Origin of the sequence: Anaerobium acetethylicum (genome assembly GCF_900096945.1) — a bacterium.
Taxonomy (GTDB): Bacteria; Bacillota; Clostridia; order Lachnospirales; family Lachnospiraceae; genus Anaerobium; species Anaerobium acetethylicum.
The window spans coordinates 115,344-173,014 of the sequence record NZ_FMKA01000005.1 but is presented as its reverse complement, the minus strand read 5'-3'; the positions used below and the strand labels follow the sequence as shown (position 1 = coordinate 173,014).

Genomic DNA, 57,671 nt, shown 5'->3' with positions numbered 1-57,671 from the left:
GCTCTCCGGGCAGAACGATTTGTTAAAAACCGATAAATTCGTCAACAAAAAAAGTATAGAAAACGAATTCTTAATTCATTTTCTATACTTTCTTATTGTTCAGCAGCAGGCTGGGCCTGCCGTCTGACCCCATAATCCTTCGATTCAATATAGCATTTTTCATAAAACTGCAACCATCTGCGACTACGTCCTTTACGGTGGGACAGCAAATCCGAACAGTCAAATCAAACATTGCTGCGATATATAAAAGCCAAACATTAATGTCCATCTATTAAAAACGTTATATTGCTCCCCGTCTGATTACAGCCTGATTACGTTTGCTGCCTGTGGGCCTTTTTCTCCATTCACGATATCAAATTCAACTGACTCGCCTTCCAGAAGTTCTTTAAATCCCGGCATGTTCAGAGCTGAAAAATGAACAAATACGTCATTTCCCTGTTCATCAGAAATAAATCCAAAACCTTTTTTTGCATTAAACCATTTTACTGTTCCTCTTTTCATTTAAAACGCCCTCCAAATCAATTCATTTGATCCTATTCCCCTTCAAAGAATAGAACATTTACAGTGTTCTGCTTTTTTGTAGCTATAAATACACTACCACACTTTACATTGTTTGTCAATCTATGAAATTTTTGTTTGTTTTGTTGCATTTCATTTTATTTTTCTTCAATTTGGGGACTTTTGTTTTATTTTACTTCTATTGAGCAAGATCAACCATCTGCTGAACGAAGCTTTTTTTAATCATCCCGCATCCAGCTATCCCACTACGACCTGTACGCCTTTTTCTTCGAAATATTTAAGCCATTTTTCATCGGGCATAACATCTGTAACTACAATATCGCCTTTTCTGAAATCCATGGCTGTCACAAATGAGATAAAGTCGAATTTGCTGCTGTCTATGGCCAATATCATCATTTTCGCGCATTCGCGCATTCTGCTCTTTATTTCAGTCTCCGCTTCATTTGATTCCGTGATTCCCTTGTCGATGCTTACGCCCTTGCATGAAAGAACGACCTTGTCGACATTGAAGTTCTGGAGGGTTCTTTCCGCATTTCTTCCTACCAGCGACATTGTTGAATCCCTCAGGGTTCCTCCGGTCGAAATAACCGTAATCCCCTTGTTTCCAGCGAGTTCAAGAAGCACTTCAACCGAATTGGTAATTACCGTAAGATTTTTAAGCTGTTTCAGATTTCTTGCTATCATCAGGGACGTTGAAGAAGAGTCAAGCATGATCGTGTCCCCATCATCTATCAGATTAGAAACCATCTTGGCGATAATCTGTTTTTCTTTTTTATTGGTTTTTTCCCTTATGCGCAGAGGCAGATCGATGTTAGTGTTGGTATTTAAAACAGCTCCGCCATAAGTCTTCTTAACAAAGCCTTCTTTTTCAAGTTTTTCAAGGTCTCTTCGTATCGTTTCTTCCGTCACTTCATATTTCTGGCTTAGTTCAGACACCAAAACCCGCTGTTCTTTCTGTAGAATAGCCAGTATTTCATTTTTTCTTTCAATTGCCAGCATCATGATTCCTCCGTTTACATTTTATTTTCAAATTATAAAAAATCTCTATTTCACTAAATAAATTATAACACAAACTGCATCTCTTTCACAGTGATTTTTGTTGTTTTTTCTTTGGTATCGCAATATATCTACTTGTTTTCAACACAAGACAATAAAAAACCACATAAAAATTGCATGCCGCCCGGTGATATCCCGGCAGCATGCACTATATCATTTTCCACTATCCGCTTATTGCACGAAAAGGCTAAATCGTTTCCAGGAATTCCTTTGCCAGCTTTTCGATTTCTGCAAAATCCTCTTTTGATGGCTTGAACTGACATCTAAAGCCGTCGCCAAATACTTTGTATTTGATTCCTGCCAGCCTGTCAGTCAGAAGTTTGCAGGCCTCTCCGCTCCATCCGTACGAACCAAACACCAGAACCGGCTTGTTTTTCAGTTCGACAAGTTCCGTCATAGAAATCAGATCCCATACAGGTTTTAAAGCATCACGGTTTATGGTAGGTGAACCAAAAAGCACTGCCGATGCTCCATTCATTTCCGCCGCAAGTTGAGCCACATCATGGTAGATTATATCATAGCTCTTTGCAGATACGCCGGCAGCTGTAAATGCCTTTTCAAAAGCTTCCGCCATTTCTCTTGTATATCCATAAGCGCTTACATAAAAGATTGCAATATTCTTTTCTTTTGGAATTTCTGTTGACCATTCCCGGTAGAGATCCATTGTCTCCTGCAGCCTTTCTTGCAGCATCGGGCCATGGCTGGTACATGCCATATTGATCTCCAGATCTTTGATCTTATCAAGTCCTGCAAGAACGAATTTCTTAAACGGTCCAAAAATACAGTCATAATAGTATTTTCTTGCTATCTCATATTCCTCCGGATATTTTATGCTGCGGTCAAGTACAAGCGGTTCACAGTAATGGGATCCAAGGAAATCACAGCTGAAGAGCACTTTATCCTGTTTCAGATAGGTAAACATCGAATCCGGCCAGTGAAGGTTCGGCGCTATGATGAATTCAAGAACTGTTCCATCCCCAAGATCAAGCTGATCCCCATTTTTAACTACATTTCCCTTAAATGTGCGGTTCATGATAAATCCAAGGTTCTTAATGGCCGCAGCACTTCCGTACACCTGGATATCCGGGTTGATTTCAAGGATTTTTTCAAGACTTCCCGAATGATCAGGCTCTGTATGGTTAACCACCACATACTCAATATCCTTGACCGGTATATAATTTTCTATGGTTTCAATATACTCTTTCGTAAATCTTCTGTGAGCTGTTTCAATAAGGGCTGTCTTTTTCCCCTGTACCAGAAAGCTGTTATAGCTTGTTCCATACTCAGTCTTCATTATAATGTCAAAAACCCGCATTGCCGGGTTCTGCATCCCTACGTAGGTAACATGATTGCTTAATTTCATAATGTAAACTCCTTCCATTGGTGCTGCTTTTTATATTTTATGATTCTTTCAGTCTGCCATAATGCATCAGCAAAATCGTTCTCCACCGCACAGCTGATCTGAACGATTACCTTTTTCCTAGTGCACTGACACGTTGATATCTTGACAAATGTGTCAGCACACTAGTAATTATAACAAAAAGGAGACTGAAAAAACAGTCCCCTTTTTATTAATAATCTCAGCTTCTTTCGCACATATTATCCAAACATTTCAGATAGTCTCAAGGATTTCGCATTTCCCCCTTATTCTTCAGCGCTATACAATTTTACAAGCTTCTCAAGATATGCATATCTTTCTTTTGAAACTTTTTCAGCCCTGTCGAACAGCATAGCGGCTCTTTCCGGATTTGCACGTTTCAATGAATTATAACGAACCTCTCCATTGATAAATTCCTGATAATCTTCTGTAGGCGCTTTGCTGTCTAATATAAATGCGCTCTTTCCTTCAACTGCCAATGCCGGGTTGTAACGGAATAAGTGCCAGTATCCGGCTTTAACCGCTTTTTCCTCTTCTGTCATGGCTTTGCCCATACCGATCTTGATGCCGTGATTGATACATGGGGCATATGCGATGATCAGGGACGGTCCTGGATAAGCCTCTGCTTCCGCAATAGCTTTTACAGTCTGGTTGTAATCGGCACCCATAGCAATTTGTGCTACATATACATATCCATAGGTCATTGCAATGCCGGCAAGATCCTTTTTCTTCACATCTTTACCTGCTGCAGCAAATTGTGCGATTGCTCCGATCGGTGTCGCCTTTGAAGCCTGTCCGCCTGTATTTGAATAGACTTCTGTATCGAATACCATAATATTGATATCTCTTCCGCTTGCCAGCACATGGTCAAGTCCGCCGTATCCGATATCGTACGCCCAGCCGTCACCGCCGAATACCCACTGCGATTTCTTAGCCAGGAAGTCTTTCTGCATGAGAATGTCTTTTCCAGCTTCGCATCCGCATTTTTCCAGTGCTGCCACTAGTTTATCTGTAGCTGTTCCGTTCGTAACGCCGCTTGCAAATGTATCCAGCCATTCCTGTGATGCAGCTTTTACATCAGCATTCTCACTGCTGGCTGCAAGTGCTTCAATCTTCGTCTTTAAGCCATTTCTCAAAGCTTTTTGTGCCAGATCCATACCCATGCCAAATTCTGCATTGTCTTCAAACAATGAGTTCGACCATGCAGGACCTTTGCCTGCCGCATTCACGGTATATGGTGTTGATGGTGATGAGTTGCCCCAGATTGATGTACATCCAGTTGCATTCGCTATATACATTCTGTCACCAAATAGCTGGGTAATCAATTTCGCATATGGGGTTTCCCCACATCCTGCACATGCTCCTGAGAACTCCAGCAACGGAGTCTTGAACTGGCTGCCTTTCACTGTATTCTCTTTGAATTTTTCAATAACATCCGTCTTTTCCGGAAGGGTAACAGCATAATCGAAGTACTTCTGCTGTTCCAGGTTGGCTTCAGCATTCTGCATCACCAGGGCTTTTTCGCCTTTCTTTCCCGGGCATACGTTTGCACAGGAACCGCAGCCTGTACAGTCAAGGGACGATATGACAATGCTGAATGTATATTCAGGAAGGCCGGTCAGCGGTAACGTCTTCATTCCTTCCGGTGCGTTCGCTGCTTCAGCTGCCGTCATTGCTACCGGACGGTTGACAGCATGCGGACATACATAAGAACAGCGGTTACACTGGATACAGTTATCAGGATTCCATACCGGAACATCAACCGCGATACCACGTTTTTCAAATGCCGATGTGCCGGAAGGGGTAGTGCCATCCGCATATGCAGTAAATGCTGACACCGGAAGATCGTTGCCCTGCTGGGCATTTACAGGAATCTGAATATTCTTAACGAATTCAGAAACTTCCTCCCTGCCTTCTGCTGTGATTATGCTCAAGTCTTCATCCTGACAGTCTTTCCAGTTTTCAGGAACCGTGATTTCAACAATCTTCTGCGCTCCGGCATCGATTGCGTCGTAATTCATCTGGACAACAGCGTCGCCTTTTTTACCGTAAGTCTTTTTAGCAGCAGCCTTCATCAATTCTGCAGCCTGTTCTCCCGGAATGATGTTGGCAAGTTTGAAGAATGCCGACTGCAGCACCGTGTTGATACGTCCGCCCAGCCCGATTTCCTTGCCGATCTTAATGCCGTCAATCACATAGAATTTGATGTCATGCTGCGCAATGTACCTCTTGACCTGTCCCGGCAGATGCTTTTCAAGTCCTTCCATATCCCATGAACAGTTCAGCAGGAACGTGCCGCCGTCAACCAGTTCCTGTACCATGTTGTACTTGCGTACATAGGACGGATTATGGCAGGCAACGAAGTTTGCCTGACGGATCAAATAGGTCGATTTGATCGGTTTCTTGCCGAAACGAAGGTGCGAAATGGTAATGCCGCCGGATTTCTTTGAATCATAGTCAAAATAAGCCTGCGCATACATGTCTGTATTGTCACCGATGATTTTGATCGAGTTCTTATTTGCACCTACAGTACCGTCAGCACCAAGCCCCCAGAACTTGCAGTTGATAGTACCTTCCGGAGTAGTTGTGAGCGGGTCGCCTAATTCAAGGGAAAGGTTCGTTACATCATCCACGATGCCGATTGTGAATTTCTCTTTTTCAGTATTCTTGTAAACAGCAACGATCTGTGTTGGAGTGGTATCTTTTGAGCCCAGTCCATAGCGGCCTGACAATACAGGAGTATTGTTGAATGCGGTCCCTTTGATTGAAGCGAGGACATCTAAGTATAGCGGTTCGCCGATGGCTCCTGGTTCTTTTGTCCTGTCCAACACTGTAATATACTCAACAGTTTCCGGAATGGCGGCCAATAAGGCCATTTTTGAGAACGGCCTGTACAGGCGGACTTTTATAACACCGACTTTTTCTCCGGCTTTTAACAGGTAATCGATTGTTTCTTCAATTGTTTCGCATACCGAACCCATGGCGATGATGACTTTTGTCGCATCTTCAGCCCCATAGTAATTGAAAAGCCTGTAATCAGTGCCCAGTTTTGCATTTACCTTATCCATGTTCGCCTGCACGATTGCCGGCATGGCATCGTAAAATGGGTTGCTTGCTTCCCTTGCCTGAAAGAAGATATCAGGATTCTGAGCGGAACCCCTGAGACACGGACGGTTCGGATTCAAAGCATTCCCACGGAACGCATTGATGGCATCCATATCCGCCATCTCTTTCAGGTCTTCGTCTGACCATACTTCGATTTTCTGAATTTCATGAGAAGTCCTGAAGCCATCAAAGAAATTGATGAATGGAAGTTTCCCCTGTACTGCAGAGATATGTGCTACCGGAGTCAGGTCCATGACCTCCTGCACACTTGATTCACAAAGCATCGCCGCACCGGTCTGGCGGCAGGCATAGATGTCCGAATGGTCGCCAAAAATCGACAAGGCATGGGATGCCAGTGCACGTGCTGAAACGTCAATAACACCTGGCAGCTGTTCTCCCGCCATTTTGTAAATGTCTGGGATCATGAGCAAAAGACCCTGGGATGCTGTATAAGTAGTCGTCAATGCACCCGCTGACAGAGAACCGTGAACCGCACCTGCGGCTCCTCCTTCTGACTGCATTTCAGTAACCTGGACTTCCTGTCCAAAAATATTTTTCCTACCCTGTGTTGCCCATTCATCTGTAACTTCTGCCATAACTGATGATGGAGTAATTGGGAAAATAGCTGCAACGTCCGTATATGCATAGGAAGCATGGGCTGCTGCATTATTTCCGTCCATGGTTTTCATTTTTCTTGCCATTTCAAATCCTCCTTAAATTATTGACTGTTTATCCAAATATTATAATCTTTATAAGCGACTGTGTAAAGGCAAAAACGCAAACAAAAATGCGTCTTCCACCCGCTTTATCATGCAAAACCATCTTTGCAGCTCATATATTTCCAATATATATCGTCAACTTACAAATATTCTAATTATCACTTGCAACACCCCACAAATTCAATCACAAAAATATATAAATGCGCAAAAAAACAGGCATCGAAATCAACGCCTGCATTTTTGTTCACCATTTTGAAATTATAGCAGAATACTTTCTTCCATTCCTTCTGAATTTCCGATATGCCTTCTGATTTTTCTGCCTGCAAAATATGCTGCCGCAACTGATGCGATATCTTTTCCAATATAAGGAAGAGAGACAAGAGCCGTTGCCTGAAGGGGCTTCATTCCTGTAAGGACTGAGAACTGTATGACTCCCGCCGCATGAACGATCAGAAGTCCTGCAAGTCCAAATGCGATTCCGCTGATTTTTCCTTTCTGTCTGGCTCCGATTCCGCAGAGCATGGACATAAACAGGAAGCCGGTAATGAACCCGCCTGTCTTTCCTGCAATGATACCGAGTCCCCCCGAAAAATTAGAGAAGACAGGAACGCCGACGCACCCCATCAGAATGTATACAGCTGTTGACATCCCGCCAGATTTCCAACCCAGCATATAACCTGCCAGCGCTACTGCAAAGGTCTGCAGGGTGACCGGAACCCCTGATGGAAGCGGAATTGCAATCTGGGATAATATTGCGGTCACTGCTGCACACATACCAGTCAGCACCATTGTCTTTGTGGACATTCTCTGCGCCTGATTATTGATTTTTACATTTGTATCTGTCTGATTCATTTTTTCCTCCTATAACCCTCATGATTTATTCTATCTTAGCTAATTGTCTGATTAGTACTTTTCGCAAATGACACTTACCAGGTAATTATAATATTCAACCAGGGGATTGTCAACCTATATTTTAAACAGGTTAACAATATATTTTTAACGGATTAAAACAACACAAAAAGCAGGCTCGTTCAAGCCTGCTCTCGAGATTCTTCTATCATTCACCTTGTTTACAGCGGACCTGTCTTTACATAAGGGTCCTTACAAATTCCTTTGAAGGGTTTGCGATTACTGCATAATCAAGCAACGTTCCTTCGTCTTTTATATATTTTACTGCTGAATCGATTGCGGCCGTGACTGCCGAAACAGTACCTGTAAGAAGCAGGTAAGACTTTCCGCACATTCCTCTTGCCACCCTGATTTCAAAAACATCCACCATTGCAGTTTTCGCAGCATGGTCAGCAGCCACGATAATCGACGCACTGGTATAGGTCTCCATTACGCCAAGAGCTGCAACATCATCAATCTCTGCAGTACATGTAAGAGCTTTGAAAATGGAATCATGTGGATTGCCAAGCACGAACTTGTCAATCAAATGTTCCGGGAACTGTTTTTCACATGCATCAGCCGCTTCTCTTACCGCACTCAGATCCCCGCTGAACATGATTATGAATTTACCCGGGCATACTGTCTGCGCCTGGATCAATTCGACATCCGCTGTTTTCGTTATATGGTCAGCGGCTTTTATTCCGGTAGATACTGTCATGTATTCCACCATTCCGATTGCCTTATTCATCTATCTCATCTCCATCATACGTATTCATTACTGTTTTATCGTAATGTAGCTGTCTGTAACCTCAGTAACCATGCCGCTTATACTTGCATGGAGATATACCCCCAGTGCGCCTTCGGGCGGGGTTCCTATCAGCTGCCCTTCGGCAACCATATCCCCCGGCTTCACGCATGGCTGAACCGGTGCTCCGATGTTCTGACGGAAGTTAAGCTGCACCTGTTTGAATACTCCAATCCCCTGCATCATTGGCGCAGGTATGTCGTATTTGTGAAGTCCAAGCTTATTTACAAGCCTGTGCTCAGGAATTCTTCTTTCTTCCCTCATCCTGTTCGCAACACCTTTGTCAGGCGTATCAGGAATTTTTACGCCATTTGACCGCAAGCCGGCTTTGCAGGCATCCAGAAGCCTTCTTGGCGACAGATCCTGATGGCATGCATAAAATTCGCAAAGGCCACAGGAGCAGCAGAAAAATGAGTTCAGGTAGGTGTCCACATTTGATGTGATTCCATTTGCGATCGATCTCATGAATTCGTGTGGCTTTATCGAATGTCCAAGCAGCGCCCTCGGGCAGACAGCTGTACAGTTCTGGCACTGGGAACATGCTGACATAGCGTTTCTGATATCCATTTTTGCATTGTGCTGTCTTTTGGAAACTGTCGGTGAATTTGGCGGCAGTACGAGCACTGCTTTTGTCGTTTTCGTCACGACTGCATTCATCGACGTAATGTTTCCTGTCATGGGGCCGCCCATAATCAGCACACTGTCTTCCCTTGTAAGTCCGCCTGCCAGATCGATCAGTTCACGCACGGTTATTCCTATGGGAACTTCTACCGTCACCGGGTTCTTTACTTCGCCAGCAATAGTGACGAATTTTGTGGTGACATTTCTGTTTTCTGTGATTTTCCTATAGGCATTCAGTACTGTTTCTACATTTACCACAACGCAGCCGACCGTGATGGGAATCTTTCCCTGTGGCACTATTTTCCCAGTGGTTTCATATATCAGTACGACTTCATCGCCTGCCGGATAAATGTCCGGAAGAACATGAAGCCTGAGTTTTTTGTACTCGCCAAGATGAAAACGGATTGCTTCGATTGCAGTTGTATATGACTTCTTTACTGCGATGATTCCCTCGTCGGCATTCATCGCCTCGACAAACATCATCATACCAGAAAGCACTTCTTTTACATAATCATTCATCAGCTGTCTGTCTACCTTGATCAGCGGTTCACACTCCGAACCGTTGAGGATGACTGTTGATGCCTGTTCTGAAAGTTTTGCATATGTCGGGAATCCTGCGCCTCCGGCACCTACGACACCGCCTTCAAACAAAACCTGTTTCATTTCCAAAATATCCATAAAGTTCACACCAGCCTGTCTATTCTACTATTACTATCTTCTGAGGATCATCAACGATACCCACTACGCAGGCATCTATCGGAGAATTGTCATAGCCGCAGCCGACCCTTGCAGCACTTCCCGTGGCAAGCAGAACGATATCTCCTATACCTGCCCCAACATTATCGACTGCAACTATCCTGGAATCGGTGATGGAACCCATTTTCTGCATCGGGTCAACCAGCAGGAATTTGCTTCCTACAAGATTTTCATTTTTTCTTGTACAAATGACCGTACCTACTACTTTACCAATTATCATAAACTTCCTCCTTAGGATAAATCCTCAAAGCTCTGGATTATGCTTCTGCAAAAATCCGATAGCTATTTGATTACAATCCCCATATCTTTTCCTACGCCCAGGCCGTTGGCCTCATCCGTATCAATGTGCATTTCAAGGGTGAAGGTTTTATCAACCCTGATCTGCACCCCTTCAAAGGTTCCGCCTCTGCTGTTGTCGAATTTTACCGATACAATCTGTCCATCGGTCACCCCGAAATTTTCTGCGTCTGCAGGCGACATATGGATATGGCGTTTTGCGACAATACATCCTTCATCAAGATATACCGCACCTTTCGGCCCTACTATTGCGATTGGCGCAGAACCTGCGGTATTTCCCGACTCCCTTACCGGTGGGTTTATTCCGAGACGAATTGCGTCTGTTTTCGAAACTTCGACCTGCGAAGCCTTTCTTTCCGGTCCAAGAATCCTTACACTCTCGATGGCTCTTAATTTCGTGCCAACAAGGGTAACGCATTCCTGTGCCGCATACTGGCCGCCCATGAGTTCTTTTTTCTCAGTAAGCTGATATCCTTTTCCAAATAATATATCTATATGTTCCCTGCATAAATGCACATGTCTGGCTGATATGCCAATAGGAACTTTATTTTCCGATTCAGTTTTTTCCTGGCTGTTCAATTCCTTTGCTACAAGCATGGAAATTCTTCTTATTAATTCGTCCTGCATAATACATCCCTTTCTACGGGCTAAATTTTGAATAACCTCGATTCTGTTCCGGAACTGTTTTCAGCAGCTCCTGATTATTCCTGATTTAATCTGACGGCGCTCTGTGCAGGGCGCCGTCAGATAGATTGGAAAGCGGATATTAAAATCCGCTTTATCATTCAGTTAATACTATTTTGCCTGTGGAAGAATTTTTTCAACATCTCCGTGTGGTCTTGGAATTACATGTACTGCGATAACTTCGCCTAATCTTGCTGCTGATGCTGAACCAGCTTCAACTGCTGCTTTAACTGCTCCTACGTCGCCGCGGACCATAACACTTACAAGTCCTGATCCGATTTTTTCTGTTCCTACCAATACTACATTAGCTGCTTTTAACATTGCATCTGCCGCTTCGACTGAAGCAATTAAACCTCTGGTTTCAATCATACCTAATGCCTGAAGTTCCATTCTTTTTTCCTCCTTATTCATGACTGTTTCAGTTGTCCTGTTAACAGGTGTATCTTGTACCTGGTTGCTTTTTTTGGCAGCTCCTGCTTTTTTTCCTTTTGATGCCGTTACGTTCTTTTTAGCATCTGCTGCTTCAACCGGATTTTCGTCATTCAATGTATCTGCTACATTCTGCAATTCTTTATTTTCGGCCATTTCTGCTACCTCTTCTTCTAAAACTCGAAATTGTATTTTTTTGCGCTTTGATCTACAAGTTTCATAGTTTCTTCATGTGGATTTGCGATTACCGCCGATGCTACTATATTTCCTTTTGCACTTCGCTTTGCGCTTTCAACCGCTTCCGTAACTGCCGATACTTCTCCTTGGACTATAATTGTTACAAGCCTTCCGCCCAATTTCTTTTCCCATGTAAGAAATTTCACGTCAGCAGTCTTTAACATAACATCCAGTGCTTCAACCGCATCAGCTAAATTAGGAAGTTCAATTAATCCCAGTGATTTCATATGCCGTACCTGCTATTTAACAGTTGGTAAGATTTTTTCAACGTCAGTGTGAGGTCTTGGAATTACATGTACTGCTACTAATTCTCCAAGTCTTGCTGCTGCCTGAGCGCCAACTTCTGTAGCTGCCTTAACAGCCCCAACATCTCCGCGAACCATAACTGTTACAAGTCCTGATCCGATTTTTTCTGTTCCAACTAATTCAACGTCAGCTGCCTTCACCATTGCGTCTGATGCTTCGATAGCTGCGATTAATCCTCTGGTTTCTACCATGCCTAATGCTTCCTGTGTCATATCTAAAATCCTCCTTAATTTCTCAAATCCAATTTTTAATTTATATAAGTATCATTATACAAGAAAAATCCACTTAAAACAATACAAAACCAACATAAAACATTTTATTTTTATTATGATTTCTGCTTTATAGTGCGCTTATTCTCAACATCTTCTCTGTATCTGAAGTCGGCGCTGCTATTATGTGCTTTGTCACTACTCCGGTAAGCTTATTTGCTGCCGCTTCCGCAGCCTCCATACCAGCATTGACATCAGCAATGCTTCCGCGCATCTTTACCACCATGATCAATGGTACAGGTAAAGCATCAGCGTTCGCCGGCTTGTTCTTATCCAGCGATTCGATTCTGACATTGGCAGCCTTACAAGCTGCATCAGATGCCACAAACGCCGCAACCAGGCCAAATACTTCTAACAAACCTACTGCTTCATGCATAGTTTGAAACACATCCTTCCACGTCGATATTCCTCACGGAATACGTTCCGTTTTTATTCATTAACGATTGCCACTTTAAGGCCTTCCATTCTCAAGTTCGTGAAGTGGGCTTCGTTAACCTGGTCTAACGGGAATTTATGTGTGATCAGCTTATGTACCGGAAGTCCTATTCCTTTTGCCCTCTTCAAGAAATCAAATGTTGTTGCATAATCCCTCAAAGTGTATACCCATGATCCTACAACTGTAAGTTCCTTTGCACAGATGTCAAAATGAGGATTGATTGTTGCGTCTCCGCCATTGATGAAGAATCCGAGTTCGCAGAGACCACCGCCATTCCTGATGAACTTATAGATGTTAGAATGCGCAACAGGTGAACCGGTACACTGGAAAGCAAAATCTGCAAGGTATCCGCCGAATGCGTCTTTAACACCGTCAGCAAGGGCTTCAATTCCTTTGTAATCCTTGAAGTTGACTGATTTTTCTGCGCCCATTTCCCTGGCAAAATCAAGTCTCTTCTGTTCTCCGTCGATTGCCACGATGTTTTCGATTCCCATCGTACGGAGTATTGCGATGCAGAGAAGACCGATTGGTCCGCATCCCTGTACAGCAACCCTGCTGTTGAATCTTAAGATTCCGGTTGTTTTAGCTCTTTCGACCGCATGGATCAAAACTGCTGCAGGTTCAATCAGGATTCTTGAATCCAGGTCGAGGTCGCTTACGTTGAATACTGATGATCCGCCTCTTATTACAAGGTAATCTGCAAACCATCCGTTCAGATGAATATCATCATCTGGAAGAAGACCGTATACATCAGCTCCTCCGACATTCTGTTTGTTAAGGTCGAACATTGTGATGTCAGGATTATCCTTGAAGATCATACATGTAACGACTTTATCTCCGACTGTGAGAGCTTTTCCCGCACTGTCTTTTTTAACGTTCTTGCCCATTTTTACGATTTCGCCGGTTCCTTCATGTCCGAGGACTACAGGAATCAGACTGAATGGGTCTCTTTTGAATTCATGGGCATCAGTACCGCATACGCCGCATCCTTCAACTTTTACAAGGATATCGTCATCGCCGAGTTCCGGTATCGGATATTCCCTGATTTCAAATTTTTCAAGTCCGGTCAGCATTGCAACCCTTGATGTTTTTGGGATTGCTCCAGCCGGTCTGCTGCCTGCAGCCGGTGCTGCTGCCTGCGTTCCCTGCATTTCTGCGAGAACCTGTTTTACGATATCTTCTATATTCATATCCACTTTATGTCACTCCTTATCTGATACTGAAAGCATCAGCCATAACGCATCTTCTGCTCTTTGTAAATGTTTTTGATGAAGTCAGGCCTTCGCCTGTACGGCTGGCAATCGTGAATGTTGCATAGCCTTCGCCGCCGAATCCAAGTGCTGCATAAGATGGACCGTTCTTTACAAAGATAGCAGTATCAATCGCCTTGCCATATCTTGTAAGGTTGTTGATATTTGTTGAATGCATATGGGCCGAATGTCTGTTTCCATGCTCAAGTTCGATAGCAGTTGCAATTCCTTCATCAACGTCTTTTACCCTTACGATTCCGAGTATCGGCATCATGAGTTCTTCGTCGATCATTGGCTGCTTTTTATCACCTTCAAAAATAATGCATCTGATATCATCGCCAACACTGACTCCGATTTTGCTTAAGATTACTTTTGCACTTCGTCCTACACAATCCCTGTTAAGGGTCTGCTGGCCTTTTTTATTTGTCACGAAAACTGTATTTGTAAGTTTTTCAACTTCCTCTGCATTGGCATGGTAGCATCCCGCCTGTTCCATATAGTAGATCAGTTCGTCTGCAACCGAATCCACAACCACAACTTCCTTTTCTGCGATGCAGGGAAGGTTGTTGTCAAAGGTACAGCCGTTGACGATATCTTCTGCTGCTTTCGGAATATTTGCTGTCTCATCGACAAGTACCGGCGGATTTCCCGCGCCTGCCCCTATTCCTCTTTTTCCGGAAGAAAGGATTGTTGTAACAACCCCCGGGCCGCCTGTGGCAACCAGGAGAGCGATGTCAGGATGTGAGAAGATTACCTTGCTCACTTCCATTGTCGGATTTTCAACGGCAACTGCAAGATTCTCAGGTCCGCCGACTTCGACGCTGGCCCTGTTGACCATGTCGATTGCAAGGTTTGATACATTTTTTGCTGCCGGATGCGGCGCAAATACAACTGCATTTCCTGATGCAAGCATTCCGATAGAATTACAGATTACTGTTTCACTGGGATTCGTGGACGGGGTAACCGCTCCTATCACTCCGAAAGGGCCCTGCTCAACAAGGGTAAGCCCTCTGTCTCCTGACCATGCAATTGTTGAAAGATCTTCAGTTCCCGGAGTCTTTTCTGCAACCAGCTGATGCTTTAATATCTTATGTCCGACATTGCCCATTCCGGTCTCTTCAACACCGAGTTCTGCAAATTTCTGAGCATTCTCGATTGTCTTTTTTCGTATGTTTGCGATTATTTTTTCCCTGAACTCCAAAGGCATAGGCTGGATGGCTTTTTGTGCTGTTTTTGCTGCTGCTATTGCATCTTCTATATTTTCAAAAATACCCATCAGATTTTTGCTTTCTTCAGGCTTTTTTGACTGTGTATCCATGTTCTGCAGAACATTTCTTACAATGTTCTGGATTTCCTGTTCACTGATAGCCACTTTATTCCCTCCTGTCAAAACAAATCGAAACCTTATTTCATCTGAGCTAAGATTTTCTTTGTTACTTCAGCAACGATTTTTTCTACATCGCTTGATGATGCTGTAGTTTCTGCTGAACATGTGTGGCATCCGTTTCCGCATTTTCCGCCGCCTACTTCAGCGCAGATGTTTGCCGGATGTTTTCCTGGAAGGCCGAACTGTCTTCTGATTTCGTACAGTCTCTGTACCTGGGCTTCGTTTAATTCTTTAGGTCCGCCAAGCTGTCTTGCTTTGTATAATAATTCTGCATAGAATTCTAATGATTCCATTTTGTGGTAAGCTGCAAGCAGATCAACGCTGAAAGATAATGCTCCGTGATTTTCTAATAAAACTGCGTCATAGTATGGAAGATATTTTTCTACTGCATCTGGGATTTCTGATGTTGAAGGTGTGCCGTACTCAGCGATTGGAACACATCCTAAAGCGATAACTGCTTCCGGCATGATCGGTGCTGTTAAGGGGATACCTGCAATTGCAAAGCTTGTTGCGTAGGATGGATGTGCATGTACAACTGATCCAACGTCTGGTCTGCATTTGTATACTCTCATGTGCATTTTGATTTCTGATGAAGGTTTGTAGTTTCCGTTTGCCTGGATTACGTTTCCTTCTGCATCTACTTTACAAATATATTCTGGTGTCATAAAACCTTTGCTTACGCCTGTTGGTGTGCAAAGAAATTCATTATCGTTAAGCTTAACGGAGATGTTACCGTCATTTGCTGCTACCATTCCTCTGTCATAAATTCTTTTACCGATTTCACAAATCTGTTTTTTGATTTCGTATTCATTTGCCATGGAAAAAATCCTCCTTAAAATATGTGTTTGTGTTGTTTCTCTTTTGATTTACTTTATTCTATCACTAATACAAATAAAAATCAACATAATTATTCACATTTTTTTAAATAATCCATGTGGGATTTTGTGTTTTTGTTATTCATTTCCTTTACCGCCTTCGAATGCATTCTGTTATAGGAACGTACCCGCCGCCCAGGTGTAGCATATTATCCTGGCACAGGCTTTTTCCATGACATAAAAAAATGAACCGGGAGAATTTTCCCGGTTCATTTTTTATGCATTCAGTTCTTTTTTAAAGGTACTGCAATATTCCTTTATAACATCTACATTATAGTCATTCTTTTCCATAAGATTAATGAAGGCGGATCCTACAATCGCTCCGTCGATTATATCTTTTACTCCCTCGACATCCTTTGCAGAGCTTATGCCGAATCCCATCATCACTGGTATGCTGGAAGCTGCTTTTACCTCCGACAGATACTTCCGGATATCCTTGTGGAATCCTGTGGACTGTCCCGTAACGCCCATCGTCGAAACGCAGTAGACAAAGCCTCTTGCCTTTTCTAACAGCATCGGTATCCTCTGTTTCGAAACCGGCGCCACCAGCTGTATCAGGATCGGTGCATTTTTCTTTAGAAGATATCCATTGATTTCTCCCTGCTCTTCAAAGGGAAGGTCCGGTATAATCAGTCCGTCAACTCCCGATGCGATACACCTGTCAACGAATCTTTCCACTCCGTAATAAAGAATCGTATTGTAATACATCATGAACACGATCGGTATCTGGCAGTCCTTCCTGACATCCTCTACAATTCCAAATACTTTTTCGAGGTTTGTTCCAAGCTGTATGGATTTAAACGATGCAGCCTGGATTACCGGCCCGTCAGCTACAGGATCGGAAAACGGAACCCCAAGTTCGATAATATCCGTTCCCGCTTCGGCCTGCGCACGAATGATTTCTTCTGTGCCTTTGATGGAAGGCAGCCCCGCTGTCATGTATGTAATAAAAGCCTTCTGCTTCTTCTCTTCTAACTCTTTTAATTTCTTTTCTATCCTGTTCATCTTTGCTTCATCCTTCCGTCCCTGATTGTTCGGCAGCTCCATGCCAGGAGCAGGCTTTCACAGCCCGCTCCGGCAAAAGTCCAAACTTACATCGGTTTGTTTTTGAAATATTCGGCCACTGTATGCACATCCTTATCCCCTCTTCCGGAAAGGCATACAACCATAGCCTGGTTCATATTCATTGTCTTTGCCTTTTTAAATGCATAGGCAAGGGCGTGGGCGCTTTCAATTGCAGGGATGATCCCTTCCATCCTGCAAAGCTCCATCAGTGCATCCATCGCTTCTTCATCTGTAATAGAAACGTACTCCACACGCCCGCTGTCCCTGAGGAACGCATGCTCCGGCCCTACTCCCGGGTAATCAAGCCCTGCAGAAATGGAATGTGCAAGCTGCACGTTTCCGTCGCTGTCCTGAAGGAGGTATGAACGCATTCCATGGAGTGCTCCCGGTTTCCCAAGAGACATAGCTGAGGCATGCTTTCCTGTCTCTATTCCATGTCCTGCTGCTTCTACGCCTATCAGCTCAACATCCTTTTCGTCTATGAATTCCGCAAACATCCCGATTGAATTCGATCCGCCTCCCACGCAGGCAATCACCGTTTCAGGAAGCCTTCCCTCTTTTTCAAGGAACTGTTTTTTTGTTTCGCGGCTTATGATTCTCTGGAATTCCTTCACCATTTTAGGATATGGGTAAGGGCCTACCGCTGAACCGATTATATAGAAGGTGTCCTCTGCAGATTTCGCCCATGCCCTGATCGCCTCGTTGGTTGCATCCTTGAGCGTGTTGCTTCCCGAGGTTACGCTGACGACTTCGGCTCCCAGCATTTTCATTCTGAATACATTCAGAGCCTGTCTTTCAATATCCTCAGCTCCCATATACACGGTGCATTCCATGCCAAAAAGTGCTGCTCCCGTTGCCGTTGCGACTCCGTGCTGCCCAGCCCCTGTTTCTGCAATGACCTTTTTCTTTCCCATTCGTCTTGCAAGCAGTATCTGCCCAATTACATTATTGATCTTGTGGGCTCCTGTATGATTCAGATCTTCTCTCTTCAGGTAAATCTTCGTACCGTACTTTTCCGTGAGCCTTTCAGCCAGGTAGAGGGGAGTCTCCCTTCCAACGTAATCCTTCATATAATAATCGTATTCCGCTCTGAACTCAGGATCAGCGATCGCTTTCTCAAATTCCACATCCAGCTCGTCCAGGGTATTCATCAGAGTTTCAGAAACATACTGCCCTCCGAATTGTCCATAGTACTTTTTATTCATAGCTTCTCACCTTTCTTACAAACTCTCTTATTTTTTCTGTATCTTTTCCATTTTCACCTTCAACGCCAGAGCTTACATCAACCACATCAGGCGCCAGGGTTTTGATGCCTTCCGTCACGTTTCCGGCATTCAGGCCTCCTGCCAACACCAGAAGCCTGCCCTTCCGGTCAAACTCCTTCATCAGCCCCCAATCGAATGTCTTTCCGTTTCCCGGAACCTTTCCATCAAGAACCCAGCCTGTAATTTTACTGCTGATTTCCTGATTCTCACTCGCTTCTTTCTTCATTTCTTCCGAAATATTGTAGGCGCGGAATATGGGGAGTCTTGATTCGGCTGCAACTTCTTCTGACAGTTCCCCGTGTATCTGAATGATGTCAAATCCGGCCTCTTCTATCATTTTCAGCTGCCCGATATCAGGAGATACCGTGACCGCCACTTTCTTGACCTCTTGATCCAGTGCCTTCAGTATTTTCATTGCATTTTCCAACGAATTATTACGCCGGCTTTTTTCAAAGAACATCACAAGTCCGGCATATTCAACCTTTTCTTCATTTATGACCGCCGCTTCACTGACATCAGTCAGTCCGCAAATTTTAATTGCCGGTATTTTCATGGATTCTCCCCCAGTAACAGTTCAAATTCTGCTTGCACTCAGCACTCACAGTCTCTATTCCTCAAATATCTTCTTCCATCTTTTTGCAACCTCCATCGGATTTTCCGACTCCATAAACGCCCTTCCTATCAGAAGCCCGTTCACCCTGCATCCTTTTAGGAACTCGATATCCTCATCTGCCGCAACTCCGCTTTCGGATATGAAAAGCTTTCCTTCAGGAAGCATTTCCGAAAGCCGCCTCGTAGTATCCAGTGAAATGGAAAAATCCTTCAGGTTCCTGTTGTTCACGCCGATGATTTTTGCATCCAGCTTTAGCGCCCTTGCCATTTCTTCCTCGTCATGCACTTCCAAAAGTACGTCCAGTCCCAGGCTGTATGCCAGATCGTAAAATCTTTTCATTTCGTCGTCATTAAGAATCGCCGCTATCAGCAGAACCGCATCTGCTCCTGCAACTTTCGCCTCATAAATCTGATATTCATCAATCACGAAATCTTTCCTGATGATCGGAAGTCCGGATAACTCCCTGACCTTCTTCAGATAGGATATCCCTCCGTTAAAATGGTCTTCCTCCGTCAGCACCGATATGGCATCCACTGAAGCATTATACTGATCTATCCTGTCTGTAAGCTCAAGCTTGTTATTGATGATTCCCATGCTCGGCGAAGCTTTTTTAAATTCCCCTATTATGGAAAGACCTTCTTTTGCAAGTGCATCGTAAAAGCTTATGGATTTCCTTGTGCTCTCAAGCGCCATCTTCTTCATCTCTTCCGGACTTATGCGCTGTTTATGTTCTTTCAGGCGTATTCTTTTATCTTCAACAATTCTATCCAATATCATTTTATCATTTCCTTTCCAACTGTTCATCCGGTACCGGCCTGCGCCAGTAGGTTTTTTTGTTCCCAATATCCACCCGGCTTTATCAAGCCGCTATATTCTGCCATTCACAAAATTTTCAATCAGTCTTTTGCCATGTTCCGTATAAACCGATTCAGGATGGAACTGCAGTCCGACAACCGGGTAGTCCCTGTGGCGCATTGCCATAATTTCACCGTCATCGGTTTTTGCGATAACTCTCATGGTGTCCGGGAGCGTTGCCGGATCGACTGCCAGGGAATGGTATCTTGCCACTTTGATCGGCGAATGGATTCCGTAGAAAATGCTGCTGCCGTCATGTTCCACCAGCGACTGTTTTCCGTGAAAAAGCTCTTTTGCATATGTGATCTCAGCACCCATCGCCTCACCGATGCACTGATGGCCCAGACAGATGCCCAGTATTGGCAGTTTATCATAAAAATGTCTGATGAGCTCGATACAGATACCGGCATCCTTTGGACTCTTCGGACCCGGAGATATGACGATTTTGTCGGGCTTCATTGCTTCAATTTCCTCTATTGTCACCTTGTCATTCCTGACAACCCTGATATCTTTATCAAAAACCCCGATATACTGATACAGATTATAGGTAAAAGAATCGTAATTATCTATTATGAGAATCATAATTCATCCTCCTCAACTAATGTTTTTGCAAGCGCCATCACTTTATTGCAGCACTCGGCATATTCACTCTCAGGTACTGAATCAGCCACAATTCCCGCTCCAGCCTGAAGATAGACTTTTTTATCTTTTTTGATCATTGTTCTGATGGTAATGCAGAAATCCATGTTTCCGTTAAAATCAATATATCCGGTCGCCCCGCCGTAAAGCCCCCTTCTTGAAGTCTCCAGCTCATCTATAATTTCCATTGCCCTTATCTTCGGTGCCCCACTGAGGGTCCCCGCCGGCAGGAAGGATGCCACCATATCCAGAGGATGCAGGCCCGGCTTCTTCCTTCCCTCCACCAAGGATACGATATGCATGACGTGGGAATAATTCTGCACCTTCATGAACTGCGTCACCTTTACCGTTCCAAACTCCGAGATCCTTCCCATGTCATTTCTTGCAAGATCGACAAGCATTACATGCTCCGCTTTTTCTTTTTCATCAGCCAGAAGCTCTTCCTGAAGCGCCTTGTCTTCCGCCTTGTCCCTGCCTCTTTTTCTAGTTCCCGCTATCGGACAGGTAAACACTTTGTTTTCAGTCTGCTTCACAAGCATTTCCGGAGAACTTCCGATTATCTCAAAATCTCCGAAATTCAGATAGTAGAGATAAGGCGAAGGGTTCAGCACTCGCAGTTCCTTATAAAGTTCAAAACCGCTTCGGCCGGTTTCCACAGCCCACCTTTGCGAAAGCACGGTCTGGAAAATATGTCCTTCCCTAATATACGCCTTTATCTTTTCTACCTTTTCACTGTACTCCTTCAGGCTGTCCGATTTTGATACGATTTTTCCATCAAGCCGCCTGTCTGTCTCTTTCTCTTTTTCCTTTTTTCCGGCATCCTCATACTTCATGCTGTCTATGGTTTTTTTGACAAGCGCTTCCACCTTTTTTAAACCTGTTTCCCTGCCCTCTTCGTTATCCTCTTCAAGCACGACCCCGGTCAGGGTTTCAGCCATATGATCGATTACGACAAAAGCATTTGCAAGCATAAGCTGGATGGTTTCAATCCCGATTTCATCTGGATTGTCATCGGGAATATCTTCTGTATACCTCACAAAATCATACCCCAGACTTCCCACAAGCCCTCCCGAAAGACCTGTGCTGTATCCATCTGTATGTACTGTAAATCCGTCAAAATACTCCTTGAGCCTTTCCTTTGGATTTCCTTCCATAACCAGTTCTTCGCCGTTCTTTTTTACGATCACCAGGCTGTTTCTCCTTGATGTTATGATTTCATCCGGTTCCGCACCGAAAAACGTGTATCTCCCGCTGTTCTTATCATAACTTTCCAGCAGAAATCCTTTGCCATCCTTTGCGAGTCCTTCATACAGCCCCGTAGCGGTTTCATTTACAATACTCACTGTTTTTGTATAAGCTCTTAATTCCCTTTTCATTTCGTCTTCCTCCCCTGGATTCCGATTGCTATCTTTTGTTTTGTAGTGTATCAGACTGCATATTTTATTTTTTGTGAGTCCCAAAGTCATGTTTTTCATGCAGGCATGGAACACATGACCTTTTGACCCTGGTATCTTATAAATAAAAAAACACCCTCTCCAGCAATTGCCAGGGACGATGTTATCGTGGTGCCACCCATATTCACAGAAAAAATGATATAAAAAAAGTACTTCCCTTAAATCGGAAAATACTCTGCCACCAATTGTTCTGACTTTTGTGATACGGAAAAACCGAGTTTTTCGATATCATTCCCCTGTAACGTGAGGTCACGGCTCAGGCTACTATAATTCGCCCTGCATCTCCCAAATCCATTCCCAGCAGCTCTCTGCACCGGTTCACACCATCCCGGTTCTCTGTAGCATACCCTCTGCAGGTACTCCTTTTGTTCATTGATTTTATCTTTTTAATTAAAACGAGTTTATCATACAAAAACAGGCCTGTCAACTATAAATTCCTAAGCGGCTTCCGGTTCTGCATGCGCACAAATTTCTGATTCTGCATTTTGTACGCATGACCGTTCCGGATTTTTTTCAACAGGCTATTCTGCCCATCCAAATGCACATTTCACTGCCTTTTTCCATCCCTTTAAAAGCTTCTCTCTTTTTCCGGCATCCATATCAGGTACAAATGTTCTCGAAAGGGCCCAGTTGCCTCTCACATCATCCCTGTCCTTCCAGTACCCTGTCGCCATGCCAGCCAGATATGCGGCTCCCAGCGCCGTTGTTTCTATGCATTCAGGACGTAGTACCGCCGTATCAAGGATATCTGCCTGGAACTGCATCAGAAAATCGTTTGCACAGGCCCCTCCGTCTACCTTCAGGCTTTTCAGGGACAGCTCTGCGTCGCTTTCCATTGCCTTCAGCACATCATATGTCTGATATGCCAGCGACTCCAGCGTAGCCCTTACAAAATGCTCGCGGGTAAATCCCCTGGTGATTCCCACGATAGCTCCCCTTGCATACTGGTCCCAGTACGGCGCACCCATACCAGTAAATGCAGGGACAACATAACCGCCTTCCGTATCAGGGACTGCAGTTGCATATTCCTCAGACTGCGCTGAATTCTCAATCATATGCAGACCGTCCCTAAGCCACTGGATTGCAGCACCCGCAACGAAAATGCTTCCTTCAAGCGCGTACTGCACCCTGCCTTCGAGTCCTATTGCGATTGTTGTCAGAAGTCCGTTTTTTGATGCCACAATCCGTTCTCCTGTATTCATCAGGAGAAAACAACCGGTTCCGTAGGTATTCTTAACCTCCCCCGGCTCAAAACAGCATTGGCCGAAAAGGGCTGCCTGCTGATCTCCTGCTGCACCGCCAATCATGATCTCGCCAGCGAAAATCTCTTTATCCGTATACCCGTATATGCAGCTTGAAGGCTTTACCTCTGGAAGCATGGATTTCGGGATATTGAAGATCTTCAGTATTTCATCATCCCACTGAAGCTTCTCGATGTCAAAAAGCATTGTCCTTGAAGCATTGGTGTAATCGGTTACAAAAACCCTGCCCTTTGTAAGATTCCAGATCAGCCATGTATCGATGGTTCCGAAAAGCAGATCACCTTCTTCAGCCTTCTCCCTCGCCCCTTCCACCTGATCAAGTATCCACTGGATTTTGCTTCCGGAAAAATATGCATCAGGTACCAGTCCTGTTTTTTTACGGATCATCTCCCCATAGCCATTCTCTTTCAGTTCATCTATTTTTCCGGCAGTCCTGCGGCACTGCCATACAATCGCATTGTACACAGGCTTCCCTGTGCTTCTGTCCCACACTACAGTAGTTTCCCTCTGGTTTGTTATACCGATAGCCTTAATATTGCCGGCTGATATACCAAGCTCTTCCATAGCCTTTTTGGCCACTCTGATCTGAGTTTCCAGTATCTGCATCGGATCATGCTCCACCCAGCCCGGCTGAGGAAAAATCTGTGTGAATTCCTCCTGGGATTTACCGCATATAGTACCCTTTTTATCAAAAATCATACATCTCGAACTTGTAGTTCCCTGATCAAGCGCCATAATATATTGTTCCACATCGCACCTCCGCTGCTATTTGATTAATCCGTATTCTTCTACAATTCCAATATCCATATTAGTAACTATTCAGGACTACGTCCTTCATAGCCACAAATGATGCACACAAATTGCAAAATCAGCAATTTGGCGCACACATGTCTCAGGTTTTTATGCAAACTCAGCATAAAAACACCTCGCGAGACAGGGGTTCTGAACAGTTACCCATATTATATCATTCTGCCTCTGCAATTCCAATATTTCTACCATCGCGTTTTTAATTTATGGGAAATTCGAGAAACTTCCCATAAAGACTAGCATGTCAAAAGCCCTCCTGCAACCTTTGGCTTCGTCAATTTGCACATTCGCATCCATCACGCAGTGATGCAAAAACATGATTCAATGAGCAGCTTTATGAAGACGTTGGTAACTATTCCGGACTACGTCCTTCATAGTTACATATGATGCACACAAATTGCAGGAACTGCAATTTGGCGCACGCCGAACTCGGGTTTTTATGCAAAAGCAGCATAAAAACACCTCGCGTCACTGGACTACTGAACAGTCAAACCATTACTACATAAGACCGCTAAAAGCGCGGCCTTACGTACCACTACGTCTTCATCTAAGCGAGAGCGCGCTGCGAATGAACATGTTTTGCATCACGTCCTCATTGCTAAAACCTGTGCAAATTGACGAACAACATTGTGTATATGGCTTTTGACCTTTCACTCCTGTAAATCAAAAAAAGATACCACAGCAGCCATTGAAAAACTGCAGTGGTATCCGTCATTTCTAAAAGAACAACTTATTCACACGGAAGAAGATTCTTCAGTGAAATATCCATAATTGGCGCTGAATGCGTGAGTGCACCGCAGGATACATAGTCAACTCCTATTTCAGCAATTTCCTTAAGCCTTCCTTTTGTGACATTTCCTGAACACTCTGTTTCAGCTTTTCCAGCCACCATTTCAACTGCCTTTTTCATGGTGTCGTTGTCCATGTTGTCAAGCATGATAATGTCAGCTCCCGCTTCCAGGGCTTCCGCTACCATTTCAAGGCTTTCTGTTTCAACTTCGATTTTACGTACGAAAGGCGCATATTCTTTTGCAAGGGCTATCGCTTCTTTCACTCCGCCCGCAGCTCCGATATGATTATCCTTAATAAGGATTCCGTCTGAAAGGTTGTATCTGTGATTGTGTCCTCCGCCTACCTTAACGGAATATTTCTCAAAAGGTCTCATATTAGGGGTTGTCTTCCTTGTATCAAGAAGCTTTGTTCCCGTTCCTTTGAGTTCTTCCGAAAGGCTCTTTGTAAATGTTGCGATTCCGCTCATTCTCTGCATGTAGTTGAGGGCTGTACGCTCACCTGAGAGAAGGGCACGGATATCGCCTGTAAGATCGCCGATTTTCTGTCCGTTTTTAATTTCATCCCCGTCTTTAAATGGAGTTTCAAACACTGATTCAGGATCGAGGATTTTAAATACCCTTTCAAAAACCTCCAGACCGGCTATGATTCCGTCTTCTTTGCAGATAAGATCTGCATGCCCTTTTTTCTTTTCTCTCATCACGGCATTCGTTGTTACATCTTCACTGGTTATATCTTCTTTTAAAGCATTGATGATATAATCATCAATGTTTACCTGCATTGTTACACCACTTAGCATAAAATTTTTCATCCTTCCTTTTTATCTCATCTAAAATAAGTTTCCTGTATTTTTCTTCAATCTGCTTCCTGTCGCTATATACGCCCAAATCAACGGGCTGCTCTGTCTCTGGCTGAGAAGATACCGTTTCCTTAAGGTCTTCCATTACCTTTAATGCCGCTCTCTTTGCAAACACAAGGCTCTCAAGAAGTGAATTGCTTGCCAGCCTGTTGGCGCCATGAACACCGTTGCAGGCAGCTTCTCCGATTGCATATAGATTTTTCATGGAAGTCTGACTGTTCAGATCCACTTTCACGCCCCCCATGAAATAATGCTGGGCTGGCGTTACCGGAATATATTCTTTTGTAATATCAATCCCCTCATTGAGACATTTCAGATAGATATTTGGAAATCTCTCCTTCGTCTCCTCAGGATCCAGAAAAGTGAGGCTTAAATATACGTGATCCGTTTCAAATTTCTCCATTTCCTTACATATCGCTTCTGTCACGACATCTCTTGGAAGCAGTTCATCCACGAACCTTTCTCCGTCAGGATTTAAAAGTATCGCTCCTTCACCTCTGACGGATTCAGAAATAAGGAACCTTCTGCCCGGCTTCTTTGAATACAGGGTAGTAGGGTGTATCTGTATGTAATTGATGTCCTGAATATCAATTCCATGCAGAAGTGCAATTGCAAGACTATCTCCGGTAAGATGCGAGTAGTTCGTCGAATTTACAAAAAGCCCTCCGATTCCGCCATTCGCCCAGATTACGGTCTTTGCGTAAACGACCTTGGGACTATTATTCTTGTCCCACATGATGATGCCTTTGCATTCGCCGTTTTCTTCGACAATGTCGACCATGGTCGTGTATTCCTCTATGGTCACATGTGCTCTCTCTCTCACCCTGGCGAGCAGCTTGCTTGTAATTTCCTTACCTGTAATATCTTTATGATGCAGGATTCTGAAAGTAGAGTGTGCTCCTTCCCTTGTGTAAGAAAGTGTTCCTTCTTCAGTCCTGTCAAACTCGACTCCCAGTGCCATCAGATCCTTCATGGTCTCTGGCGAGCTTTTGATCATGACCTCGACAGCTTTCGGATTATTTTCATACCTTCCGGCTATCATCGTGTCACTATAATAGCTTTCATAGTCCTCTGCATTTTTCAAAGTTGAAATTCCGCCCTGCGCCAGAAAAGAATCACTATTCTCGACTGCATCCTTCGTTATCATCAGGATCTCTGTTTCTTCCGGAAACTGAAGGGCACAATACAGCCCCGAAGCACCCGTCCCCACAATAACTACGTCCGTCCGGACCATGTTTTTCATTTTCTCTGTGCTCATTTTATCCATTCTGGCTTCTTCTTTCTTTTTACTGTGTTCTCCAGCTTCATGATACATAATTATCATGAAGCCCTTATCGGACCACAACCGGCAGCCCGTTTAACAGACTGCCGGTTATGTATTTTTAACAGAAATGGCACCTTCGGTCCGCTCCCCGTTTCAACCGCCTTACAGGAGGATCGATTTTAAACGCTATGTCTAATTTCCAAGCTCATGCATTCGTTTTAACGGGATCATTGCTTTAAGCCTTAATTCCTCGTCCATTTCAACTTCTGGCTCCAGCGTTTCAAGTGCGTGAATAACCTTGTCGACAGTAATCCTCTTCATGTTTGGGCAGAACTGCCTGTGCCCTACCGAATAGAATTTCTTGCCTGGATTTTTCTTTTTCAGTTCGTAAGATACGCCCATTTCTGTACAGATGATAAATTCCTGTTCAGTGCTTGCTGTTGCGTAATTGATAATTCCAAGAGTGCTTCCGATATAATCGGCCAAATCAAGTACGTCCTGGGTACACTCCGGATGCGCAAGAACCAGCGCTCCCGGCCTTGCTTCCTTGGCTTTTAAAACCGCTTCTTTTTTTATGCTCGTATGAACATGGCAGAAACCGTCATTCAGGATAAAATTCTTTGATGGAAGTTTTGCCGCAACAAATCTTCCAAGATTTTCATCCGGAATAAAATAAATGTTTTTATTTGGCAGTTTGCTGACAATGTCAACTGCATTTGAAGACGTTACGCACACATCCGAAACAGCCTTCAGCTTTGCTGTTGAATTTATATAGCACACAACTGCAAGATCTTCATACTTTTCCCTCATTGCAGCTATCTTGTCTTCATCCGCCATATGCGCCATCGGACAGTCTGCCAGTGCATCCGCCATTACAACCTTTTTCTCAGGATTCAGGATTTTTGCACTTTCCCCCATGAACGAAACTCCACAGAAAATAATGACCTTATTAGGGGTCGTTGTCGCAATCTTGCTTAAATAGTAAGAGTCTCCGACATAATCTGCTATCATCTGGACATCGTCATCCACATAGTAATGAGCAAGAATCACAGCATCCTTCTCCGCTTTTAAAGTTTCTATTTTCTTTATAGCAGCATCAGAAACACTGCCTGTTCCTAATTCATCTCTGCTTGTTTCATTGACATTATTAGACATCACTTTTTCCTCCGCTAAACTTTATCTATTACTATGCCATAATTTTTTATAACTGTCAATATCGCCGTTTCGCGCCTTATGTCATAAACTTTGACTTTTCTCCTGCTTTTCCTTTCCTATATAATGTTAAAATTTTTATAATTCAATTTAGGAAAATTCTAAAGTTATTCTAAAATGCAAATTAGTACTTGCAAAATGCCTATTATAAGTTAAAATATAGATAGACTGTGCAAAATCAGAGACATGCTTTGATGCGTTTTTCTGACCTGCCACTTCTTCCAGGCTCATGTAATATCGAAGCCCGGATTGTTACTTTCAGACAAATACACTATTATTACATAAAGAACTGCCACACTTAGATGGCAGATTTTGTCATGGAATAGTATAAATAAAAAAGAGAGGTTTTACAAAAGTATGATTACTGCAAGCAATATTACACTTAGAATTGGGAAAAAAGCCTTGTTTGAAGATGTAAACATCAAATTCACCCAGGGAAACTGCTATGGATTAATAGGTGCAAATGGTGCCGGAAAATCCACCTTCTTAAAAATTCTTTCGGGACAGCTCGAGCCAACAAAAGGTGATATCATAATCACTCCGGGAGAACGCCTTTCCTTCCTTCAGCAGGATCATTTCCAGTATGATGAATTCACCGTACTTGATACTGTCATCATGGGAAATAAAAGACTTTATGAAATCATGAAGGAAAAAGAGATCATCTATGCAAAAGAAGACTTTACAGAAGAAGATGGAATTAAAGCCAGCGAATTGGAAGGCGAATTTGCAACAATGAATGGATGGGAAGCTGAATCTGAAGCTGCCACCCTTTTAAACGGACTGGGAATCGAAAGCGAGCTCCACTACAAACTGATGAAAGATCTGACTGGATCAGAAAAGGTAAAGGTTCTCCTTGCCCAGGCATTATTCGGAAACCCTGATATCCTTTTACTCGATGAACCTACCAACCACCTTGACCTTGATGCCATTGCGTGGCTGGAAGAATTTCTTATCAACTTTGAAAACACTGTAATCGTTGTATCCCATGATAGATATTTCTTAAACAAAGTATGTACCCATACTGCCGATATCGATTATGCAAAAATCCAGCTCTATTCAGGAAACTATGACTTCTGGTATGAATCAAGCCAGCTTCTTGTAAAACAGATGAAGGAAGCCAACAAGAAGAAGGAAGAGAAGATCAAGGAACTGCAGGATTTCATCCAGCGTTTCAGTGCCAATGCTTCAAAATCCAAACAGGCTACTTCAAGAAAGAAAGCCCTTGATAAAATCGAATTGGACGACATCAGGCCTTCAAGCAGGAAATATCCTTACATCGATTTCAGGCCTTTGCGTGAAATTGGAAACGAAGTGCTTACCGTTGAAAACCTTTCAAAGACAGTCGACGGCGTGAAAGTTTTAGATAATATATCATTCATCCTCAACAAAGGCGATAAAGCCGCTTTTGTAGGTGGAAATGAACTTGCCAAGACTACACTGTTCAAAATCCTTGCAGGCGAACTGGAACCCGATGAAGGAAGCTACAAATGGGGAATCACAACTTCCCAGTCATACTTCCCTAAAGACAATACTGCAGAATTTGATAATGATGACATTATCGTAGACTGGCTTACTCAGTATTCTACTGAAAAGGATGTCACCTACGTACGTGGTTTCCTTGGCAGAATGCTCTTTGCCGGAGACGACGGCGTTAAGAAAGTCAAAATATTATCCGGTGGTGAAAAAGTACGCTGTCTCCTTTCGAAAATGATGATTTCAGGAGCAAATGTCCTCATTATGGATGAACCTACAAACCACCTTGACATGGAATCCATCACAGCGCTGAATAACGGACTTATCAAATTCCCTGGCGTTCTGATATTCGCATCCCACGATCACCAGTTTGTTGAAACAACAGCAAACAGGATTATGGAAATCGTTCCGGGCGGATTGATCGATAAAGTTACAACTTATGACGAATATCTTGCAAGTGATGAAATGGCAAGAAAACGCCAGGTCTTCTCTATGGATGACCAGGATGCTGATAACTAAAAAGATATCAGGAACTGTATTTCTTCTGCTGTAGCGATGCCACAGCAGAAAACCATCAGAATATAGAAACCCCTGTGGGCAGGAGCAATAATGCTTTCCTCCCCACAGGGGTTTTTCTCATCAGACAAAATGATTCTATTCTATACAGTTACCGGATTCAAAACCGTTTCCTTCTGAATCTGAAGCAGATGAATGATTGCTTCCGCCACCCTGTGGCAGAGGGATACGATATATCTGCAGTCTTCTTCAACAGTCTTTTTAAACTCTATATAACTGCTATGCATATCTGATATGAAATCAAACAGTGCATCAATGGTATCAAATTTGACTGCCTCCTCACGGCACCTGGCCGCTTCACCGCTTCTTATATATTCCCTCAGGCTGATTTTCAGATGTTCCTCGTAAATGCAGTGGTCTTTCAGGCTTCCATCATATACGGTATTATGCGGATAAGTAAAATAATCCGCCAGATAATGTATGATCTGCCCCAGTCTTATTACATAAGCCCTCGGGTTAATCGATGCCACGTCACAGTCAACGGTAAGTTTCTTAATCTCTTCCTTTACCATATTGAAAGTCCCGCCGATTTCATGCCTTGTTGTCAGAAATGACAGTTTGCAGTCCGGAAGAATGCTGCCAATGCAAAATGCCGTTTTGTGTTTCTTCAACTCCATTACGTCCATACTGTCTGCGATATATAATGCCAATGAAATATGTGATTTTTTTCTCAAGAACAAACCTCCGTCAAAGCAAACTCAATTGCGTATTTATTTAATTGTACTTGCTTTATGTAAACTATTCAACATGAAATATGCTGATTTTCTAATATGAATTTTATGCATACTGCGGTTTTTCCTTATTCCCGAGATGAATAGGGGCTAAGGTCCACTCTTTGATCAGCAACTGAATGCGACTCTTGATGTTGTGCAGGCAGGCTTCCCTTGTACCATATTTTTTTATATAGTATAATATTATGATACCAGGGTCTAAAGGTCATGTGTTTCATGCTTGCATGAAAAAACATGACTTTGAGACCCGCAAAACATGAGAAAGCAGCCCGGACAGGGCGGATTTCGAATGTTTTTAGGATTGTGGGAGCACGAAGTGCGGAACAATCCGTAGGTATCAGTGGGCAAAATACCTTTTGACCACTACATCAAGGTATCATACCAGGGTCTAAAGGTCATGTGTTTCATGCTTGCATGAAAAACATGACTTTGAGACCCGCAAATCCGTTATTTTAGAAAGGAAAATAAGAATGACATTCAAGGAATTATACCTGAAAGGCGAAATTGAATTCGAAGAAATCGACAGCTATACCAGCAAATGGAATTTTAGTGACGATCCCCGCACTTTGAGGGAATATCTCGGATTAAACGAAAACGAAGAAGACCTGTGGATCAGCGTCAGCGAAGAGGCTCTTAAAGATGAGCTTGATAAACAGAAAAAATAGTGGCTGCGAAGGTCATTATCCAAAACAGCAGCAAAAAGGGGAGACACACATACATGATTTTATGTGCGTCTCCCCTTAACTTTTTATTTATCAGAAATTTTTCAGATCCTAGAAGAAAAATGTATCATCATCATAGTATGAATCATCATCATAACTCTTCGTCCAGTCAATATTATTGCTGCGTTTCTGTTTGATCTGTGGTTTTGCATTTTCAGGCTTTGCTTTATGCTTAGCTTCTGTTTTCTTCTGTATTACTTTCTTTTCTTTTTCAATACGTTTCAGGATAACGGTTTTATCTGGCTGCGGTTCTTTTGCCTTTCCTTCAGTAGATGAAGATGCGGATTTTCCACGGCTATCATTTCCTCTGCCATAATCCTTGTCTTTATCTTTTCCTCCGCCATATCCACCTGAATATCCGCCTGATTTGAAATCCCTGCCGCGGTTGTCCCCGCCTGGTCTGAACCCACCCGACTGGCCGTTGTTTCTAGGCCTGTATTCGCGGTTGTCACCTTCTGTCCTTGGACGGTATTCACGATTTCCACCTTCTGTCCTTGGACGGTATTCACGGTTATCGCCTTCTGTCCTTGGACGGTATTCACGGTTTCCACCTTCTGTCCTTGGACGGTATTCGCGGTTTCCGCCTTCTGTCCTTGGACGGTATTCGTTACTTCCACCTTCTGTCCTTGGACGATATTCGCGGTTTCCACCTTCTGTCCTTGGACGGTATTCGTTATTTCCACCTTCTGTCCTTGGACGGTATTCACGGTTTCCGCCTTCTGTCCTTGGTCTATACTCACGGTTTCCGCCTTCTGTCCTTGGACGGTATTCGCTATTTCCGCCTTCTGTCCTTGGACGGTATTCACGGTTTCCGCCTTCTGTCCTTGGTCTGTATTCGCTGTTTCCGCCTTCTGTCCTTGGTCGATATTCTCTGGTTTCATTACCAGTCCTTGGTTTATAGCCGCTATTGTCACTGTTCTCTCGCGGTCTGTAATTCCTGTTCTCGTTATTCTCCCTCGGCTTATATTCTCTATTGCCATAATTCTCTCGCGATTTATAGTCACCGTTTTCCCTGGACCTATATCCTCTGTTCTCGTTGTTCTCCCTTGGCTGATATTCTCTGTTTTCGCCATTTTCCCTTGGCTTGTATTCTTTACCGCCTTGGTCTTCACTTGCATTACTTGTAATCACGAAAGTTTCTCCTCTCAATTTTTGAATAAAGTCTAACTCTCTCTATTGTATTATATAATCCCACAAAGTCAACATTTTTTAACAAATTTTTTCAGGAAATTAAAATAAATATCCCTTGCATTTATTCTTCCCTTCTGATAGAGTTAATTTATCGGCATAGCCATATCCAGCTGTTTTTCAGCATATATTCATATTGGTCTGCCAAATTAATTACAAAAAGAAAAGAGGTTTTCAAATGAGCGAACACAACCATGATTTAGAATGTGGCTGCGGATGTGGATGTGACCACGAATCCGAAGAAGCTACTGTTACATTAACACTTGATGACGGAACTGTTCTTGAATGTGCTGTTCTTACTATTTTCCCTGCTGGAGAATTTGAGTATATCGCATTGCTTCCTATCGAAGAAGAAAAAGAAGAAGAAGGCGAAGTATTCTTATACCGTTACAAAGAATTAGAAGACGGCGAAATCGAATTATTAAATATCGAAGATGACGATGAATACGAACTTGTATCAGACGCTTTTGATGAATTATTAGACAATGCCGAATTCGATGAATTTTTCGAAGACGAAGTAGAATAATCCAATATGACTTTTCAAGGCCTGCGGCTTAACTGCCTGCAGGCCTTTCTATCGTCAACAGCCTGTTCGAAATACAGAAATCCTTATCCAGCACGAGATGCTTATCAGGTCTTTTAAAGTACACTGTCATTTTCCTGTCATCTGCAATTTCTACAATGCCCTCTTTATATACCTTGTGGAATACCAGGGCACCTTCTTTCAGTTCGTCACTGTCTACCAGCGATTCCCCGACAAATCTTGAAATTTCCAGTTTCTTGTTGAACCTCTCCTTCAGCGAATAGATAAACAGCTGTTCCTTAGCCCTTGTCATAGCCACATAGAACATTCTTCTTTCTTCCTCCAGATCTGCATCCACAACTGCCTTCTTATGAGGCGTAATTCCCTCATTTGCATCAATAATGAATACAAGCTTATACTCAAGCCCTTTTGAGCTATGCATCGTGGATAGAGACACGCTGTTGGCATCCATCTGCTTGTTCTTCTCCTGTTCCCTGATTTCGATTGTGTATTCTTCTATATGAGCAAACCAATCTTCAAAAGTCTTATAATTTTTTGAGCTTTCCTGGATTTCATCAAGGACATCCATGAGATCCTCTACTTTGATTTTTCTAAAATCCGCATATTCGGCCAGATACTCCTCATAGCCAATCCCTTTTCGGATATAATTGATTGCGGAATAGGTGTCCATCCGGCCCAACAGTTTTATGTCATACTCCAGTTTTTCAATGCGCTCCTGCATCCACTCTTTGTCCTTATAAACCTCTTTCAGCTTTTCAAGGGATATCTCCGTCGTATTGATGTATTCGCGGCTTACGTACCTCTTGGGCCTGTTGATGATCTGCAGAAATTCCTTCCGGTCTTTTGAGCCCATTGCAATCCGGATATAAGAAATGATATTTCCCGTTATCCAGTGCTCGTAAATATTGGGAATGGAGTCCCGCATCGTAAATGGTATGTTATATTCCATCAGTTTTTCTATCAGAAGCCGTGACTGCGTATTCGTCCTGAACAGAACAGCAATATCAGAAAATTCGTAGCCTGATTTTGTATATCTTAATATATTCTCTACGATATCCTTATTCTCTTCCGGCTGGCCGTCGAAAGTCCTGTATACAACTTCAGCTCCATTTCCGTTTATTGTCCTGATACTTTTAGCAAAACGGTTCCTGTTGTTCTTGATCACTCTGAGTGCAGTATCTACTATGGCTACAGACGACCTGTAGTTGATGTCCAGAAGCACTTTTTTCGTCTGCTTATAGTCCTTCTCGAAATTCAGCATTATTTCAGGCTTTGCACCTCGGAAACGGTATATTGACTGGTCGTCATCACCAACTATAAACAGGTTATCCTCGGGCATGGCAAGCATCCTGACAATATCATACTGCACCTGGTTTATATCCTGGAACTCATCTATCAGGATATACTTGAACCGCTTCTGCCATGCTGCAAGTATATCGGGCCTTTCTTTGAAGAGTTCATAACAGAATACCAGCATGTCGTCAAAGTCGATCAGATTTGCTCTCCTGAGCTTTTCTTCGTACTTCCTGTATATGACCCTGAACACCTCTTCCGAACAGTTCATGGAATAATAATGTTCCAGCGGTATTCTCTCATTCTTGACAGCGCTTATTTCACCTGTTATTCCCGATATAAAATCGGATTCGTCATCTATCTCCAGTTCAAGTTTTTCGACTATTTCCTTCAGAAACTGAATTCTCTGGCTCTCCCTCAGAATATTATTGCCGTTGAAATTATATGCCTGCCTCAATATGGCGAAAAACACAGAATGAAAGGTACCAAAATAAACAGGAGCATAAACCTCTCCCATTATTTTCTTAAATCTTTCCTTCATTTCGGATGCCGCCGCTTTGGTAAACGTTATGACAAGAATTTTGGAAGGATTGACTCCATATTTTTCAATCAGATATTTCGTTCTTTGGGTAATTACAAGAGTTTTTCCAGAACCAGGCCCCGCCAGTACCATCATGGGGCCCTCTTTGTGAGAAATTGCTTCAGACTGGGCTTTGTTTGTCTGCATGATATCAGCCTTTCTAAATACGATTCGTTCATGTGTGCACCCCAAAGACCAAAGCCTTGCTGGTACAGATACATGTTATCTGACCTATTATAGCTTACTTTCACAGCTTTTGCAAAGCCTTAAAAACAAACAGGCCCATCCTCCGCTAAAAAGCAGTAGATGGACCTGTATTCTGTATGCCGCATTCAATTCAGTCCGGATCAGATTGATAAGCGCAGACTCATGAATGTAGCAAGTGCAATAATGATTGCTATGACAGTACCCAGAACAGCCATTATAAGACTTGCCCTGCAGAAATTTTTACGTGTTATATTCCCAGAACCGAATGCCCATACAAATGTCATAATAATATTCACAACCGGAATCATCAAAATAATCAGACTGATCATCCATTCTACAACAGTCAGCGGATCCTCCCTGACCATGGAAGTGCTGTATTTTCCATATCCGTCACCCATGTCTTCATCCTCCCTTTAATATCCTGTGCTGTATTGCTGCAAAAAATTCTGCATAAGAGCTGCAAACCTGAAATAAAACAGGATTACAATCACTGTCATAATCACAGACAGCAGGAGGGATGCCCTTATAAAATTTGTACGGCTTTTTTTCCCCCATCCAAAAAGCCATCCAATTACCATTATCATATTGACTACTGGTATTGCCAGCAGAATATAAACAGTCAGCCATTCCACCACAGACATAGGCTCTTCGCCTACCATCGGGATCCTGTCTGCCTCAGCCCGTTCCTGAAGAGTCCGTCTGTACTCCTGGCTCCTAATATTTGTCTGGGATACATGATCCTTAGTTGGAGTACTGAAATCCGACATTCCGCTGTACTCTGATTTTCTGCTGTATTCAGATGTTCTATCGTATTCAGATGTTCTATTATACTCCGGTTCGGGTGCCTTCCGGTACTCTGGTTCCGGTGCCTTCCTGTACTCCGGTTCGGGCGCCTTCCGATATGCAGGTTCGGGTGCCTTTCTATACTCCTGTATTCTGTCTGCATCTGGCATCCCTGCATCTGGCATCCCTGCATCTGGCAATCTGTCGTAATATTCGTGTGGCTGCTTCTGACGCTCAGGCATCTGTCCGTGATTGTTCTCCATTCAAATTCCTCCCATGAAAATTTTTCAAAATAATCAATCTTTGCATATGTTCAAAATAACACACAAACTCACATAATATATAATTGTATTATATCATTTCTTATGTAAATATCTATCTTTTTTTAAATAACTTTTTTTTATTAACAAAAAAGAACAGCTCCGCAGCAAAATTGATATGCCGCAGGGCTGTTCTTATAATTTTACGATAATTTGAAACTATTCGGTACTACTGAACAGTTATGATAATTTTTCTATTCCTTTACGAATACGTGCAAGCGATTCTTCTTTTCCTAAAATCTCCATTATCTCTGTCGCTCCACCCGGTGTCATCTGTTTTCCGGAAACAGCTGTCCTTATTGGCCACATGGCATAGCCATTTTTACAGCCTTTCTCCTCGACATATTTCACAAGGGCTGCGTAAAGAGCGCCATTGCTGTAGTCTTCCTGCGCTTCAAAAATTGGAAGCAGTTCCTGTAAAACTTCTAAGGATGTTTCCGGAGTCGTTTTCATTTTCTTATGTCTGTACATTTCAATATCGTAATCCGGAATCGTCTCAATAAAATCGATATGTGCTGCAATATCAGGAAATACCTCAATTCTGGTTTTTACAAGCTCTGCGATTTTTTTGAAATCAACATCTTTTTTTACGGTCTCTTTGATGTAAGGAAGTGCCATCTCATAAAATTTATCAGGATCCATAGCCTTCATATATTCACCGTTCATCCATTTGAGCTTTACAACGTCAAATACAGCAGGTGCTTTGCTCATATGATGGTAGTCGAATGCCTTGATCAGTTCCTCAAGGGAAAATATTTCTTCATTTCCTTCCGGACTCCAGCCCAGCAAGGCAACAAAATTTACAACAGCTTCCGTAAGGAAGCCCTGTTCAATCAGGTCCTCGTATGAAGAATGTCCGCTCCTCTTGCTGAGTTTTTTGTGCTCTTCGTCAGTAATAAGAGGGCAGTGCACATATACAGGTACTTCCCAGCCAAATGCATGGTATAGCCTCGTATATTTCGGAGAAGATGACAGATATTCATTTCCTCTGACAACATGTGTGATTCCCATCAGGTGATCATCAACAACGTTAGCAAAATTATATGTTGGATATCCGTCTGATTTCATAAGAATCATATCATCAAGCTCCGCATTGTCTACTGTGATATCACCATATATTTCATCTGAAAATGTCGTCGTCCCTTCTTTTGGGATATTCTGTCTGATTACATATGGAATTCCGGCAGCAAGCTTTTCTTCTACCTCTTCTTTTGGAAGATACAGGCAGTGCTTGTCGTATGCTGCAATTTCCTTACCGCCCACTTCTGTTTTCAGGGTTTCAAGCCTTTCTTTATCACAGAAGCAGTAGTAAGCTTCCCCTTTTTCTATCAGCTGTTTTGCATATTCAAGGTAAAGCCCTGACTTCTGCCTTTCGCTCTGTACGTAAGGGCCGCATCCGCCATCCTTATCAGGTCCTTCATCATGGATCAGTCCGGTCTTTTCCAGGGTTCGGTAAATAATATCCACAGCGCCCTCAACGAGCCTTTCCTGGTCTGTATCTTCAATTCTTAAAAGGAAATCTCCACCTTCATGTTTTGCAATCAGGAACGCATATAATGCTGTCCTTAAATTTCCCACGTGCATCCTGCCTGTGGGGCTCGGTGCAAATCTTGTTCTGACTTTACTCATCTTCTTACTCCTGTCTATGTATTTAATTTCTAATATATATGGTAACCATTCAGGACTATGTCCTTCATGGTCACAGATGATGCACACACAGTGCTTAATCGGCAATTTGGGGCACCGAGCGAATTACTACGTAGTTTGCACTTCAGCTCCCGCGGCCAAAAGATATTATATAACAGTTTTCTTTTTGTGACAAGATTGACAGGACTGTTTGATCAATCTTCATGTTCCACTGGAATGAATACCCTGTCATGATATCGTTCCTCGGGCTGGCTGATCTTCTCTTTTGCCTCTTCGCAGAAAAAGTTCTGTGAGTTGACCAGCACTTTGCCTCTTTTATCTATCTTCTCATAAGTTCCATCCTTCTGCAGGATATGGGCTTTCACGTTGTCCTCAAGCTGTATATCCAATATATGCAGGATTTCCTGCCTGAGCTTCTCGCTCTCCACCGGGAACATGATTTCAACTCTCTTGTCAAGATTTCTTGGCATCCAGTCGGCGCTGCCAAGATATACCTCCTGCGCACCATTGTTATAGAAACAGAATACCCTGCTGTGCTCAAGGAAATTTCCCACAATAGATCGGACCGTTATCTGTTCGCTGACCTTTGGTATGCCCACTTTCAGGCTGCAGATCCCCCTTACGATCAGGTCAATCTTTACGCCTGCTGCCGAAGCTTCATACAGCGCTGCGATTATTTCCTGGTCGCACAGGGAATTCATCTTTGCTATGATACGGGCCGGTTTTTTCTCCCTGGCATTTTCCGTCTCCCGGCGGATCAGCTGAAGGAACCTTTCCCGCAGCCATATAGGTGCGATTGACAGACGGTTCCAGGAAAGCGGTTCCGAATATCCGGAAATCATATTAAAGACAGCAGTAGCATCCTCTCCTATTGGTTCAGAACAGGTGAGCAGCCCAAAATCTGTATAAAGCTTGGCTGTGGCATCATTATAATTTCCTGTCCCAAGATGGACATACCTTCGTATGCCGTCTTCTTCCCGCCTGACGACCAGTGTGATCTTGCTATGGGTCTTGAGGCCTACAAGGCCGTAAATAACATGGCATCCTGCTTTTTCAAGCATCTTTGCCCATACAATATTGTTCTCTTCATCAAACCGTGCCTTAAGCTCTACCAGAACGGTCACCTGCTTGCCGTTTTCAGCAGCTTCTGCAAGTGCTGCAATGATTGGCGAATTCCCGCTGACCCTGTAAAGTGTCTGCTTGATTGCAAGGACATCGCTATCCTTTGCCGCCTGCCGGATGAAATTCACTACAGGGTCAAAAGAATGGTAAGGGTGGTGGAGCAGGATATCCCCTTCCCGAATCTGGGAAAAGACATCCTTATCCTGCTGATAGCTGCTATAGGGCTGCGGCTCGAATTTTTCATATTTCAGATGTTCGAACCCTTCAAAACCATAGAACTTCATCAGAAATGTCAAGTCGATGGGGCCGTTGATTCTGTAGATATCCTCTTCCTTAATGGCAAGCTCTTTTTTCAGTATCTTGAGGAGCCTCTTGTCCATCTTGTCTTCGGCCTCAAGACGGATTGCCTCCCCCCACTGGCGCTTCTTAAGAAGTTTCTGTATCTCTTTCAGAAGATCTGCCGCCTCATCCTCATCGATTGTCAGATCTGCATTCCTCATGATCCTGTATGGATGAGCGCAGACTACATCATAGTTCAAAAACAGCTGGCTGATATTTCTTTCAATCACCTCTTCAAGAAGGATGACAAATTTTCTGCCGTCCTTCCCGACCGGAAGGATCACAATCCTTGATAATCCCGATGGAACCTGGACAGTTGCAAATTCGAGGCTTCCTTCTTTTCCTTTCTTCGAAATCAGTGCTCCTATATTGAGAGTCTTATTCCTGATTAACGGGAAAGGCCTTGAAGAATCAACTGCCATCGGAGTAAGCACCGGATACACGTTTTCTTTAAAAAAACGATCAACGTAGATTTTCTGTTCTTCGCTGAGATCTTCATGCGAACTGACAACAGTCAATTTCTGCTGCTCCAGCTGGGGAAGCAGAGCCCTGTTGTACGTCGAATACTGCAGCGATACAAGTTCATGGGTTTCTATGCTGAGCCTGTCAAGCTGTTCAGCAGGAGTCATTCCTGCAATATCAGGCTTGTCATAGCCTGCATTGACCATATCTTTCAGGGATGCCACGCGTATCATGAAAAACTCGTCAAGATTTGATGCGGTGATACTGAGGAACTTAAGCCTCTCAAAGAGCGGAATGCTCTTGTCCCTCGCCTCTCCAAGCACCCTCTCATTGAATTTCATCCAGCTGAGTTCCCTGTTTGTATAATATTCCGGTTTCATATAATCCTCTGTCTTTGAATGAATCATTGTCTGTTCCAGATTAATCCCCTCCAAATTCTTATTTAGATACCCTTACGCTGCTTTATTACAGGTTTCATGCTATATACTTCCTCAAAAAAATCTGTTTTTCTATTAAAAAGTCCCGATTCCAGGTCAATGTTCTCAATCGTATCGACTGTGATCACAAGCTGCTTTTCCTTCAGCACGACTTTTATATCCTTGAACTTCTGTTTGTGGCTTCTGTCCAGGGCATTTGCCGTCCTCAGGATAGCCGTCAGCTTTGCTATCAGAAGATAGGTCTCGACGTCAATTTTCTCGTTGATTTCTTCATAATAGCGGAAGTCTTCCCTCATGTATTTTACGACATTGGCAACAACCTCCCTTTCCCTGTGGGAAATTCCGATTATTTCCGTTGACATGATGATATTGTATGAGCAGTCAGAAACAGAGGACATGCTGATATATTTCCCGCAGTCATGAAGTATCGCCGCAATCTGGAGCAGAAGCCTTTCCCGCTTTGACAGGCCGTGGATCTTCTTCATGCGGTCGAAAATCTCTGTCGTCAGCTTTTCAAGCATCTGGCTGTGTCCTTTGTCATACATATATCTCTTGCCTATGTTTTTTGCAGCCGCAAGAATATCGTTCTCAAAATCGTGCTCTGTCTGGATCAGTCCGCTGCCCACTGCAAAGTCATAGGCAATCCCATCGTCAAGATTGACTCCCGGCGCCCAGATCAGCTCTGCGTTCAGTTCCTCAAAGAGTCTTTTATAGACGATAGCTGAAGTCATGATCAGCGAGGCCCCCTCTGAAGGGACTCCGATGTAAGTGGACATCTGCTCAGAATTCATAGTTCTTATTTTTCCGAAAAACTCCATATATTTCTCTCTGGTGACAAAGCTGTCGTTCTGGCCTTCGTTTGCCTTCCTGACCATGTTTTTTATATAATCGCTTACTGCTATGATGTTCTTGATTTCCCTGTCCTTTAGAAACAGTTTTTTAAAATCATAGATCTCGCGGTTCACCAGTTCTTCGACAATCTCTTCGAAACGAGTGGTCTTGTCTATGATACTCGACAATTTTTGCCGCATTCTCAAGGTTCCAAGCCGGATGTTCTGGGTCGTCACAAGGCTGTCCTTGTCAAACAGGGATATCTGTGTGCTTCCTCCTCCGATATCGACGATAGCGATGCCTTTCTGGATGATTTTATTAAATTCATTCCCTTTGGAGGCTATGGATTTGTATCCCAGAAATCTCTGCTCGGAATTGCTTAGAATTTCTACTGCAAACCCCGTCCTGACCCTGATCTGGTCCAGGATGATCAGCAGGTTTTCCGACTCCCTGAGAGCACTGGTGGCACATACCCTGCTGGCATCCGTGCGATACCCCTTCATGATGACGGCAAATTCCGTCAGAATCCTGCACAGTTCATCCACTTTCTGGGGACTGATCCTTCCGTCAGCAAAGGCTTCCTTACCAAGCTCTATGCGGCGCCTGATATAATCTATCTCCCTCATGCCGTTCTTTATGGAAATCTCATAAATCTTCATACCGACCTCATAGGATCCGATGTCGATAGCTGCAAAAACCGTCATTTTCATAAGCCACCTCACATTTTATCTCTGCTGTCCAACCAGATAATTGATAAACTGCTGTGCCGTGCGTCCTGAAAGTCCGCCATGGCTCAGCTCCCATTTATTCGCCTCCAGGAAAAGCTCCTCTTCGGGCATTGTGATATCATACTTCTCTGCCAGTTCCTTCACGATATTGTTGTATTCTTTCTTATTGGGTGCTACGAAGAATATGGAAACACCGAATCTTGCAACCAGTGATAATTTTTCCTGTACGGTGTCTGAGCTGTGAAGGTCGTCTCTTCTTTCTTCCTTGTCGCTCCATTTTTCCCTCACGAGATGCCTTCTGTTGGAGGTCGCATAAATAAGGACATTCTCCGGTTTCTTTTCCAGGCCGCCTTCAATCACTGCCTTCAGGTATTTATATTCTATTTCAAATTCCTCAAAGGAAAGGTCGTCCATGTATATGATGAACTTGTAATTGCGGTTCTTTATCTGGCCTATTACTGATGAAAGGTCCTGGAATTGATGTTTGTATATCTCTATCATTCTCAGACCCTGATCATAATATTCATTCAGTATTCCTTTTATGCTGGAGGATTTTCCGGTACCGCTGTCGCCAAAAAGGAGACAGTTATTGGCCTTTCTTCCCTGCACAAAGGCTTCTGTATTGTCTATCAGCTTTTTCTTCTGAAGTTCATACCCGACAAGGTCACTCAGGTAAGAATGTGCTATATTCGTAATCGGAACTATCTCTGTTCCCTGATCTGTATGCTCTACGCGGAATGCTTTGTGGAGGCCGAATTTTCCGACGCCAAATTCCTTATAGAAGGTGGTTATAACTGACAAAAATTCATGTTCATCAGATGCCCCTCCAAGCTTTCTGCTAAGCTCATCGATTCTGTCCCGGATTCTTCTGTTGAATATTTTACTGTTCTTGCTTACATTCTGATAATCCTTTAGAAGGGTGAAACAGTCTACCTCAAGTACTTTTTCTATTTCCTCAAGTTGAAATCCGAACAGCTGCCTGAATATCCTGAAATCGTTGAGCGCCAGGCCGTTCACGCTGCCTTCAACAGCCCCGACCATTTCGCATGAAGTGCTGAATGCATTTTCATTGTTTGCAAGAAGGAATGTCAGATAGCTGTGCCACAGATTCCCTTCGAAACCGTAGTTTCCCGCAAGTTCCACAAGGGCATTGATACTGTCATAGAGAAGGGCTTTTATGTCATCAGGATTATAGTATTCATTATCATAGTTCTCCATAATCCATGTCATGTTATCAAAGATTTCGTGATTCTGAAAATTCTTATATAAAATCAGCTGGTTTACCTGTGTGTTCATTTTTTATTCCGCCTTTCCTCCCGGCTTAATAATTGCCTAATATTTTGAAATCGGATGCTTCTTCCTTAATCCCCAGAAGAGCATTCTTTACTGCACTGTCATTCAGATTTCCTTCAAAATCAATGAAGAAACTGTATTCCCAGTTTTTCCCTTCCAGAGGCCTGGATTCAATTTTGCTCATGCTCAAATTATTATAGATGAAATGTGAAAGCATGTTGTACAGAGTACCGCTGGCATGTGGGAGTTCGAAGCATATGCTTATTTTATCAGCATCCTTACGGAATATTTTCTTATTTGTCACGATTATAAATCTCGTGGAATTGGTTTCACTGAAATTCAGCTGCTCCTTAAGTACCGAAAGTCCATAGATGCCGGCTGCCGTCTTGCTTGCGATTGCCGCCTGGGTCCTGTCGTTATCGTCAAATACCTTTTTTGCAGACATTGCCGTATTCTGAAGGCTGATCTGTTTCCATTCCCTGTGTTCATCCAGATATTTTGCACACTGCATGAGGCCCTGGGGATGGGAATATACGGTTCTGATATCCTCAAGAGAAGCCCCCTCAATCCCAAGAAGTGCATGTTCTATCTTTATGATCTGCTCCCCAACAATATAATTGTCGAATTCCGTCAGAAGATCGTAGATGTCCGTAACGCTTCCCGCAGAAGAGTTTTCGATAGGAAGCACCGCATAGTCTGCTTTTCCTTCCCTGATGGCTGCCATGGCATCTCTGAACGTATCCACGTGAAAGTTGTCAACATCCCTGCCGAAATATTCAAACATGGCCATCTGGCTGTATGCTCCCTCCACTCCCTGGAAAACCACTTTTACATTTTCCATACGGATATCATCTACTGGTTTGAACGGAATTTCTCCTAGAAGGTTCTCCTTTGCCAGAAGCTGGTACTGGAACTTTCTGCTCATTGACATGATCTGCTGGAACAGTTCTTCAATGCCGTGCCTGTTGAAATCGTTTCCTGCAAGCGCCTTTAAGGCTTCCAGCTTGCTTTTCTCCCGTTCCCTGTCGAAAACCTTCTTCCCTGTTCTGATCTTGAATTCTGCAACTTCGTGAGCCAGTTCCATGCGTTTTTCAAAAAGCCTTACGATCTGCCCGTCTATATTATCTATCTCTTCCCTGATTGTTCCTAAGTCTTTCATCATTCTCTCCTCAAAATATACTACTTGTAACTGAACAGTTATTTCCAATTAACCATAATATTATGCAAAACCAGCATGAAAATGCCTCGCGTTACCGGACTGCTTAACAGTTACAATATTATAACAAATCTGCTAAGATGGCAATAGAAATGCTTGTTCCAGCCCATGTTGTCTCAGTGAAACAGCCTTTCTATGATACGCTTCATTTCTCCCAGATAGGACAGGGAACCGAAAGCGACTATAACGTCTTCCGGGCCAGCTGCTTTCATGCTCTCCAAAGCTGCCTCTTCAAGGCCGGTTGCCCAGGTAACGTTCTTATTGAACCTCCTGATTTCATCTGCCAGCGCTTCTGCCGGCATCCCCCTTGGTCCCGGCGGCGTAACTGTAATTATCTTAGAAGCGAGAGGTGCCATTTCCCTGATTATCTTTTCATGCTCCTTATCGGCAAATATTCCGATTATGAAGATAAGCCTTCTGCCACTGAAGTAGAGTTTAAGCGATTCCTTCAGTTTTATCGCCGCATCAATATTATGGGCACCATCAATAATAAAAAAAGGCTCCCTGTGTATGGGTGTGAACCGTCCGGTCCACGAAGCCTCCTTCAGTCCCCGCCTCAGGGCATCCTCACTGACAGGGTATCCTGCGGCTTTCAGGGCATCCGCGGCTTCAACCGCCAGAATTGCATTGGAAATCTGGCAGCTGCCTGCAAGGCTGATTTCAAGATTCCTGTAGCCTTTATAGGAAAATCTCTGCTTTTCAAATCCATACTCGATATCACAGGCTTGTCCCATATCCGCAATCCTGACCTCACATCCGTATTTCGCAGCCTCAAGCCTGATTGCTTCTTCGGCCTCATGCTCCTGCATGGCTGATACTACAACAGCACCGCTTTTGATGATCCCCGCCTTGTTAGCCGCGATTTCTCCCAGCGTGCTGCCCAGAACCCCCATATGGTCCATGCTGATCGATGTTATTACCGCACATTTTGTGTTTCTGATTATATTTGTGGCATCAAGTTTCCCTCCCAGCCCTGTTTCCAGAACAACCACATCACAGCCCTGAGACTCAAAATACAGGAAAGCCAGAGCTGTCTCAACTTCAAAAGCCGTGGGATGCTGCAGCCCATCCTTTTCCATACTGTCTGCCGCGTCCTTTACCCTGGCTGCAAGAAGCGAAAACTCTTCTTCGCTGATGCATTCTCCGTTCACCTGGATCTTTTCAAGATAGTCGAATACGACTGGTGAGATATATCTTCCCACTTTGCAGCCTGCACACTTTAAAATGGTTGAAATAAAGGCTAATGTAGAACCTTTTCCGTTTGTACCTGCAATATGTACAAAATCAAGTCTGTCCTGCGGATTTCCCAATCTGTCCAGCAGTTCCCTGATTGGCTCCAGTCCCAGAACGCTGCCAAATTTACCTATGTATTCTATATATTCCTGTGCTTCTTTAAAATTCATTATGCCTGTTGTTTCCTTTCCTGTGAGATAAAAATAGAACAGGAATCCTTAAGTTCAACCGGACCCCTGTTCCATCTATCACCTGACCTAACTGCTGTTTGGGACAACTATCCAAAAGATAATTCCTGTTTTTCCCAACGCTAATTCAGATTATCCACATCTTCGCTTCCTATGTCAAGGGTATTGATCGTCCTGCGTTTCCTTCGTGCTTCCTCCGAAGCCTGAAGAATAAAATTCTTGATATCCCTTGCATGCTTTATGTGTAGCATAACCAGTTCCGGGTTGGTTGTATCCCCTGTGAAACAGGTTAACGTCCCCAGTCCGAAAATCCTTTCCAGAATCGTTGCTGAAAGAGTCACATCCTGTATTTTGTACATGAAGCAGTCATTTTCCGTCGTCCTCAAAAGTCCGGCATTGATTGTCAGCAGATCCTCACTGACTGTATATTTCGTAAATGTCCACGGCAATCCTAAGAAAAGAAGCCTTTTTCTCTCTACAAATTCCATTATTTCTCCTCCCTGTATGATTTTTCCTTGTTTTAATTATAATTGATAGACTCCGATAATGCAAAAGATAATTGAATTTTAAATATATTTATTGTATGCTATAACATAGCAAATTAAAGGATTGCCATTCAATTATAACAATTGGATGGTCCACATAAATAATAGGAGGTTTCCTTATGAATACAATTGACTGCATCAGGGAGAGAAGGAGCGTTCGCAGCTTCAAACCCGAAAAACTGGAACATAGCATCATAGAGAGCGTAATCTCCGCTGCCGCATTTGCACCTTCCTGGAAAAACACGCAGATCACACGCTACATCGTTATAGAGGACCAGGAGCTCAAATCCAGGATTGGTGCACTTGCTTCCGACAGCAACAAACTGATCATTGAACATGCACCGGCTATTGCTGCAGTGACATTTATCAAAAACCGGTCCGGATTTGAGAGGGATGGTTCCTTCACAACCGACAGAAAAGGCGAATGGCAGATGTTCGATGCCGGAATCGCAAGCCAGACGTTCTGTCTTGCTGCCCACGAGCTGGGCCTTGGAACCGTCATCATGGGGATTTTCGACGGTCCGGAAATCACCAAGCTCCTTGAACTTCCAGAAGACCGGGAGCTTGCTGCTCTGATTGCAATCGGTTATCCGGAATCCATTCCGGCTGCACCGAAAAGAAAAACCGTTGAAGATTTACTCACCTACAAATAGGAGGCCCTTAATGAGACATTTAATGAGTCCTTTGGACTTTTCCGTACAGGAACTTGACACTCTTCTGAATCTTGCTGGCGATATCCAGGCAGATCCGGCAAAATATGCAAAGATATGCGAGGGCAGGAAGCTTGCTACTCTTTTCTACGAGCCAAGCACAAGAACCAGACTTAGCTTCGAAGCCGCAATGATGAACATGGGCGGCAATGTGCTTGGATTTTCTTCTGCCGATTCAAGTTCGGCGGCAAAAGGCGAATCTGTTTCTGATACGATCCGCATGATTTCCTGTTATGCCGATATTTGCGCCATGCGCCACCCAAAAGAAGGAGCGCCTCTTGTGGCGTCCATGAATTCCTCAATCCCTGTAATCAACGCAGGAGATGGCGGACACCAGCATCCCACCCAGACAATCACTGATCTCCTCACCATCCGTTCTTTAAAAGGAAGGCTTGATAATCTGACAATCGGGTTATGCGGAGATTTGAAATTCGGACGAACTGTCCACTCCCTGATCAATGCGCTTGCGCGTTACGATAACATCACCTTCATGCTGATTTCTCCCAACGAGCTCAAAATTCCTGATTACATCAGAACCGATGTTTTGGAAGAAAAAGGAATTCACTTCAAGGAAGTCGAACGGCTCGAAGACGTCCTCAGCGATCTCGACATCCTCTATATGACCAGAGTTCAGAAGGAAAGGTTCTTCAGTGAAGACGAATATATCCGGATGAAGGACTGTTATATCCTGAATGCAGAAAAGATGCAGCTTGCCAGGGAAGATATGCTTGTGCTCCATCCCCTTCCAAGAGTGAACGAAATTTCTGTCGAAGTCGACAAAGATCCCCGCGCTGTCTATTTTAAGCAGGTCCAGTATGGCGTGTACGCAAGGATGGCATTAATCCTCCTGTTGCTGGAGATTAAAAAATGGTAGGTACAGGAGGTATTAAATGGATAATTCTGGAGGTAAAAGCATGTTAAATGTAGGAAAAATAGAAAACGGATTTGTTCTGGATCATATACAGGCTGGAAAAAGCATGTCTATATACAGAGATTTACAGTTAGGCCAGCTTGACTGCTGCGTCGCTATTATTAAGAATGCAAAAAGCAACAAGATGGGGAAGAAGGATATTATCAAGGTGGAATGCCCTGTTGATATCGTCAACCTTGATATTCTGGGATTTATCGATCACAATATCACGATCAATATCATCAGAAACGGGGAAATCACAGAAAAGCTTACGCTCCGTCTTCCTAAAGAGATCAGGAATGTCCTGAAGTGCAAGAATCCCCGCTGCATAACTTCCATCGAACAGGAACTCGATCAGATTTTCATGCTGACCGACCCTGAAAAGGAAGTATACCGCTGCAGATACTGCGAAGAAAAATACACCCTGTAACCAGCAGGGCCCGAACACGAAGAAACCGGCACCGACAGGAGTTGAAATCCCTGGCGGTGCCGGTTTTTTTAATCTCTTAGGATAGTTCGTCCTACGAGATGAAACAGGAACTGCGTTCAGTTCCTATAAATAGAGTTCATTTCAAAGTCAAATGAGCAGGACGATAAGCCGGGTTATGTCGTGAATGATCATCTATCTACACCTGCTGTTGCCAGCAGGCTCTAGCGACCCACCTAAAAGCACGGCGGGCAGCCGTATCGCTTTTTATTCGGTCTTGCTTCGAATGGGGTTTACATATGCCCTCCCTGTTACCAGGAAGGCGGTAGTCTCTTAAGCTACCCTTCCACCCTTACCGGCCGAAGCCGGCGGTATATTTCTGTTGCACTAGCCTTGGAGTCGCCTCCACCGGACGTTATCCGGCATCCTGCCCTATGAAGCCCGGACTTTCCTCACCTGCTGCCTTTCGGCATCCGCAGCTGCGATCATTTGTCCTACTCATTTAACCTTTGACATTTTAACACTAATTTCGCTTTTTGTAAACCTTGAAAGACCTGAAGGTTAAACCTTAAAGCAGCTTCCCCCGATAAATTCCCGCAGAATAGAGTTTTTGGGAATATATTCAGTTCCTACAGTAATGAAATAATCCAGGAACTTCAAAAGCCTTTTGGCCTCTCCGTATTCCGGCGCCTGCCTGTCAACGGCAAAGAGAATCGGCTCTGCATACTGTTTCAGAACGGAAAGCTCATAGATAAGCGCTGAATTGAACATCACGTCCGCTTCTTCCTGGTATGGGAAAATATTCCTTTCCTCGCCCCGTCGTACCGAAGCCCACATGGCGATGGTCTGCTTCTCAGAAATTCCCCTGGTTCTTGCATCGCGCACCAGCCGTCTGATCAGCCTTCCATCCGTTGTCGGAATCCTGTTGTGTTCATCGATATTCAGCTGCGTAAGTCCGCTGATGTATATCTTGAATTTGCTTTCCTGTGGAAGGGAATAGGACAACTGGTCATTCAGGCAGTGGATCCCTTCGATTACCAGAATGTCATCCGGACCGAGATTCTTGAAATTGCCTTTATATTCGCGGCTTCCCGTCCTGAAGTTGAATTCTGGAATTTCTACGGTCTCGCCTCTCAAAAGGGCATTCATGTCTTTGTTGAACTGTTCGATATCAATGGCCTGAAGCGACTCGAAATCATATTCGCCGAATTCATCCCTCGGCGTCTTTTCCCTCTCAACAAAATAATTGTCGACAGCAATCGGATGGGGTTTCATGCCGTGTGCCATCAGCTGTATGGAAAGCCTGTGGGAAAATGTGGTCTTACCCGATGAAGAAGGTCCGGCTATCATAACGAACTTCTTTCCCTTCTGCCCGGTGATCATCTCTGCAATATCGGCGATTTTCTTTTCCTGGAGTGCTTCCTGGGCCAGAATCAGATCATTTATTCCGCCTGAAACGATTTTATCATTCAGTGCACCTACCGTATCAACCTCCAGCATATCTCCCCAGCGCGTTGATTCTTTCTGTACATTGAACAGTTTCGGCTTTGGCTCGAAGGGTTTGATCTCCTTTGGACGGGACTTTACGGGAAGCTGGATTACAAATCCCTCATCGTACAGGAACAGATCAAAATATTTCAGATATCCCGTATGCGGAACCATATATCCATAATAGTAATCCTCAAATCCGTTCATGCTGTATATATTTACCTTCGAAACCCTGCGGTAGCGGAAAAGCCTTTCCTTATCATGCATCCCGTACTTTTTAAACATATCGATCGCTTCATCCGTATTGACTGAACGCTTTTTGATTGGAATCTTCTTTTCAACCAGTTCGTACATTCTTGTCTTTACCTTGGAAATGAATTCTTCGTTGAGCTCCACATCTCCCGTCATTTTGCAGTAGTATCCCCTGTCAATTGAATAAAGGACCCTCAGCTTTTTGACTTTCTCGTGTCCGGCTATCTCATACACAGCCTTCAGCAGCATCAAAGTTGCACTGCGCTTATATGCGTTATACCCGCACGTATCAGACGTGGTTACCAGTTCAAGCCTGCAGTCTCCCTCCAGACACTTATGAAGTTCCTGTAACCTTCCGTTTACCGTCACCAGAACGATATCATCTTCATACCTGTCCAGGTATTCTTCTGCAATTGCAGAAAACCTTGTACCGAATTTATAAGATTTTACTTCATCCCCAATTGTTACTTTAACAAAACTATCCATATGCTCCTCCTTGATGAATGCTCAGTTGCAGAGATTCCGTCAGACAATGCTGAATGGCTGTGTGATTTCTTCCCGGACAATTTCCAGATCTTCAAATACCTTTTCCAGATAGTCTTTCATCTGAAGAACGAAAATATGTTCAAGTCCGTAGTGTCCGGCATCTATTACCGCCAGTCCATCAGACACTGCATCAATTCCTTCATGATGTCCGATATCTCCGGTAATCAGCACCTGTACTCCTGATTTCAGGGCCGGCCTGATCATGGATTTTCCAGAGCCGGGAGATATTGCTGCCATACTGACCCAGGAATCCAAATCTCCGAAGACTTTCACATGCTCCAGATCGAACTTGTCTTTGACAAACTGGCAGCATTGTCCGAGAGTCATCCTGTAAGGGAGGATCCCTGTCCTGCCGATCCCTGCTTTCTCGCCGTCCAGGCAAAGCTCGTAGATATCATAGGCCACTTCTTCGTAGGGATGCGCTTCTTTCATTGCTTTTACGACCTTCCCAACCAGATCTCTCTGCACGATGGTTTCTATCTTTACTTCTGAAGTTCGTGCCAATGAGCCTATTTCCCCGGAGAAGGGATTAGTGCCCTCCAAAGGAATGAAGGTGCCTGTCCCTTTGATATTATAGCTGCAGTGGGAGTAATTTCCAACATGTCCGGCTCCTGCGCCGAGCATTGCTTCCCTTACCCTGTCTGCATACTCATCCGGTACATAGACTGCAATCTTGAGATATTTCGCCTCATAGGTCGTTTCCAGGATATGCCTGTCAGTCATGCCCAGATACCCGGCTGCCAGATCCGCCATGACACAGACATCGTAATTGGTATGCATTGCATAATAGGAAATGTCGTTCTGTATCAGCCGTATAAGGCGTCTTCCTGTAGCCTCGTCGTCATTGATCTGGCTGATTCCCTTGAAAATCAGCGGATGATGAGTAATCAGCATGTCCGCTCCCTGCCTGATTGCCTGGTCAATGATATGATCCGTGGCATCAAGGGCAACGAACACTTTTCTGACTTCCTTATCCCTCCGCCCCGCCAGGAGCCCTGGGTTATCCCAGGATTCTGCATAACGCAGCGGCGCAAGCTGTTCCAGGTTTTTTATGATGTTTCCGCAATTCACCTTGCTCACCCTCTTTAGTTTTAATCGAAATACTTTTTGGCTTCCAGAATATCCTTTATTTCCTCTTCTATCTCCTGAAGACGGCGGGCCGTATTCTCTGTTCTCCTGGCATTCAGGGCTTCCCTGATCTTAAGGCAGGCAAGGTATTCCTTTTCCAGATACTTCTTCAGAACAGGGTTTTTATCTTCTAGCAGATGTCTGCCGAATTTGAAAAATATCCTGCTCTCATAATCCATTGTCCCATGAACAGCTTTCATCACAGGATAGAATTTACCGTCTTCCAGAACCATATCTTCCTCTGTGATCAGATACCCGGAATCCTGAAGAAACCTTCTTACCGTCTCTATTTCAGACTGTGGCTGTAAAATGAATTCCTTCAGTCCAGACAGCACTTCCCTTCCTTCAGACATGATCCTGACCACAAGCCCTCCGCCCATTCCGGCTACAATGAGGCTGTCAGCCTCTCCAGCCTTCAGGGCGCTGACTCCGTCTGAAAGTCTTGTTTCGATGTGATCTTCCAGATGGTTTTCTGAAATATGCTCTTTTGCGCGCTCTAAGGGTCCGCGATTGATATCCATTGCGAGGGCCCCAGGCACGATTTTCTCACTTACCAGATAAATCGGAATATAACCATGGTCTGTCCCGACATCCACAAGCCGGTTTCCCGGGGTTACTAAGCCTGCTACTGCAGACAGTCTCTTTGATAGCTGCATAAGAATCCCCTAGTCAAGATAGTCTTTCAGTTTTCTGCTTCGGCTGGGATGACGCAGTTTTCTGAGCGCCTTGGCTTCTATCTGACGGATTCTTTCACGGGTTACGTTGAATTCCTTTCCAACTTCTTCCAAAGTTCTTGCGCGTCCGTCATCAAGGCCGAATCTCAGTCTCAACACTTTCTGTTCCCTTTCAGTAAGGGTTCCGAGCACTTCAACCAGCTGTTCTTTCAAAAGCGTAAAAGCAGCTGCTTCTGCCGGTACAGGAACATTATCATCCTGGATAAAGTCACCAAGATGGCTGTCTTCCTCTTCACCGATCGGAGTTTCAAGCGAAACAGGTTCCTGTGATATCTTAAGGATTTCCCTTACCCTTTCAACAGGCATGTTCATTACCTCAGCGATTTCTTCCGGCACCGGTTCTCTTCCTAATTCCTGCAGAAGCTGTCTCGAAACGCGGATCAGCTTATTGATGGTTTCTACCATATGCACCGGAATACGGATTGTCCTTGCCTGATCGGCAATGGCTCTTGTTATAGCCTGTCTGATCCACCAGGTCGCATAGGTACTGAACTTATAACCTTTTCTGTAATCGAATTTTTCAACAGCTTTAATAAGCCCCAGATTGCCTTCCTGGATAAGATCAAGGAAAAGCATTCCTCGTCCCACATAACGCTTTGCAATACTTACGACAAGACGCAGGTTAGCCTCTGCCAGCTTTTTCTTTGCTTCCACGTCACCATTTTCCATCTTCTGTGCAAGATCGATTTCATCATCTGCGCTAAGGAGAGGTACTTTTCCGATTTCCTTCAGATACATCCTTACCGGATCTTCGATGCTGATACCATCAGGTATGGAAAGGTCGAGTTTTTCAACATCAACTTCATCTTCGTCTTCGAGGATGATTTCTTCATCCTCCTCTTCTTCATCTGTTATTCGCAGTACGTCGATGTTGCTGTTTTCCAGGAAGTCCAGGATTTTTTCAAATTTATCGGCATCAAGTTCCATGTCGACAAAAAATTCGTTTATTTCCTGATATTCCAGTACATTTTTCTTCCTTTTTGCGAGGGCAAGGAGTTCCTTGAGTTTCTCGTTAAACTTTTCCATGTTTTCTAACATTTCTACATTTTCTTCCATTATATTTTCATCCTTCCAAGATTTTATTTATATGTTAATCTGCTTCCTGTCTGCAAAAGCACGAAGAAACAGAATTGTTACTCCCAGTCTATGGAAATATGCAGTTTTTCCAGATTCTGCAGTTCCCTTTTCATGGTAATCACTTTCTGAAGTCCCATGATATCAGTCGGATCCAGATTTTTTGTGATAGATTCCGCACTGTTCTGCTTCACCCTGAAGACGATATCCTTCAGCGCTTTTTCCCTCTCTTCTTTGGTTTCCACCTGATCGAGCCTTGCATTGAACAGCCCGGCCACCTCCTTGTGCTCCTCCTCTGCCTGAAAACTGTTAATGATCTTCGCAGGATTGATGTCTCCGTTCTCATGCTGCAGGAACAGCTGATCGGCAACGCTGTGGTAAATCGGCTCCACAAAATCCCCTGGGCTTATATATGTCTTTATATAATCGAAGAGCCTCGGATCCTCAATGAGCCAGGTGAGCAGAAGCTTCTGCGCCTGCTTTGCACCGTCTTCTTTTTCTTTGTTCCTGTTCATCCCTGATTTTGGCTTTTCGCTTTCCCGCTTTGGTCCAAGCCTTATAGCCAGCTGGTTGACCAGATTTCTGAGGTTTTCATAACCCATATGGTATTTTCCCGCAACCGCCTCAATGTAATTGTTTCGTTCGATCTCTTCCGGGAAATCCAGAAGCTTCCTTGCAATGACATTATAAAATGACGTCTTCTCCTCCGGGTCCTTCATGTTATACTGCTGTTCCATTACTTCTAGTTCATAGAAAAATGCATTTGACGCGTTTCTTATCCTTTCCTCAAAGGCTTCGGGGCCCAGATTCTTGATAAACTCGTCCGGATCCTTGTAAGGCCTCATGTTAATGACCTTGACGCTCAGGCCCGACTCCTTCAGTATGGGAATCGCCCTGAGGGCCGCTTTTACGCCCGCACCGTCGCTGTCGTATGTAAGGAGCACTTCTTCCGCATACCTTTTGATCAGGCTTGACTGCTGGCTTGTGAATGCAGTTCCCAGGGAAGCGACTGCATTGGTGAAGCCTGCCTGATGGAGTGCGATCACATCCATATAGCCTTCACAGATTATGAGGTTTGGCCTCCTCGATGTCCTTGCAAAATTAAGTCCGTAAAGATTACGGCTTTTATCGAAAGCCTTCGTCTCCGGAGAGTTCAAATATTTTGGTTCTCCGTCGCCCATAACCCTGCCGCCAAATCCTATTACCCTGTTGTTCACGTCCAGTATCGGGAAAATGACCCTGTTCCAGAACCTGTCGGTTATCCCTCTTGTCTCATCTGCCTTAAACAGTCCTGTTTCCATCAGGAGCTTATCCGAATACCCCTTGCCCTTTAAAAACTTATAAAGGTCTCCGCTGTATTTGCTGGAAGCCCCCAGTCCGAACCTCTTGATGGTTTCATCCGTAAGTTCCCTGTTCCTCAGGTAGTCATAAGCCTGCTTTCCGTTTTCGCTTTTCAGCTGATAATAGTAGTAGTTTGCAGCCTGTTTATTGATTTCTAATATGCTGGACTTGATATCCGCCTTCTTCTTCGCTTCTTCCGAATATTCCATTTCAGGCAGCGCCACTCCTACCCTGTCTGCCAGAAACTTCAGCGCTTCAAAAAATGTGAAATTCTCATAATTCATAATGAAAGTAAACACGTTTCCTCCGGCACCACAGCCAAAACAGTAGTACATCTGTTTTCTCGGGGTCACGGAAAAGGAAGGCGTTTTTTCGTTATGGAATGGGCACAGGCCAAAATAGGTCGCTCCCCTCTTCTGCAGCTTTACATAACCCGAAATCACATCTACGATGTCATTTTTCATTCTTATTTCTTCTATTAAATCTTCCGAATAACGCATTGTATTTCCTCCACCTTTAAATATTCGGCATTCATGTCCAATTTCCTTTTTAAATCTTCCAGGAATTCGGGACAAATAATTCCTCAAATTTTGCAATAGAGTACTGGTCTGTCATTCCGGCAATATAATCGCAGACTACACGTTCCGCCTTTTCATTTTTAAACTCGATCATATGAATATATTCCTCCGGCATCTCCTCCGGATGCTTCAGATAGTGTCCGTAAAGCTCCTTCAGCAGATTCTTGGCCTTGTATTCCTCGCCTTTTGCCCTGGGATTCGTATACACATGCTCGAACATGAAAGCCCTGAGATTTTTCATGGCCTCCTCCACGTGGGGCGACATGAATATATCCGCCTTCCCCTCGCTCTGCGACACAATATCATGGATCAGCGTATTGAGCCTTTCCCTGGAGCTGAATCCCAGAATGTTTCTGTACTCTGCGGGTATCTCCTCTTCCGTGAGGATTTTTCCCCTTATGGCGTCATCGATATCATGGTTTATATATGCGATTTTATCGGATAGCCTGACTATTTTCCCCTCCAGCGTACACGGCATGCCAGCCGTCGGATGGTTCAGTATGCCGTCCCTCACTTCAAAAGTAAGATTCAGCCCTTTTCCCTTCTTCTCCACTCTCTCGACTACTCTCAGGCTCTGTTCGAAATGTCTGAATCCCACACTGCAGACCTCGTCCAGTGCGCTTTCTCCCGCATGTCCGAAAGGGGTATGCCCCAGATCATGCCCCAGCGCGATTGCCTCGGCAAGGTCCTCGTTCAGGCGCAGTGCCTTCGCAATCGTTCTCGCATTCTGCGATACTTCCAGCGTATGCGTCAGCCTCGTACGGTAATGGTCGCCTGCCGGCGTAAGGAACACCTGGGTTTTGTGCTTGAGCCTCCTGAACGCCTTGGAGTGCAGGATCCTGTCCCTGTCTCTCTGATAAACAGGCCTGATATCGCACTGCGGCTCTTCGATCTCCCTGCCCTTCGAATTCTGGCTCAGGGATGCATAAGGGCTTAAATACTCGCTTTCCCAATTTTCAATTTTTTCCCTTATCATCTGTCATTCCCCCCGTCAAATGATGAAAATAATGTAACTATTCAGTATTATGTCCTGAATAGTTACAAAGCAGTCACGAATGGTCCATATATGATATATTCTGCGCACAAAACCGATTTCCTTTTAAACGGTTCCTGTCATCCGGCAATCTCAAAAATAAATTCTGCAATCTGATCCATGGCATCATACGCTTTCTTGAAAGGAGACATCTGGAATACATGCCACATCCCCCGGAATATATCTATCCGTGAGTAAACGCCTGCCTTTCTGAGCTTCTTGTCAAGACATATAGAATCATGGAGGAGGATTTCATTATCCCCCACCTGGATATAAACAGGCGGAAATCCGCTAAAATCGGCGAACAATGGCGATATGAAAGGATTCTCGAGTTCCTCCCCTCCAACATAAGCATTGATTGAAGAAATCAGGTAATCCCTGCTCAATACGGGATCTATCTCCATCCTTGTCTCATGGGACCTGCCCTGAAGCGTCATATCTGTCCATGGCGAAATGCAGACAAGCCCTTTTGGCAGTTTTCTTCCCTGCTCCTTCAGTTTCAGCACAAGCGTCAGGACAAGGTTTCCTCCTGCCGAATCGCCCGCCACTATGACATCCCGGGCGCCGTATCCAAGATACATGAGATAATCCCACGCCTTCAATACATCCTCCTGTGCCGCCGGATAAGGGTGTTCAGGGGCAAGACGGTAATCGAAGCATAGTACATCCATGGACGTGCTCGTTGCCAGCTTTGTCGTAATCGATCTGGCATATCTGAAGCTTCCTGTCTTGAACCCGCCGCCATGGCAGTAAAGGATCACTTTTCTTTCCTGATGCGGACGGTTTGCAGTCACCCATTCCGCCGGCATGCCATCTATCATGATGTCTTCAAATTCCACCTCTTTGCTGTTCGTGTAGATCGATCCCAGATTGTCCTGAGACTGCCTGTAT

Annotated in this window: 51 protein-coding genes, 1 other RNA gene and 1 other annotated feature (1 of these 53 only partly in view); of the genes, 6 read left to right on the top strand and 46 right to left on the bottom strand. The window is 43.9% G+C overall.

Features of this window, described 5'->3' with window-relative positions; genetic code table 11:
* Positions 1-300: 300 nt before the first annotated feature.
* From BJR36_RS07080 to nadA, 26 genes are all read right to left on the bottom strand, one after another.
* The gene (locus BJR36_RS07080) at positions 301-501 is read right to left on the bottom strand and encodes a cold-shock protein (protein ID WP_091232064.1); all 201 of its coding nucleotides are present in this window, start codon (positions 499-501) and stop codon (positions 301-303) included.
* Between the two features lie 255 nt (positions 502-756).
* Positions 757-1,518: a DeoR/GlpR family DNA-binding transcription regulator gene (locus BJR36_RS07075; RefSeq protein ID WP_091232062.1), complete on the bottom strand. Its 762-nt coding sequence runs from the start codon at positions 1,516-1,518 to the stop codon at positions 757-759.
* Between the two features lie 244 nt (positions 1,519-1,762).
* Complete coding sequence (locus tag BJR36_RS07070) at positions 1,763-2,938, bottom strand: FprA family A-type flavoprotein (protein ID WP_242875487.1); 1,176 nt, start codon at positions 2,936-2,938, stop codon at positions 1,763-1,765.
* Between the two features lie 281 nt (positions 2,939-3,219).
* Positions 3,220-6,759 (bottom strand): pyruvate:ferredoxin (flavodoxin) oxidoreductase, encoded by a 3,540-nt coding sequence (gene nifJ / locus BJR36_RS07065; RefSeq protein ID WP_091232055.1) that lies wholly within the window; start codon positions 6,757-6,759, stop codon positions 3,220-3,222.
* Between the two features lie 276 nt (positions 6,760-7,035).
* Complete coding sequence (locus BJR36_RS07060; RefSeq protein WP_207648831.1) at positions 7,036-7,629, bottom strand: biotin transporter BioY; 594 nt, start codon at positions 7,627-7,629, stop codon at positions 7,036-7,038.
* Between the two features lie 235 nt (positions 7,630-7,864).
* Complete coding sequence (locus BJR36_RS07055) at positions 7,865-8,413, bottom strand: BMC domain-containing protein (RefSeq protein ID WP_091232053.1); 549 nt, start codon at positions 8,411-8,413, stop codon at positions 7,865-7,867.
* Positions 8,414-8,440: 27 nt separating this feature from the next.
* Positions 8,441-9,769: an SLBB domain-containing protein gene (locus tag BJR36_RS07050; protein WP_091232051.1), complete on the bottom strand. Its 1,329-nt coding sequence runs from the start codon at positions 9,767-9,769 to the stop codon at positions 8,441-8,443.
* Positions 9,770-9,788: 19 nt separating this feature from the next.
* Entirely contained in the window at positions 9,789-10,067 is a 279-nt protein-coding gene (locus BJR36_RS07045; RefSeq protein WP_091232048.1) for a EutN/CcmL family microcompartment protein, read from the bottom strand.
* Positions 10,068-10,129: 62 nt separating this feature from the next.
* The gene (locus tag BJR36_RS07040; RefSeq protein WP_408605710.1) at positions 10,130-10,741 is read right to left on the bottom strand and encodes a phosphate propanoyltransferase; all 612 of its coding nucleotides are present in this window, start codon (positions 10,739-10,741) and stop codon (positions 10,130-10,132) included.
* 198 nt (positions 10,742-10,939) lie between these two features.
* Positions 10,940-11,218, bottom strand: a complete 279-nt coding sequence (locus tag BJR36_RS20025; RefSeq protein WP_139133521.1) for a BMC domain-containing protein — start codon at positions 11,216-11,218, stop codon at positions 10,940-10,942.
* A 212-nt stretch (positions 11,219-11,430) separates the two neighbouring features.
* On the bottom strand, positions 11,431-11,721 hold the full coding sequence (locus BJR36_RS07030; RefSeq protein WP_091232039.1) for a BMC domain-containing protein: 291 nt from the start codon (positions 11,719-11,721) through the stop codon (positions 11,431-11,433).
* 12 nt (positions 11,722-11,733) lie between these two features.
* Positions 11,734-12,012 carry a propanediol utilization microcompartment protein PduA gene (gene pduA, locus BJR36_RS07025; RefSeq protein WP_091232035.1) on the bottom strand — a complete coding sequence of 93 codons (279 nt, stop codon included), beginning with the start codon at positions 12,010-12,012 and terminating at the stop codon, positions 11,734-11,736.
* Between the two features lie 127 nt (positions 12,013-12,139).
* Complete coding sequence (locus BJR36_RS07020; protein ID WP_091232032.1) at positions 12,140-12,445, bottom strand: BMC domain-containing protein; 306 nt, start codon at positions 12,443-12,445, stop codon at positions 12,140-12,142.
* Between the two features lie 53 nt (positions 12,446-12,498).
* Positions 12,499-13,695, bottom strand: a complete 1,197-nt coding sequence (locus BJR36_RS07015) for a zinc-dependent alcohol dehydrogenase (RefSeq protein ID WP_330387843.1) — start codon at positions 13,693-13,695, stop codon at positions 12,499-12,501.
* Positions 13,696-13,714: 19 nt separating this feature from the next.
* Positions 13,715-15,127 carry an aldehyde dehydrogenase family protein gene (locus tag BJR36_RS07010; protein WP_091232027.1) on the bottom strand — a complete coding sequence of 471 codons (1,413 nt, stop codon included), beginning with the start codon at positions 15,125-15,127 and terminating at the stop codon, positions 13,715-13,717.
* A 32-nt stretch (positions 15,128-15,159) separates the two neighbouring features.
* The gene (locus tag BJR36_RS07005) at positions 15,160-15,960 is read right to left on the bottom strand and encodes a class II aldolase/adducin family protein (RefSeq protein ID WP_091232024.1); all 801 of its coding nucleotides are present in this window, start codon (positions 15,958-15,960) and stop codon (positions 15,160-15,162) included.
* 273 nt (positions 15,961-16,233) lie between these two features.
* Positions 16,234-17,022, bottom strand: a complete 789-nt coding sequence (trpA, locus tag BJR36_RS07000) for a tryptophan synthase subunit alpha (RefSeq protein ID WP_091232128.1) — start codon at positions 17,020-17,022, stop codon at positions 16,234-16,236.
* Positions 17,023-17,108: 86 nt separating this feature from the next.
* Positions 17,109-18,287 (bottom strand): tryptophan synthase subunit beta, encoded by a 1,179-nt coding sequence (gene trpB, locus BJR36_RS06995; RefSeq protein ID WP_091232021.1) that lies wholly within the window; start codon positions 18,285-18,287, stop codon positions 17,109-17,111.
* On the bottom strand, positions 18,280-18,900 hold the full coding sequence (locus BJR36_RS06990; protein ID WP_091232019.1) for a phosphoribosylanthranilate isomerase: 621 nt from the start codon (positions 18,898-18,900) through the stop codon (positions 18,280-18,282). The genes trpB and BJR36_RS06990 overlap by 8 nt, the downstream gene beginning before the upstream one ends.
* A gap of 54 nt (positions 18,901-18,954) precedes the next feature.
* Entirely contained in the window at positions 18,955-19,737 is a 783-nt protein-coding gene (trpC, locus tag BJR36_RS06985) for an indole-3-glycerol phosphate synthase TrpC (protein WP_091232125.1), read from the bottom strand.
* A gap of 90 nt (positions 19,738-19,827) precedes the next feature.
* Entirely contained in the window at positions 19,828-20,397 is a 570-nt protein-coding gene (locus BJR36_RS06980) for an anthranilate synthase component II (RefSeq protein WP_091232017.1), read from the bottom strand.
* Positions 20,394-21,830: an anthranilate synthase component I gene (trpE, locus tag BJR36_RS06975; RefSeq protein WP_091232014.1), complete on the bottom strand. Its 1,437-nt coding sequence runs from the start codon at positions 21,828-21,830 to the stop codon at positions 20,394-20,396. The genes BJR36_RS06980 and trpE overlap by 4 nt, the downstream gene beginning before the upstream one ends.
* Positions 21,831-21,998: 168 nt before the next feature.
* Positions 21,999-22,290, bottom strand: a binding site (T-box leader).
* Positions 22,291-22,429: 139 nt separating this feature from the next.
* A complete protein-coding gene (gene glpK / locus BJR36_RS06970) occupies positions 22,430-23,920 on the bottom strand; it encodes a glycerol kinase GlpK (RefSeq protein WP_091232013.1) in 1,491 nt (496 codons plus the stop codon).
* 787 nt (positions 23,921-24,707) lie between these two features.
* Positions 24,708-25,565: a carboxylating nicotinate-nucleotide diphosphorylase gene (gene nadC, locus BJR36_RS06965; RefSeq protein ID WP_169823613.1), complete on the bottom strand. Its 858-nt coding sequence runs from the start codon at positions 25,563-25,565 to the stop codon at positions 24,708-24,710.
* Positions 25,531-26,859, bottom strand: a complete 1,329-nt coding sequence (locus BJR36_RS06960) for an L-aspartate oxidase (protein WP_091232123.1) — start codon at positions 26,857-26,859, stop codon at positions 25,531-25,533. The genes nadC and BJR36_RS06960 overlap by 35 nt, the downstream gene beginning before the upstream one ends.
* A gap of 222 nt (positions 26,860-27,081) precedes the next feature.
* Positions 27,082-28,044 carry a quinolinate synthase NadA gene (gene nadA, locus BJR36_RS06955; RefSeq protein WP_091232007.1) on the bottom strand — a complete coding sequence of 321 codons (963 nt, stop codon included), beginning with the start codon at positions 28,042-28,044 and terminating at the stop codon, positions 27,082-27,084.
* A 414-nt stretch (positions 28,045-28,458) separates the two neighbouring features.
* Between nadA and BJR36_RS06950 the strand changes: the two genes are divergently transcribed.
* On the top strand, positions 28,459-30,093 hold the full coding sequence (locus BJR36_RS06950; protein WP_091232006.1) for an ABC-F family ATP-binding cassette domain-containing protein: 1,635 nt from the start codon (positions 28,459-28,461) through the stop codon (positions 30,091-30,093).
* Between the two features lie 140 nt (positions 30,094-30,233).
* On the opposite strand, the gene BJR36_RS06945 is transcribed toward BJR36_RS06950, so the two are convergent.
* Positions 30,234-30,824, bottom strand: a complete 591-nt coding sequence (locus tag BJR36_RS06945; protein WP_091232003.1) for a zinc dependent phospholipase C family protein — start codon at positions 30,822-30,824, stop codon at positions 30,234-30,236.
* Positions 30,825-31,351: 527 nt separating this feature from the next.
* On the opposite strand from BJR36_RS06945, the gene BJR36_RS06940 reads away from it, so the two are divergent.
* Positions 31,352-31,546: a hypothetical protein gene (locus tag BJR36_RS06940; protein ID WP_091232000.1), complete on the top strand. Its 195-nt coding sequence runs from the start codon at positions 31,352-31,354 to the stop codon at positions 31,544-31,546.
* Positions 31,547-31,654: 108 nt separating this feature from the next.
* Here BJR36_RS06940 and BJR36_RS06935 read toward each other — a convergent pair whose 3' ends face one another.
* A complete protein-coding gene (locus BJR36_RS06935) occupies positions 31,655-32,734 on the bottom strand; it encodes a hypothetical protein (RefSeq protein ID WP_091231997.1) in 1,080 nt (359 codons plus the stop codon).
* Between the two features lie 235 nt (positions 32,735-32,969).
* On the opposite strand from BJR36_RS06935, the gene BJR36_RS06930 reads away from it, so the two are divergent.
* Positions 32,970-33,317 carry a DUF1292 domain-containing protein gene (locus BJR36_RS06930; protein WP_091231994.1) on the top strand — a complete coding sequence of 116 codons (348 nt, stop codon included), beginning with the start codon at positions 32,970-32,972 and terminating at the stop codon, positions 33,315-33,317.
* A gap of 28 nt (positions 33,318-33,345) precedes the next feature.
* Here the strand turns inward: BJR36_RS06930 and BJR36_RS06925 are convergent, their stop codons facing one another.
* The 10 genes from BJR36_RS06925 to BJR36_RS06880 all read right to left on the bottom strand — a co-directional run bounded on the left by BJR36_RS06925 (position 33,346) and on the right by BJR36_RS06880 (position 46,502).
* Positions 33,346-35,355 (bottom strand): ATP-dependent helicase, encoded by a 2,010-nt coding sequence (locus BJR36_RS06925; RefSeq protein WP_091231992.1) that lies wholly within the window; start codon positions 35,353-35,355, stop codon positions 33,346-33,348.
* A 200-nt stretch (positions 35,356-35,555) separates the two neighbouring features.
* Complete coding sequence (locus tag BJR36_RS06920) at positions 35,556-35,813, bottom strand: hypothetical protein (RefSeq protein ID WP_242875486.1); 258 nt, start codon at positions 35,811-35,813, stop codon at positions 35,556-35,558.
* Positions 35,814-35,828: 15 nt separating this feature from the next.
* The gene (locus BJR36_RS06915; RefSeq protein ID WP_091231989.1) at positions 35,829-36,461 is read right to left on the bottom strand and encodes a hypothetical protein; all 633 of its coding nucleotides are present in this window, start codon (positions 36,459-36,461) and stop codon (positions 35,829-35,831) included.
* Between the two features lie 237 nt (positions 36,462-36,698).
* Positions 36,699-38,147: a glutamate--tRNA ligase gene (gene gltX, locus BJR36_RS06910; RefSeq protein ID WP_091231987.1), complete on the bottom strand. Its 1,449-nt coding sequence runs from the start codon at positions 38,145-38,147 to the stop codon at positions 36,699-36,701.
* Positions 38,148-38,359: 212 nt separating this feature from the next.
* Complete coding sequence (locus tag BJR36_RS06905) at positions 38,360-40,495, bottom strand: RNA degradosome polyphosphate kinase (RefSeq protein WP_091231985.1); 2,136 nt, start codon at positions 40,493-40,495, stop codon at positions 38,360-38,362.
* 35 nt (positions 40,496-40,530) lie between these two features.
* Entirely contained in the window at positions 40,531-42,066 is a 1,536-nt protein-coding gene (locus BJR36_RS06900) for a Ppx/GppA phosphatase family protein (protein WP_091231982.1), read from the bottom strand.
* A 15-nt stretch (positions 42,067-42,081) separates the two neighbouring features.
* Positions 42,082-43,380, bottom strand: coding sequence for an ATP-binding protein (locus BJR36_RS06895; RefSeq protein ID WP_091231979.1), 1,299 nt, complete (start codon positions 43,378-43,380; stop codon positions 42,082-42,084).
* A gap of 25 nt (positions 43,381-43,405) precedes the next feature.
* A complete protein-coding gene (gene pheA, locus BJR36_RS06890; RefSeq protein WP_091231975.1) occupies positions 43,406-44,536 on the bottom strand; it encodes a prephenate dehydratase in 1,131 nt (376 codons plus the stop codon).
* A 173-nt stretch (positions 44,537-44,709) separates the two neighbouring features.
* Complete coding sequence (locus tag BJR36_RS06885) at positions 44,710-45,996, bottom strand: bifunctional folylpolyglutamate synthase/dihydrofolate synthase (protein ID WP_091231972.1); 1,287 nt, start codon at positions 45,994-45,996, stop codon at positions 44,710-44,712.
* Positions 45,997-46,136: 140 nt separating this feature from the next.
* The gene (locus BJR36_RS06880; protein ID WP_091231969.1) at positions 46,137-46,502 is read right to left on the bottom strand and encodes a PH domain-containing protein; all 366 of its coding nucleotides are present in this window, start codon (positions 46,500-46,502) and stop codon (positions 46,137-46,139) included.
* Positions 46,503-46,678: 176 nt separating this feature from the next.
* On the opposite strand from BJR36_RS06880, the gene BJR36_RS06875 reads away from it, so the two are divergent.
* From BJR36_RS06875 to BJR36_RS06865, 3 genes are read left to right on the top strand one after another with little or no spacing between them, the layout of a single operon-like run.
* Positions 46,679-47,212, top strand: a complete 534-nt coding sequence (locus tag BJR36_RS06875; protein WP_091231966.1) for a nitroreductase family protein — start codon at positions 46,679-46,681, stop codon at positions 47,210-47,212.
* Between the two features lie 10 nt (positions 47,213-47,222).
* Positions 47,223-48,143, top strand: a complete 921-nt coding sequence (gene pyrB / locus BJR36_RS06870) for an aspartate carbamoyltransferase (RefSeq protein ID WP_091231963.1) — start codon at positions 47,223-47,225, stop codon at positions 48,141-48,143.
* A gap of 40 nt (positions 48,144-48,183) precedes the next feature.
* Positions 48,184-48,609 (top strand): aspartate carbamoyltransferase regulatory subunit, encoded by a 426-nt coding sequence (locus tag BJR36_RS06865; RefSeq protein WP_408605709.1) that lies wholly within the window; start codon positions 48,184-48,186, stop codon positions 48,607-48,609.
* A gap of 148 nt (positions 48,610-48,757) precedes the next feature.
* On the opposite strand, the gene rnpB is transcribed toward BJR36_RS06865, so the two are convergent.
* From rnpB to BJR36_RS06825, 8 genes are all read right to left on the bottom strand, one after another.
* Positions 48,758-49,107: RNase P RNA component class A (gene rnpB / locus BJR36_RS06860), an RNA gene on the bottom strand.
* 60 nt (positions 49,108-49,167) lie between these two features.
* The gene (locus tag BJR36_RS06855; protein ID WP_091231958.1) at positions 49,168-50,832 is read right to left on the bottom strand and encodes a nucleoside kinase; all 1,665 of its coding nucleotides are present in this window, start codon (positions 50,830-50,832) and stop codon (positions 49,168-49,170) included.
* Between the two features lie 39 nt (positions 50,833-50,871).
* Positions 50,872-51,963: a Nif3-like dinuclear metal center hexameric protein gene (locus BJR36_RS06850; RefSeq protein WP_169823612.1), complete on the bottom strand. Its 1,092-nt coding sequence runs from the start codon at positions 51,961-51,963 to the stop codon at positions 50,872-50,874.
* A 20-nt stretch (positions 51,964-51,983) separates the two neighbouring features.
* Positions 51,984-52,676 carry a tRNA (adenine(22)-N(1))-methyltransferase gene (locus tag BJR36_RS06845; RefSeq protein ID WP_091231952.1) on the bottom strand — a complete coding sequence of 231 codons (693 nt, stop codon included), beginning with the start codon at positions 52,674-52,676 and terminating at the stop codon, positions 51,984-51,986.
* 9 nt (positions 52,677-52,685) lie between these two features.
* Complete coding sequence (gene rpoD / locus BJR36_RS06840; protein ID WP_091232117.1) at positions 52,686-53,792, bottom strand: RNA polymerase sigma factor RpoD; 1,107 nt, start codon at positions 53,790-53,792, stop codon at positions 52,686-52,688.
* Between the two features lie 95 nt (positions 53,793-53,887).
* Positions 53,888-55,669: a DNA primase gene (dnaG, locus tag BJR36_RS06835; protein WP_091231949.1), complete on the bottom strand. Its 1,782-nt coding sequence runs from the start codon at positions 55,667-55,669 to the stop codon at positions 53,888-53,890.
* 49 nt (positions 55,670-55,718) lie between these two features.
* On the bottom strand, positions 55,719-56,723 hold the full coding sequence (locus BJR36_RS06830) for a deoxyguanosinetriphosphate triphosphohydrolase (protein WP_091231947.1): 1,005 nt from the start codon (positions 56,721-56,723) through the stop codon (positions 55,719-55,721).
* Between the two features lie 137 nt (positions 56,724-56,860).
* Positions 56,861-57,671, bottom strand: the 3' portion of a protein-coding gene (locus BJR36_RS06825) for an alpha/beta hydrolase (RefSeq protein ID WP_091232112.1). Its footprint extends 86 nt past the window's final position; 811 of the gene's 897 nt are visible here — the last part of the coding sequence; its start codon lies beyond the right edge, outside the window; its stop codon occupies positions 56,861-56,863.

Coding starts and splice junctions, on each gene's coding strand:
- BJR36_RS06940 (WP_091232000.1), top strand. CDS start 31,352: ATGACATTCAAGGAATTATACCTGAAAGGCGAAATTGAATTCGAAGAA.
- BJR36_RS06895 (WP_091231979.1), bottom strand. CDS start 43,380: ATGAACACACAGGTAAACCAGCTGATTTTATATAAGAATTTTCAGAAT.
- trpA (WP_091232128.1), bottom strand. CDS start 17,022: ATGAACAGGATAGAAAAGAAATTAAAAGAGTTAGAAGAGAAGAAGCAG.
- trpC (WP_091232125.1), bottom strand. CDS start 19,737: ATGATATTGGATAGAATTGTTGAAGATAAAAGAATACGCCTGAAAGAA.
- BJR36_RS07005 (WP_091232024.1), bottom strand. CDS start 15,960: ATGGCAAATGAATACGAAATCAAAAAACAGATTTGTGAAATCGGTAAA.
- BJR36_RS07070 (WP_242875487.1), bottom strand. CDS start 2,938: ATGAAATTAAGCAATCATGTTACCTACGTAGGGATGCAGAACCCGGCA.
- BJR36_RS06980 (WP_091232017.1), bottom strand. CDS start 20,397: ATGATTCTCATAATAGATAATTACGATTCTTTTACCTATAATCTGTAT.
- BJR36_RS07050 (WP_091232051.1), bottom strand. CDS start 9,769: ATGGATATTTTGGAAATGAAACAGGTTTTGTTTGAAGGCGGTGTCGTA.
- rpoD (WP_091232117.1), bottom strand. CDS start 53,792: ATGTTAGAAAACATGGAAAAGTTTAACGAGAAACTCAAGGAACTCCTT.
- BJR36_RS06875 (WP_091231966.1), top strand. CDS start 46,679: ATGAATACAATTGACTGCATCAGGGAGAGAAGGAGCGTTCGCAGCTTC.
- pyrB (WP_091231963.1), top strand. CDS start 47,223: ATGAGACATTTAATGAGTCCTTTGGACTTTTCCGTACAGGAACTTGAC.
- BJR36_RS06905 (WP_091231985.1), bottom strand. CDS start 40,495: ATGATTCATTCAAAGACAGAGGATTATATGAAACCGGAATATTATACA.
- BJR36_RS07020 (WP_091232032.1), bottom strand. CDS start 12,445: ATGCATGAAGCAGTAGGTTTGTTAGAAGTATTTGGCCTGGTTGCGGCG.
- BJR36_RS07080 (WP_091232064.1), bottom strand. CDS start 501: ATGAAAAGAGGAACAGTAAAATGGTTTAATGCAAAAAAAGGTTTTGGA.
- BJR36_RS20025 (WP_139133521.1), bottom strand. CDS start 11,218: ATGGAACTTCAGGCATTAGGTATGATTGAAACCAGAGGTTTAATTGCT.
- dnaG (WP_091231949.1), bottom strand. CDS start 55,669: ATGCGTTATTCGGAAGATTTAATAGAAGAAATAAGAATGAAAAATGAC.
- BJR36_RS07045 (WP_091232048.1), bottom strand. CDS start 10,067: ATGATAATTGGTAAAGTAGTAGGTACGGTCATTTGTACAAGAAAAAAT.
- BJR36_RS07015 (WP_330387843.1), bottom strand. CDS start 13,695: ATGAATATAGAAGATATCGTAAAACAGGTTCTCGCAGAAATGCAGGGA.
- BJR36_RS06930 (WP_091231994.1), top strand. CDS start 32,970: ATGAGCGAACACAACCATGATTTAGAATGTGGCTGCGGATGTGGATGT.
- gltX (WP_091231987.1), bottom strand. CDS start 38,147: ATGAGTAAAGTCAGAACAAGATTTGCACCGAGCCCCACAGGCAGGATG.
- BJR36_RS06855 (WP_091231958.1), bottom strand. CDS start 50,832: ATGGATAGTTTTGTTAAAGTAACAATTGGGGATGAAGTAAAATCTTAT.
- BJR36_RS07075 (WP_091232062.1), bottom strand. CDS start 1,518: ATGCTGGCAATTGAAAGAAAAAATGAAATACTGGCTATTCTACAGAAA.
- BJR36_RS06915 (WP_091231989.1), bottom strand. CDS start 36,461: ATGGAGAACAATCACGGACAGATGCCTGAGCGTCAGAAGCAGCCACAC.
- BJR36_RS06900 (WP_091231982.1), bottom strand. CDS start 42,066: ATGAAAATGACGGTTTTTGCAGCTATCGACATCGGATCCTATGAGGTC.
- BJR36_RS06990 (WP_091232019.1), bottom strand. CDS start 18,900: ATGAAAATACCGGCAATTAAAATTTGCGGACTGACTGATGTCAGTGAA.
- BJR36_RS06865 (WP_408605709.1), top strand. CDS start 48,184: ATGTTAAATGTAGGAAAAATAGAAAACGGATTTGTTCTGGATCATATA.
- trpE (WP_091232014.1), bottom strand. CDS start 21,830: ATGAAAAGGGAATTAAGAGCTTATACAAAAACAGTGAGTATTGTAAAT.
- BJR36_RS06925 (WP_091231992.1), bottom strand. CDS start 35,355: ATGCAGACAAACAAAGCCCAGTCTGAAGCAATTTCTCACAAAGAGGGC.
- BJR36_RS06845 (WP_091231952.1), bottom strand. CDS start 52,676: ATGCAGCTATCAAAGAGACTGTCTGCAGTAGCAGGCTTAGTAACCCCG.
- BJR36_RS07060 (WP_207648831.1), bottom strand. CDS start 7,629: ATGAATCAGACAGATACAAATGTAAAAATCAATAATCAGGCGCAGAGA.
- BJR36_RS06920 (WP_242875486.1), bottom strand. CDS start 35,813: ATGGGTGACGGATATGGAAAATACAGCACTTCCATGGTCAGGGAGGAT.
- BJR36_RS07040 (WP_408605710.1), bottom strand. CDS start 10,741: ATGCTTGTAGCAAAGGAATTGAACAGCCAGGAAAAAACTGAATCGGAA.
- nadC (WP_169823613.1), bottom strand. CDS start 25,565: ATGCTAAGTGGTGTAACAATGCAGGTAAACATTGATGATTATATCATC.
- BJR36_RS06830 (WP_091231947.1), bottom strand. CDS start 56,723: ATGATAAGGGAAAAAATTGAAAATTGGGAAAGCGAGTATTTAAGCCCT.
- BJR36_RS06960 (WP_091232123.1), bottom strand. CDS start 26,859: ATGGTCCGGACGGACGTAGTTATTGTGGGGACGGGTGCTTCGGGGCTG.
- nifJ (WP_091232055.1), bottom strand. CDS start 6,759: ATGGCAAGAAAAATGAAAACCATGGACGGAAATAATGCAGCAGCCCAT.
- pduA (WP_091232035.1), bottom strand. CDS start 12,012: ATGACACAGGAAGCATTAGGCATGGTAGAAACCAGAGGATTAATCGCA.
- trpB (WP_091232021.1), bottom strand. CDS start 18,287: ATGAATAAAAAGTACTATGGACAATTCGGAGGGCAGTATGTTTCTGAA.
- pheA (WP_091231975.1), bottom strand. CDS start 44,536: ATGAAAGACTTAGGAACAATCAGGGAAGAGATAGATAATATAGACGGG.
- BJR36_RS06880 (WP_091231969.1), bottom strand. CDS start 46,502: ATGGAATTTGTAGAGAGAAAAAGGCTTCTTTTCTTAGGATTGCCGTGG.
- BJR36_RS06885 (WP_091231972.1), bottom strand. CDS start 45,996: ATGAATTTTAAAGAAGCACAGGAATATATAGAATACATAGGTAAATTT.
- BJR36_RS06950 (WP_091232006.1), top strand. CDS start 28,459: ATGATTACTGCAAGCAATATTACACTTAGAATTGGGAAAAAAGCCTTG.
- nadA (WP_091232007.1), bottom strand. CDS start 28,044: ATGTCTAATAATGTCAATGAAACAAGCAGAGATGAATTAGGAACAGGC.
- BJR36_RS07055 (WP_091232053.1), bottom strand. CDS start 8,413: ATGAATAAGGCAATCGGAATGGTGGAATACATGACAGTATCTACCGGA.
- BJR36_RS07030 (WP_091232039.1), bottom strand. CDS start 11,721: ATGAAATCACTGGGATTAATTGAACTTCCTAATTTAGCTGATGCGGTT.